Origin of the sequence: Lagierella sp., from assembly GCF_029983815.1 — a bacterium.
Classification (GTDB): domain Bacteria; phylum Bacillota; class Clostridia; order Tissierellales; family Peptoniphilaceae; genus Mediannikoviicoccus.
The window spans coordinates 1-57,671 of the sequence record NZ_JASBYU010000003.1; the positions used below are offsets into that span (position 1 = coordinate 1).

The window sequence follows — 57,671 nt, forward strand, 5'->3', positions numbered from 1 at the left end:
TTTTACTAAACTGATAAACCCTAAATTTATCCCGATAAGACCTGCTTCATTTTAAAAAAACAACTGGGATTTAATATAAACCCCAGTTAAATAATTTTTATATTCAATTAAGACAACTTTGCTCCTGCAGGAATATTGTCATCTATCATTAGAAGGTTCAGTCTCTCTTCCCCTTCATATTCATAGATTGCAGAAATCAACATTCCACAGGATTCAACCCCCATCATCTTTCTTGGTGGTAGGTTTGTTATTGCCACTAATGTTTTTCCTACAAGTTCATCTGGACTGTAGAAGGACTTGATTCCTGAAAGGATGGTCCTTTCATTTTCCGTACCGTCATCTAATGTGAATTTTAATAGTTTATTAGATTTTGGAACTTCTTCACAGCTCTTCACCTTGACAGTTCTAAAGTCACATTCACAGAATTTATCAAAATCTACATAGTCTTCGAAAAGAGGTTCTACTTTGACCTTAGTAAAATCAATTTTTTTTACTTTTGTATCCACAGCATTTGATTTGTTTGTACTCTCTAAACCAACAGGCTTCATAGTTGGGAATAATAATACATCTCTAATAGTGCTTTGGTTGGTAAGAATCATAATAACCCTATCTACACCTATACCAAGTCCTCCTGTAGGAGGTAAACCAACTTCTAAAGCGTTGATAAAGTCATGGTCCATCATATGGGCTTCGTCATCGCCACTTTCCCTTGCTTCGACCTGTTTTTCAAATCTTTCCTTTTGATCTATAGCATCATTTAATTCACTAAATGCATTTGCAATTTCTGAGCAGTTAATAAAAGCCTCAAACCTTTGAGTAAATCTTGGGTTCTTAGGGTCTCTTTTTGCAAGCGGACTTATTTCAACTGGATGTTTAGTTACAAAAGTCGGTTGAACTAGATGCTCTTCACAAAACTCTTCAAATACTTCTGATATGATTTCACCTACTGAAAGGTCTGGGTCTAGGTTCAAATCCTTAGATTTTGCCATAGAATACGCCTCTTCAACATCAGTAACTTCTGAGTAGTCAAGTCCCGCATACTCTTTAATAGCATCCACCATGGAAATTCTCTTCCAAGGAGGCGTTAAATCGATCCTATTTCCTTGATACTCAATTTCCATTGTCCCTAGAACTTCCTGTGCAACTGATGAAATCATATTTTCAGTTAATTCCATCATATCTTCATAATCAGCATAGGCTTGATAAAGTTCTATTGAAGTATATTCTGGGTTATGAGTCGCATCCATTCCTTCGTTTCTAAACATTCTGCCCATTTCGTAAACCCTATCAAATCCACCAACGATTAGTCTCTTTAAGTAAAGTTCATTGGCAATTCTCAAGTACATATCAATGTCTAGCGTGTTGTGGTGGGTAATAAATGGACGAGCATTAGCACCTCCAGCTATAGTGTTTAAAATCGGAGTATCCACCTCTAAGAAATCTCTGTCGTCTAAAAATTTTCTAATTCCTGAAATAATCTTTGATCTTTTTACAAAGACAGGTTTTATTTCCGGATTCATAATTAAATCCACATATCTTTGTCTATATCTTAGGTCAGGATCCTTTAAACCATGAAACTTTTCAGGTAATATTTGTAAAGATTTAGTAAGTAGAGTTATTTTCTTAGTTCTAATACTGATTTCTCCAGTCTTAGTTGTAAAAACCTCTCCTTCAGCTCCTACGATATCTCCAATATCTAAAGCTTTTACATCTTCATATTCCTCTTCCCCAATATCATTCATACGATTGAACAACTGAATTCTTCCTGTTGCATCTTGAAGGTCCATAAAGTTAACCTTACCATGACCCCTCTTAGTCATAATACGTCCAGAAACCCTTACAGTCTTTTCCTCTAGCTCATCGTAATTTGCCTTTATCGTTTCACTATAGGTGGTGTCCTTAAAGTTTTCGATTGTATGAGGATCTTTTCCCTCATCCACTAACTTCTTAAGTTTATCTCTCCTAATAAGAAGCATTTCATTGAGATTTTGTTCTTCCATAATTACCTCTTAATTTCTACTATTCTATAATTAAAACTACCGCCAGCCGTTTGAACTACTACTGTATCTCCTTTTTTTCTACCAATACAAGCTTTTCCTACAGGAGATTCATATGAAATCTTGCCCTTAAAAGGATCAGATTCTGCAGAACCTACAATAGTGAACTCCTCGATTTCTCCATCTTCTAAGTCCTGTAATTTTATAGTAGAACCAGCTGCAATTGTATCTTTCTTTAAATCCTTGTCGCTAATAACTTTAGCGTTAATTAGCATATGTTCTAAAACTAGAATTCTATCTTCAACTTGAGCTTGCTCGTTTTTTGCTTCATCATACTCAGCATTTTCAGATAAGTCACCAAAACCCCTAGCAACTTTTATCTTATCAGCAACTTCTTTTCTTCTTACAGTCTTTAAGAATTCCATTTCATCTTCTAATTTCTTATATCCTTCTTTTGTTAAAAGAATTTCCTTTTCAGTCATATCTTACTCCTAAAAAAAATAGTAAGCGAAAGACCTCTTTCGCCGCATTACACAAATTATAGTAAAAAACGACTTTAAAGTCAAGAAAATTCAATATTTCTCAGCTATTCTGCCTTTATTACCTCACATAACAATTGTTTAAAAACTGGAAACCCTGTAATTTCATCAAAATTTGAATTGTCAGTTAGACTATTGACGTTGGCCTTAGCCCAATAATCCCCTTGAGTTTCATTTCCTCCACCAAAATTAAGTTCCGTATCACCAGGTAAAATATCTTCGATTACCTTAGCAAAAACTTCAATTTCTCCTCTTTTGGTCTTTACAATTACCTTATCTTCATCCTGAATTTGTCTCTTCCTTGCATCCTCTATATTTAGAATAATATAAGGTCTATCTTGATGTTTAAGAAGATTATCAATATTTAAATGTTGCGTTCTAAAAGTTGATTGAATCCTAGCACCAGTATTTAAAATCAATGGATAATCCTTAAATTCGTCTTTTTCAGACTCAATACTTTCTTTTCCAATAACAAATTTGGGCAATCCCTCATATCCATAAGACTTTAACACTTCCGAATCAAATTCAACCTTACCTGTGGGAGTTTCAAAACCTGGCTTTTTATCTCTTCTTAAATTACCAGTTCTATATTTTTCATATTTTACTTCTGAACCATTACTGAATTTGTGAACCTCTTTTTCTTTTAAATCCCTTAATATTTCAGGTTTATTATAAAAAGCAAATTCTAAAAGTTCATTTTCATCTTTTGGATACAAATCCCCATATCCTAAAGACTTTGCAATTAAATGCATAATCTGAATATTAGGCTTTGCTTGACCTACAGGATCCACAACCCTATTTCTAAGTTCTACTCTATCCTTATAAATACAATAAGATTGATCTTCATAATATGTTGTAGCCGGCAAAACTACATCCGCATAAAGAGTGTCTTTTGACATAAATCTATCTACAGTTACAAAAAAATCCAATTTTTTTAAAGTTTCTTCATATAACTGAGACTGAGGGAAAACCGAAGTAACAGCACACCCTATACTAAGTAGACCTTTAACATAGTATGGATTCCCCTCAAGAACCGCTTTAGGTAATTGGGTTAACTGAGGAGCTTTTAAAAATTTCTCAAAAAGAGGAAATTCATCACTACCTATTCTTTTACAATAAGTCTTACAAGAAAATCTCTTAACCCTATTATCTTTCTTATCTGGAGCTATTAAAAGCCCTCCCTTAACATCAATATTCTTGGTCAAAAACCATAGAAGGTATAAGGCTCTAATACTTTGCATTCCAGAATTTGTATATTCCAATCCAGTATACATCTTTAAAGCACAAGTATTGTCCATAATAGTGTTAGCTAAAAATTTGATATCTTCTTCAGATACACCAGTCCTTTTTACACAAGAATCCATATCAAAATCCTTAAAGTACTTTGCATACTCATTAAAACCATGACAGTATTCTTCAATAAAATTTTTATCAAAGGAATTAATAGAATTAAGATAATTAAAAATAGTATGTATAAGGACACCGTCCATGCCAGATTTAATTAAAATATATTTATCTGCAACCTCACACATCTTTGTCTTGTAATGGTCTACAACAATTATCTTAGCACCTTTCTTTTTAGCCTCTAAAAGCCTATGATATTCAAAAGGTGGAGAACCAGTAGGAGGATGACATCCCCATATAAATATATAGTCAGCATTTTCATAATCTGGAACAAATCTTTTACCCATTAGACCAAAATTTAACATTGGTGCAAAAACTCCAAAGGAAACATAGCAAAGAGATGATACAGATCCATTATTAGGAGAACCAATAGGAGCAAAAAAACCAAACTCTTCATCAGAATTTCTATCTAAACTAATAAAATCTGATGTTGAAAGTTCAAAAGCACCTCTCCCGAAAACACTGGCAAGACTATGTCCCCCATAGTTTTTAATAATATTTGAGAATTTTTCACAAATAAGATCTATAGCTTCTTCCCAGGAAGCCTCCCTAAAACTATTTTCTCCCTTTTCACCAGTTCTTATCAAAGGAGTCTTTATCCTATCAGGAGAATTTAGAACATCTTCGGAATAAAGTCCCCTTAGACATAGAGCAGCAGGAAAATTTTCTTTAGATTTCATAATCTTTTTAATATGACCATTATCAACATCTAAACTAACATGACATTGACCAGGACATATTCCACAAATAGCTTCTTTCATATTCACACCTCATTTTTATTGTTTATACTAATATGATATCAAGTATCTCAATATTTGTGTAATAAAAAATCGGAGTTCCCTCCGATTTTTTAACATATTGCATTATTCATTATAAACTTCTGGAATTTTAATGTCATTTCCAACTTCGTTGTCAATTCCATCAATTTCCTTAGCCTTTTTTAACCAATCTTCAAAACTAATTCCTATAGGGAATTTTTCATTAATTTTATCATCTTCTAAAAACTTTTCAAAATCTTCCACACCTGATTCCTTGATTAGATTGAAGTTTAAAAATTCATCTATTTTATCAGTGTTTGGAATATACTTTTCATCAATATTGTACTTAGTATATTGAGCAATATAATTATCTAGATTTTGTTTTGTAAATTCCCATGTAATAGTACGTCCTTCTGCTATGGTCTTCATATAAACAGTCATAAGTCCAACTTCTGGAACTGTACCAAAACCATCAGCAAACATCATAGCAGCATTGTATGGATGGTCATATAAGTATTTTAAAGATAAAGCATGACCAACTAAAAGTCTTTTTGCCAATTCAGGATGTTCATTCTTAAAGTTTTCGTTCATTCCATAAATACAACACATACCCCAGCCATTCTCACTGTCTTCTTCCACATGTCCGCCCCAACCAACTGCTAAAACCTTTCCTAGTTTTTGATATTCCGCTTGAGATGCAAAGGGGTCACAGCAGGAAAAAGCAGAAATTTGGCCAGACTTAAGTGCCATAGGACCATCTTTTTGAGACATTTCAATTATTTCATAATTCTCTTTTTCTATAGGCAAATCTAATTTTTTTGCCCATTTAATCCATTCTGGATCATTTTCAGGATCTTGAGAAATAGAAACTTTCTTACCTAGTAAATCCTTAGGTTCTTTTATATCATTTGATGCAACAAGATATCTAGATCCTCCTAGATGATTTGCCGCTGCCATTATAATAGGAGCTCCTTCATTTCTTGAACGTAAAGCGCCTTCAACTCCCATGTAACCAACATGCATTTCTCCAGTGGTCATGGCTTGAGCTATGTTTGAATTCTTTGTCTTTGTAACTGTTACATCTAGTCCTAGAGCTTTATATATTCCAGCTTGTTCACCAATAATAGCTCCAACCATATGGTCACAGTCATTATATCCCATTTGAATTTTAAAATTTTTATCAGCTTCTGGTATTTCAGGAAGATCATATTTTGCCACTTCAGCTTCAGGATCATAGGAAACTTTCTCAATATTTCCAGCACCATCATCTCTACATCCTGTCAAGGAAAATATTAGAGTGAATATAAGTAAAATACTAACTATTTTTGTTTTCATTTTAACCTCCTTGATTTTATTTGTATGTTTTCTTTTTTATTATATACCTTTAAGCTGACTTCAATGTCAAGCATTTATTCCTCTAAACCTTCAATATAATGGCAAAAATTTCCTTGACAAAAACAAACAGAGTCTCCCTCAATTAAATGTTTAACAAGATCTTCTCTTTCTTTTTTTAATCGGTTTATCTCTCGATCAATCTCTTCAATTTTTCTTCGCATATGACTAGTTACATATTCACAAGTTGAGCCTCCATTTTTCTTTAACAAAATGATTTCTCTTATTTCATTTAAATTAAAACCTAAGTTTCTAGCTTTTTTAATAAAAACTAAACTCTCTATGTCAGAATCATCATATTCCCTATAACCATTATTAGTTCTTTTAACATCTAAAAGCAGTCCCTCTTTTTCGTAATATCTAATCGTGGAATCTGTTAGACCAGTTATTTTACTTACATCTTTTACTCTCATAATCTTCTCCTTTACTTGACCCAAGTAAAATATTTCCTATCAGCATGCAGTCATACCTTCCGAAAAAAGATTATGTAAATGGTTATCTTCAATTCTAAAAATTCCATAGCCATATTGGCCACGTTTAGAACCACTTACTATAAACTCATTTGGAGGTTCATTGTTGATATCCTTTATTTCTATTCTCTGATTTTCATAGGGTGCAGAAACATCTTCTGTAAAATTTATTTTACCATCTTCATCTTTAACCACAAGTAAATGTTTTGCATCTTCATTTTCTTTGAATATTACTACTAAATCATCAATATCATTGCCAGTCAAATCTCCTAATTGACATTTTATTACTTCCTTATCTGGAAACTTATTTTGAAATGCTAGAAGTAGATAATTATCTCTTTCTACGCCAAAATCTTCCTCTTTGAACTTTAGATTATTTCTATAACCTAAATATCCAACAAGAAGTACAATGATAATTAATAATACCTTCGTAATTTTACTTCCATTGATACTTTCTTTTTTCATTAATTATTCCTACTCTCAAAATAATATGCTCTTAATTTAAAATAAACAGTCTTTAAAAAGAAATAAAACACAATAGCAGAGCATAAATACTTAACCCAATTAGGGAAGGACAAAAGTACATGATTCGCATAACTAATAGCATTAGTCACCTTGTCATACTCCATTTGTCTTTGAAAACCTGGCATTAATAACTGGTTTGTGATATACCCAACCAACATGGCAAAAGCGGATATGACCAAAGTGTAAATTGCAGCTGTTCTCTTTCCAATCATCTTCGCAATACTTATAATTTCTGGAATATTAGTAGCTGCACCAGCCATTAAAAAAGTAATTGCCGCTCCTGGAGAAGCTCCTGATGCAATCAGGGCAGCTATTAGAGGTATATGTCCCACAGCACATACATACATCAAAGATGCCAAGACACCTACATTCCATAGGGATAATAGTCCAGGATTACCTAAATACTTTTGAATAAACGATTCGGGAAAAACAGTTAATATGAACCCACCAAATAACATACCTAAAACTACATATTTACTCAAAGTTAAGGCAAAATCAGTTCTAACCCATTCCATTCCCTCTAAAATTTTTACTTTTATACTCTTCTTTTTCTCTAACTCAAAATCTATTTCGCTTATTTCTTGAGCTACCATTTCATTCCTAAGTTCTGGACCTGCAACTAAATTTCCAATAACTCCTATAACTATAGGCAAAATCAATCCTGCAATTATATTTATTATAGCTATCTCTTTACCTAATAGACCAAAACTCAATATTAAAGCAGCTGGATTTAAGACAGGAGAAGAAGCAAGAAATGCCAAAGTCGGACCTGCATAAGCTCCCGAATAATATAAACTTATTCCTAGTGGAACTGAGCCGCAACTACAAATTGGTAAAACCATTGAATAAAAAGTAATTTTCAATATAGATGAAAACTTAGTATTACCTAATGACCTTTGTAACCTAACAGGGGAAATAATATTTCTCATAACCCCAGCTATAATATAACTAAAAACCAACCATGTAGAAGCTCCATTTAATAATTCAACAGATCGTAATATAATTTCTTTAATATAACCAAACATATTTTACTCCAAACTTTAAAGTCAACTTCAACCTTCTGTAAGATTAAAACCGGATAACTCCGGTTTAACCTACATTAGATAGTTATTACTTGATCTAGATTTGCGTCTTTTAAAAGACCATACAACATTGGGAAACAACCTATATGTGCACCCTTTATTAACTTGTCTTCAATTTCCCTTTCATAAACACATTGATCACAAGCTAAAACAACCATATCTTTTTCTTCAATTAACTTTTGAATTCTAGATCCTAAATCCGTATTGTCTAAAAGCATAAAAGTGTTATCGAATACAAAAAACATTCCTACTACTTCTGCAACATGTTCTCCTGCTTCCATCTGAGGGATAATCATATCCCTAAGAATTTTTCTAGAATTACTTGAACTTACTACATATGCAACTCTCATTTTAGCACCTCACTATAAAATATTTTCTTACCTACTTCAAAAGCAACATCTAAGCTCAATCCATAGGTTGTTTCATAATCTAAATTATTCTCTTCAAAATAAGTTAACATCTTTTTTTCATCCTGAAAAAATTCATAACATTTCAGCAGGATGCGGACCAGTCTTCAAATTCGTTTAAATTTACATGAATACAGTGAATATTTTCAACATTTTTATAGGAGATTTTTCCATCTTCTACTTTTACTACTATAGGTTCTCCAGTAACTGAACATGAAGAATTAATCTCTAAGTTTTGCCAAAAAGTAAAATATGATCCTAGAGAATCTATAGCACACATTGAGAAAAACCCTCTTCCATCATCTAAAGTAACTCTATGGGCTGTTGGAAGAGCTGAAATAGGATATGCAAAGTTAATCATAGTGCCATCCTCATTTAAAACAAATTTTCCCTTTTTCACCAATTCATCAAAACTATTAATTTTATTGCATTTATCTACTGGCAAAGGTCCTTCTTCTTCAATCAATAAATTTAATACTTTAATTCTATCTTTCATTTCTTCTGAAGTTAAACTATCTTCATTAGATAAAACCCCATTTAATTCTATTGTCCTTTTCAAATCTTACTCTAACTCCTCTTTTTTTCTGGTTCCCGCTTCAATAAACTTATTTGAAAGTAGGCCAACATATTCCTTAAATTTTTCATCTTTAGGATTTCTTGGATATGGTAAATCTATTTTCTCATTTAGAATAATTTCTCCATAATTTGTTGACATCAATATTACCCTGTCAGATAGGTAAATTGCTTCACTCACATCGTGGGTAACTATAATAACTGTAAGTTTTTCATTTTTAAAAATTTCCAAGAGTTCATTTTGTAAACTCTGTCTCATTTCAATATCAAGTGCCCCTAAAGGCTCATCCATAAGTAAAATCTCAGGTTTTACTGCCAAAGCTCTTACTAAAGCAGTCCTTTGCTTCATTCCACCAGATATTTTTTGAGGATAATAGTTTCTATACTCTTCAAGTCTAGATATTCTTAAAAGATATTCTAATCGGTCTCTTTGTTTTTCTTTATCCATCTTTGCTTGTACCATTGGGAAAAGTATATTTTTTTCTACGGTCATCCATGGATAAAGAGCGTAGTTTTGAAACATAAAAGCTTTATCTGGACCAGCTTCAATAACGGGCTGGTCATTAAGTAAAACAGATCCCTTATCTTGCTTCTTAAAACCCGCTATTATAGAAAGCATAGTTGTTTTACCACAACCAGAAGGTCCCAGTAATGTAACTATTTCTCCTTCTTCTACTTCAAAACTAATATCATTTAACACCAATTTTATTCCATCTGTTTCTTTAAATGCCTTGGATATATTTTTTACTTCTAGTTTCAATTTATGTACCTCCAACCTGTGAGTCTTCTATTGAGGAGGAGCAAAAATCTATCTAAAATAAATCCAATAAATGCTGATAACATCATAAGCGCCAATAACCTATTGGTCTGCATCATTGACTGTGCTTGAATCATTTCATATCCAATTCCTGCACTAGTCGCGATGAACTCCGCTCAGATTACGGACATCCAACCAGCACCAATTGCAAGCCTTGCTCCAACTAGAATATGAGGTAGAGACGCAGGTACTACAATATTTAAAAATGTACTTGACTTTGAAGCTCCCATACTCTTTGCAGCATTGTAATAATCCTTATCGATTGAAGCAACCCCTGAGGATGTATTCATAATAACTTGGAAAACTCCATTTAAAGCAATCATAAATAAAGTTGGTCCATCACCAATTCCCAACCAAATAATTGATAGAGGAACCCAAGCCATCATAGGAATTTGTCTTAATGAATTGACAACACCCCCTAATATACCTTCAAAAACCTTAGATAATCCCATAGCCATTCCTATTGGAACCCCTATTATAACTGCGATTAACCATCCTTTTAAGACTCTAGACATGGTAATAGCAATATTGGTCATAACCTGTTTACTGGTTACATTCAAATACAATTCTGTAAAAGTCGACTTTGGTGTCGGTAACAGTAGTGGCACTCCTATTTTAGTCGATGCTATTTGCCACACTACTAATAAAACTATGAGGAATATGTACTTATACATTTTTTCCTTAAAGGAATCCGACTCCATCAATTTGCTAAGTTTATTTTTTGTAATTTTACCTTCCACACACTATTCCTCCTTTCATCTTTTCCATATTTAAACTCGAAAAATTCTGGATTACTTTCTTTATCATATTCATTTACAGTTTCATTAAAAGCTCTAATAAAATCCTTAAACTTTTTATCTGTAAGTATCTCTCTATTTGCTATCATGACATTTGAATTATAATCCCTATGGGAAACATTTAAAATTTCACCATCAATACTGTCATTTAATTCTGCTATGTCTGTAACAAATCCATCAATCTCTCCTATTTCATAGGCATAGGGAAAACTATGGGGAGACATATATGAAATTTCTGCCTCTTCATTATAAATTTCTTGAACAAAGGAAGTTAAATACTCTTTATTACTTGTAACTCCAATCCTTTTACCTGTTGAATTCTTTCTAACTAAAATATCAGAATTCATCGTTATTGGACCAAGCATAACAAAATCCTTATTTGCATCCATAAATTTTTCAGCTGAATCAACGCATACTACAGCTAAATCATAAACATTTGATTTCAATGACCATTGAGCTGTTGGTGCTCAACAATCTTGTATATAATAAGGTTCAACATCAAAATTAAATTTCTTTTCTTTCAAAACCTTTTTGATCAAAGCACCTGCTAAATCATCCCCTACGCCAATCCTTAAAACGTTCCTATCCGTATCCTTTTTCATAGGATTAAAAAAAATTAAGAAGACTATTCCGATTATTGCAATAGTTAAGATGATGTTTAGTAGAGTTCTTCTATTTTGAAATCTATTCATCCAATTCCTCAACTGCCTTAGAAATTTCTTCCTTAATGTTTTTTAAACTTAAACGAGTCACCTTTTTAGTCTCGTTGATTATCATAGTACCTTGAAAAACCATACCATACTTTTTCAAAGATTCTACATCCTTTCCCTGTTGATAGAGAATAACTTCAACTTTGTCACCAAATTCTTTTGCCACACCCTGGACATTTCTCCCAATGGAGTCACAGCTTGTTCATGTGTTAATAAATTCTATGAGTACTCTTTTCAATATTTACACCCTTTTCCTTATATGAGGAAAGATAATCCCTGTTCAATTATATGATAAATTTAGATAAAGTCAAATAAATATCAAAGACCAATTCCTTAAAAATAAAAAAATGAAGAGTTCTATCTTCAATTTATAAAGCTCTACTCTTCATTTTCTAAATAATCATTCAATATTTTAACAACAGTCTCTTTCTCATCTACTTTGTTAATTTTATTTTTTATCTCTTTTGAATTTCTAAAGCCCTTTAAATACCAGGCTATATGTTTTCTCATTTCTGTAACGGCAATTTTTTCGCCTAAATACTTAGACTTAAGTTCTAAATGATACTTTATTAGTTCCACCATTTCTCTTAATGTTGGTTCTTCTATTATTCTACTAAATAAAAAGGGGTTTTCTAAAGCTCCTCTTGCCAATGCAATGCCATCACAATTTGTTTGTTTAAACATCTTTTCTATATCATCAGCTTGGTATATATCTCCATTTCCAATTACAGGAATATCAAGTCTACTCTTTAATTCTCCAATGGCATCCCAATCTGCCTTACCTGAATAAAAGGCTTTTCTAGTTCTTGGGTGTAGGGTTACAAAGGACACACCAAGGTCTTGGCAAATCTTTCCCAGTTCTAAGTAGTTGATATTATCCTCATCCCATCCCAATCTAAATTTAACACTTACAGGTTTTTCACTGTTTGCTACAACTTTTTCTATTACTCTAGCTGCTAGTTTAAGATCTTTCATAAGGGCGGATCCATCACCATTCTTAACAATCTTAGGGGCAGGACACCCCATATTTATATCAATCAGATCAAATCTATCATCAGAATTCAAATATTTAGATACTACAGCTCCCATAATATCTGGATCACTTCCAAATATCTGAATTCCTAGTGGCGATTCATCTCCTCTATCCATTAATTTTTTAGTATTATTATCTTCATAGTAAAGCCCTTTTGCTGAGACCATTTCTGTAAAATTTAACCCTGATCCATTAGCAGAAACTATCTCTCTAAAAGCCCTATCTGTAATTCCAGCCATAGGAGCCATAAATAAATTATTATCCAGTTTTAACTTTCCAATTTTCATGCTACGCTTTAAAATTTCTGTCATATATAAATTTCAAACCTTCCAATGCAAGATTTTTATCAATAATGGTAATATACTTACTATTTTGGGATATCAAACCAGCAAAACCACCTGTACCTACAATCTTAACATCTTCACTGTTAAGATTTTGTTCTTCTAGAATTTTCCCAATTAAAAAATCTACCATTCCAATAAAACCATAGACAATTCCAGATTGCATACTTTCTCTAGTGGAAGCTCCAATTACTTTTTTTGGTTTAATTAAATCTATTTTAGGTAACTTTGCAGTTCCTGTAAATAGAGCTTCTGTGGATATTTCTATTCCTGGAGCAATAACTCCCCCTCTATATTCTCCATTGGAAGTTATATAGTCAACGGTAATAGCAGTTCCCAAGTCTACAACAATTCCTGGACCACCATATTTATGATAAGAGCAACTAGCTGTAACAAGTCTATCGGTACCAACTTCTTTTTTATTCTCATATTTATTTTCTATTCCTAAGTCCTTTGCTTGCGTTACAAGATAGGGCTCTTTGCCTAAATATCTCTTACAAGCCGATTGAATGCATCTTAACATATTAGGCACAACAGAAGACATTACTACATTTTCCAAGTCATTGATGGTATAATTTCCAAAATCCAAGAAATTTTTTAATTGCAAACCTATTTCGTCAGAAGTTCTACCTAAATCTGTGGCCATATTCCAAGTGTAACTTAATTTATCCTTTTCAAACACTCCAAACTTCATATGAGTATTTCCTATATCTATCACAAGAAGCATAGTACCTCCTATCTAAATTCTTTTATTTGTCGCAAAGCAAGCACTCCCTTTAAAGAGTGCTTGTTTTCGTAATCTATTTTTTTTCTTTTCTTCTCTTTAATAATTGTCAACACTTCATTCTTATCGTTAATATTTAACGGGATTATCCTAGTAGGATTTTTCGGAAAATTTGTAAGAATCTCTAAATTCTTAGTCTTTTCGTTGTAACCCCATTTCTTAATATTTTCCCATCGGGTAAACTTAGTACTATAAAGTATTCCCCCATCATAAATGTAAATCTTCTGATAGGATAGATATGCAAATCCAATTCCAGAAAGAAGGTATACTATTCCGAAATAGTCCTTAATGGTTATAGAATATGCTCCTAATAAAATCAACATCCCTGATAAAAAGGCAATTAAAAATCTGGATTGAGGGTTGAAAAACGCAATTAACTTTCCCTCTACTGCCTTTTTTGCAAATTGCCCATAATATATCTGCCTTAGGACAAAAAGCAAAAGCAATACATATAGCACATTTAAAAATGTCTTATAATTCATTCTTTTTATCATCTCCTGAAATCTTGTCTTCTATATTTTTATCATGCTTTTGCACTCTTTCCAAAAGCTCAGGAGGAGTTTCTGCAATATTTTCTGAGGCATATTTATTAAATACCTCTTCAAATTCTTGAGCGTCTATAGTCTCTTCCTCTAACAAAATCTTGGCCAGTTTATGAAGCAAGTCGATATTTTCTTCTAAAAGACTAATGGATTTATTAAAGGCGTCCTTGATTACATCTCTTATCTCTTGATCTATTTCATATGCAACTTGTTCAGAATAATGTTTTGACTTACCAAATTCTTTACCTACAAAAACCTCATCTGAATCAGAATCGTACATAATCGGTCCCAATTTATCACTCATTCCAAACTGAGTTATCATAGCCCTAGCAATTTTAGTAGCTCTTTGAATATCATTAGAAGCACCTGTGGAAATATCATCTAAAACTAGGTGTTCTGCAGATCTTCCTCCTAGAAGGGTAATGATTTCATGTTTCATTTCGTTTTTTGTCCTATAGGACCTATCTTCTTCTGGTAAAAACGATGTAAATCCACCAGCTCTACCCCTAGGTACAATGGTAATCATATGAACTGGGTCAGTATCTGGAAGAAGCCTGGAGACAATAGCATGTCCTGCTTCATGATATGCAGTTAGCACTCTCTCTTTTTCTATTACTACAGTAGATTTTTTCTCTGGACCTGCTACTACTTTAATAGTAGCTTCATCAAAGATTTTAGCAGAAATTTCCTTTTTGTCTTCCCTTGCAGCAAGCAAAGCCGCTTCATTACTTAGATTTTCTAAATCTGCTGGAGTAAATCCTGCCGTTGATTTTGCAATTGCCTTTAAATCAACATCCTCTGCTAGTTTTTTATTCTTGGTATGAACCTTTAATATGGCTTCTCTTTCCCTAACATCAGGAATTCCCACATAGACTCTTCTATCAAATCTTCCTGGTCTAAGAATGGCCGGGTCTAAAATGTCCGGTCTATTAGTTGCAGCCATTACAATTATTCCTTCATTTTTTCCAAAACCATCCATCTCAACTAAAAGCTGGTTTAAGGTCTGCTCCCTTTCATCATGTCCTCCGCCAAGGCCTGCTCCTCTTTTTCTTCCTACAGCGTCGATTTCATCTATAAAAATTATACATGGAGAGTTCTTCTTGGCATCTTTAAACAAATCCCTTACTCTTGACGCACCAACACCTACATACATCTCCACAAAATCCGAACCTGAAATACTAAAAAATGGCACCTTTGCCTCTCCAGCTACAGCTCTAGAAAGATAGGTCTTTCCAGTTCCAGGCGGCCCTACTAATAACACACCTTTAGGAATCCTTGCTCCGATTTCAATATATTTTCTAGGATTTTTTAAAAAATCTACAATTTCTTGTAAATCTTCCTTTTCTTCCTTTAAACCTGCCACATCGTCAAAGGTCACTGGAGAGTCCTTTTTGTAGAGTTTTGCTCTACTCTTCCCAAAATTGGCCACAGAGTTACCTCCGCCCTTTTGAATTTGACCAATCATCATATACCAGATTATAAATATTGCCAAGGCGAAAAATCCCACGTTAATAATAGTTGACCAAAATTTCCCATTGTCAGCCACAGGTTTACCTTGAAGTTCTATATTTCCTGACTCTACCTTATCTTTAAGATATTCATTATAAAAATTTTCCGAAACATCGTTAGGTAGATATGTCTGATATTTTACTTCATCTTTTTTAGTGGTAATAATTACCGAATTCCCCTGTCTTACCAATGTCTTTATATCATTATCTTCAATATAGCCTATCAATTTATTAACAGGTATCTCTTTTGGAGCGATAAATCCTCTTGAAAAGAGAGATACTAAAATTGCTAAAAAAATCAAAGGCCCGAGATAATAAAAAATATTACCTGATCTTCTTCTCAAAACGTCCTCCTATTTTGTATAATATTCTTCCTTTAATGCTGCCACAAAAGGTAAATTTCTATGTTGTTGATTATAGTCTAAACCATATCCTACAATGAACTCATCAGGAATTTCAAAACCTACAAAATCTATTGGAACTTCCACTTTTCTTCTATCTGGCTTATCCAACAAAGTTGCAACAGCAACAGAAGCTGCACCCCTATCTCTTAAATTCTTAGTTAGGTAGTCTAAAGTTAAACCTGAATCTATAATATCTTCAACAATAAGTACATCTTTGTCTTTAATATCCTCTTCTAAATCCTTTAATATTCTAACTATACCTGAGGATTTAGAAGCAGTGCCATAACTTGAAACAGCCATAAAGTCCATCTTTGCTTCCACATCCAAACGGATTATTAAATTGGACATAAAAATAACCGCCCCTCTAAGGATTCCAACTACTAAGAGTTCATTTTTACTATCCTTATATCTTTGGGAAATCTCTTTAGCCAATTCATCTAATCTATTTTCAATTTCCTCTTCAGAAACTAAAATCTTCTTTATATAGTCAGCGTTTCTATTTATCATCCTTCTTCTCCTCCACTCTGATTTTTAAAACAAATTCATCTTCTTTGTTTACCATATATTTAAAAGATCGTCTAAAACCTGCAATCCATATTATATCATCTCTAAATTGAAAAATCGGTACAGAATCTCTTAGATGCTTAGGTAATTTTTCATCAATAAAAATATCCTTTACTTTTTTTGAATACCCCTTTAAGACTATCTTGTCACCATTTTTTCTAGATCTTATGCTTAATCCCTCATTTAAGAGATAAATAGGAAATATCTCCTGGTTTTTATCCTTGTCTATATTATTCTTAGGAATAACTTGGATATCTATCAATCTATTTCCAAATTCGTAAAGTCCTTGTTCATATATAGTCATTTCCTTTGGACTTATCATCTTAGAAAGGTGGATAAAATAAAGATATCCAGAAGCTATATAAATCATATAGTCTTTTAAATAAAAATCTCCTCCACCATTTTTTGCAATTGAAATAATAGACTGAATATTTTTAAAAGAAATATCTTTTTTGTTCCCGTTTAATTGTCCATAAGCCTCTAATATAATCCTTCTTTGAATTGCAAGGGAAAGATCAAGGAATTTTGAGATATCTATTTTTATATCCTTACCATCCCATTGTATCAAATTTAAACTTTTAATATAACTTTCTAAAAACTTATCCTCTTCTGAAAGTATTGTGGCCATTCGACTTAAAGAGTCGATGAAATTGGGATTTAGCTCCCTTTCAATGTATGGAATCAAAACATTTCTTATCTTATTTCTAACATAATCCTCTTCATAATTGGTCTTATCTTCAACGAAGGGAAGTTTATTTTCCCTTAGATATTCAATAATCTCCTTTTTTGAAATATCTAAAAGAGGTCTAACGATATTTTGATTCTTATTGATAATTCCTGTAATTCCAGAAGTTCCTGCCCCTCTAATGAGATTTAACATAATCGTCTCTGCATCATCATTCTTATGATGTCCCACCGTAATGATACCCTTAGAAAATTCCTCTTCTAAAATTTCATTAAAGGTACCATATCGGACCTTTCTTCCAGCATCTTCTACAGAGATTTTATCCCTTTTAGCTATATCTATAACAGGAATTGACCTAGTTATACATCTTATGCCTAGGCTTTGAGAAAAATCCACAGCAAATTCTTCATCTCTTTTAGCTTCCTCATCCCTAATCATATGATTGATATGGACTGCTATTAAACTATATCCATGCTTTGCTTTTAATTTATTTAATGCATAGAGAAGAAGAACAGAGTCGGGACCACCGGAAAATCCTACAATAATATTTTCTCCATCTTCTATTAAATTGTTTTTAATAATATAATTTTCAATTCTTTCAATCATAACTTTAAAAAAATTAAGCACCCAAAAACTTGAGTGCTCCAATGTTTCAATAAAACCGAAGGTTTCGGTCCTAATAACTTTTTGATCTACGATTACCCTGTTTTCTTTTATTATCTCGGGTTCTCATCTCAACATACTTTTCATTAGACTCCTTTAAAAACTTTGACATCTTATCTTCAAAGGATAAGTCCTTGTCAGCACTAGAATTGTCCCATTGGATTTCTTCTGGCTTACTAGACTTTTTCTTAGCTTGTTTTATTGACAAACTAACCTTTCCATCTTTTATGGAAAGAACCTTTACTTTTACTATATCATCTTTTTTTAAAAAATCTTCGATCTTTTCCACATATTCATCAGATATTTCTGATATATGTACAAGACCATTTTCTCCTTCAGGAAAAGAAACAAAAGCTCCAAACTTTGTTATTCCCGTTACTTTTCCCTCCAAAATCTGTCCTACAGAAATAGACATGTACTAATTAATCCTCCTAAAATATTATACATAAAATTATACGAATAAAAGAATGCTCTTGTCAATGTTAATAGTTATTTTTCTTTAACTAAATATTCTTTAGCCTTTATCATACCTAATTTTTCTCTAGCCACCTTTTCAGCAAACTCTAGACTTTCACGATTCTTATAATCCTCTTGCAAAGTAGAAATCTCATCGACCAATTCATCCCGTCTTGCAATGTAGGTATTTAATTCCCCTTCATAGGAAGATATCCTAACACCTTGTCTCACAAGAGCATAGGAAAAATATATCAGGGTTAAAATAAATGCAATAAATATAAAATTGATTTTTTTCTTTTTAGGTCGTCTTCTGACTGACTTCATCAATCTATCCTTTCCAGCATTTCTGAAGCTTCATTTTTTCTAGGATTTTCCAATACCTTTAATACTTTTACCTTTACAGTGCCCGTGCCAAAACCCACTTCGATAATATCGTTTACAGAAACTTCGTCTCCTGCCTTGCAAGTTTTGCCATTAATTTTCACTCTTCCGCCATCACAGGCTTCTTTTGCTACAGTTCTTCTCTTAATAATTCTTGAATTTTTTAAAAACTTATCTATACGCATAAACTACCTCAAATACAGTATACCAAACTTTTGCCATTTATAACATTAATTTTGTTAATTTCTCATTTTTTTATTCTATTAAGACTATCCATCAATTCTCTTTCAGCAATATTAGAGCTATAACTTGGATTTATTACTATTTTCCACTTATCCTCTTTAGAATTTAAATCTATTTCTAAAAAGCCTACTAAATTATCTCCATCCTCCAAAGCCAACCTAAAGACATTATCCTCCTGGGAAATTTCTTTAAAGTTAGTTTTGCTTTCTTCTCCCTGTATCTGCCTTTGGATGAATAGAGATTTTAAATATAATTTACTCCCATAGTCCATTGAACTATATTTGTATTCTGTGGAGTTATTCATTAAAATATCAACAATTGTGGGAATAAGTTCCATATTTTCTAAAATTATATCACTTAGACTTTGATCCATGGAAAATTCATAGTCCCTCTTTGCTATAACATATAGTCCAGCGTTTTTTGCAGACTTTATTCCTGCAAAGGAGTCCTCCACAGCAATACAGTCACTAACCTTAAGTCCTAGACCAGCAGCGGCCTTTAAATATATTTCACTATCAGGCTTAGGGTTTTTTACCTGGTCTCCCCCAATAATATAGTCGAAAAAACCTTCCAAATTGCACTCTTTTAAAACCCGCTTTATAGTAGAAAGATGGGAAGAAGAGGCTAAGCCTATCTTCAACCCCTTTTGTTTTAAACTGTTCAAGGTCTCTTTGACATAGGGAAATAAAAGCTTACTATAATCAATTTTATCCCCTAAGTAAGTCAATTTATACCTAGACATAAAATCCTCATAATGAAAATCTTCCAAATAGTACTGAGAAATAATATTTTTAGAATCATTTCCAGAAAGCCCTACAATTCTCTTGAAGTCCTCTCTATTAACTTTATTTCCATCAGACTCTATTAACTCTACTAGGGAATTAAAATAATATATCTCGCTATTTATCAACACCCCGTCCATGTCAAAAACTATACCCTTAAACATACTTCCTCCAATTCCAATAACCTTAATTTACTATATTAATTATGTTCATTGTCGTAATCCGTTATCATGCAAAGACGATTTTCATGACGTCCTCCTTGATACTCTGCATTTAAATACTCGGAAACGATCATCTTTGCAACTTCAGATCCTACAACTCTTCCCCCAATGGAGATAATATTTGCATTATTGTGTTCTTTGGCCATTTTTGCAGAAAAAACTTCATTCGTAACAGCACATCTTATACCCTTTACCTTATTAGCGGCTATGGAAATTCCAATTCCCGTGCCACAAAGGATAATTCCACAGTCAAAATTACCCCCGGCAACTTCTTCCGCTACCTTGAATCCATACTTTGGATAATCCCCTTTTTCTCCAATTTTAACTCCAAAGTCAGTAACTTCATGACCCATTTCTTCAATATATTTAATCAATTCCATTTTTAATTCAGCGCCACCATGGTCGCTTCCCATTGCAATTTTCATTTTTCCTCCTAAAGTACTCTTGCAGATCCCTTATATACAGACCCAGAAAGGGAGTCTACAGTTATTAACATTTCATCTTCCAGTAGTTGCATAGCATCTTGTGCTCCAACTACAGTCGGCTTTTTAAAATGTAAAGCCATTATAGCACCGTGGGATGTAAGTCCACCCTCTTCTACAACTACAGCTCCAGCCCTTTCAAAGAAAGTAACCATCTCTTTATCCACAGAGCCAGTAACTAGTATATCTCCATCTTTAAATTTATTAATAAGCTCTTCGGCAGTATTTCCCTTTTTAACCATTCCAATTACAGACTCTTTGCCAATACCTTGGCCTTTCATAATAATTTCTCCAATTGTATGGACCTTGATTAAATTAGTAGTACCACCAATTCCCGCAGGTACTCCCGCAGTTATTACTATTAAATCCCCTTCTTTAACCAAGTTTTTCTCCATAGCTGCCATTATGGACCTGTCAATAACCTCATCTGTATTGCTACATATTTCTGAAATAACAGGATATACACCCCAACTTAAAGCTAGTTTTCTCATAATGGATTCATCATAAGTAGCAGCAATTATCGGAGTATTGGGTCTAAGTCTAGATACGGCTTTAGAAGTAGAACCTGTAGTAGTGGCAGTAAGTATAGCTGAGGCTCCTAGTTGTCCAGCCAAGTCTCTAGTTGAACGACTAATAGCACTTGTGGTATAACCATCCACCCAAGTGGACCTTACTTCAGTACTATTTTGAAAATCCTTAGATATTTCCGTAGATACAGCTATTTCACCCATTACCTTTACAGCTTCCACAGGATAAGTTCCTGCAGCCGTCTCACCAGAAAGCATAATTGCATCAGAACCATCCAGGATGGCATTGGCCACATCTGTTACTTCAGCCCTAGTGGGTCTAGGATTTCTTATCATAGAGTCCAACATTTGAGTTGCGGTAATTACTGGTTTTCCTGAGAGATTTGCCTTTCTGATAATCTGTTTTTGCACCAATGGCATGATTTCCGTCTTTATCTCTACACCTAAATCTCCTCTAGCAACCATTATTCCATCAGATGCTTCTATTATCTCATCTAAATTTGTGACCCCTTCTTGGGATTCTATCTTAGAGATTATCTGAATTTCACTGCCACCATTTTCTTCTAAAATCTTCCTAATATTAATAACATCATCAGCCTTACGAATAAAACTAGCAGCAACAAAATCTATTCCATTTTTAACACCAAATACCAAGTCCTCATAGTCTTTTTCAGTAATAGACGGTAAATTTATGGACGTATTTGGAACATTTACACCTTTACGACTTTTTAAGACTCCATAGTTTATAACTTTTGTAACTATATCCGTATCAGTTACATCCGTTACCTGTAAGTCCACTAAACCGTCATCAACAAGTATATGACTACCTATTTTCACATCTTTTGGTAGATCCTTATAAGAGACAGAAACTTGACTTTGATCTCCCAAAACCTCTCTTGTAGTAAGAATGAAGGTATCCCCAATGGATAACTGAATCTGGTCAACAGAAAAGTCGCCAATTCTAATTTCAGGACCCTTGGTGTCCAACATTATGGCAACAGGTAGATCTAGCTCTTCCCTTGCTTTTTTTATATTATTTATCCTTACTAGGTGTTCCTCGTGATTGCCATGAGAAAAATTAAGTCTACATACATTCATCCCTAGAAGCATAAGCTTCTTTAAAGTTTCCAAATCCTCTGAGGCAGGTCCTATAGTACATACAATCTTTGTCTTTTTCATAAATCCTCCTACTGAATTCTCAACTAAATCGAAATTTCTTCCGCCATTTCATATAATTCTTCATTTAAAACATGGGGTATCTCAACTGCTTCTTTTATTGGGATTGAATCTATCTTTCCACCCTTAATAGTCATGGCCAATCCCGACTGCCCATCAATTAACAACTTCACTGCTTTATTACCCATTTCAGTAGCCAACAACCTATCGTGAGGACTAGGAGAACCTCCCCTTTGCACATGACCTAGAATAGTTACTTTAGTGTCCACATTGGTCTCTTCTTTAATCTTGTTCTTAAGTACATAAGGACGGCCCACTCCCTCAGCTATTACTATTATGTGATGAAGTTTTCCTCTTTTTCTACCTCTTTTTATCTTATTCATAATAGATTCTAAGTCCAGTGGCTTTTCTGGAATAATAATACTTTCCGCTCCACTGGCTACGCCAGAATACAAAGCTATATCGCCACAATGCCTACCCATTACTTCAACAATATTGGCCCTTCCATGGGAAGACGAAGTGTCCCTTAACTTACTTATGGCTTCTGTAACCGTATTTACAGCAGTATAAAAACCCACTGTAGAGTCGGTATATCCCATATCGTTATCTATAGTACAGGGAATTCCTATGGTCTTAATTCCCTTTTCACTCAGGGCTTGTGCTCCTTTGAAACTACCATCTCCACCAAGAATTACCAACCCGTCAATACCAAAGTCCTTTAATATTTGAACAGCTTGATTTTGGCCTCTTTCCGTTTGAAATTCTTCAGATCTTGCAGAACCTAAAATGGTTCCACCTCTTTGAATTATATCGGCAACAGAAGATACATTCATTTCATAGATATTCCCATTTATAAGTCCATCAAATCCAAATCTAATACCCATAATCCTAAGTCCATTAAAAATGGATGTCCTAGTAACTGCTCTAATGGCAGCATTCATTCCAGGAGCATCTCCTCCACTGGTTAAAACAGCTATAGTCTTCATAAAACACCTCTAAATTATTTTCATATTTGACCTACCTACTACATTTTCCAATTTTCTTAAAGTCTCCTTGTCCTCAAGATTAACTGTGTAGTTTTCGTTAAACATATACTGCTGTCCATTTCTAAAAAAGTATAGTTTTATTCTCGTCTTACCCTGGTTTTTAAACAGGATATTCTTTACCAATTCAACTTTCTTGTCCTCATTTCCCTCTTCAAAAAGTAAAAGTAGAGTCTTGTTTTTAACAACATTTTCAATTAAGTCCAACTTTCCAACTATAATACCACCTTGATTTGTCTCATTTATATTAACTCTACCACTGATTATGACTATATTGTCTTCCTCAAGATAAGTCTTATACCTTCGATATTGGTCAGGAAAGAAAACTAAATCGATACTGCCATATAGATCTTCAAGAGTTACAAAGGCCATTGGTTCATTACTGGTCTTGGTAAGTGTCTTAAATACTGAGGTAATAATACCAGCAACAGTAACTTTTTTCTTATCCCATTTTTGTTCTGCTTCTCTATTTTCACTACTTATATCCAAACTGGAAAATTCTATTGTCCTTCTAATAAAGTCCTCATATTCTTTCAAGGGATGATCCGTAAGGTATATACCCAGAACTTCTTTTTCATACTTTAACAATTCTTTTTTTGGATATTCTTTTACTGAATAAGTAGTATCTGTATAACCTTCACTCTCATTATCCATTTTGGAAAAAAGACTAGATTGCCCTGGTATATTGGACTTCTTGTCCTTTAAAACCGAATCTATAATCATAATATGTTCCACCATCATGGAATTTCTATTTTTACAGATGGAAGAAAAAGCTCCCGCCTTAATAAGACATTCAATAGCTCTTTTGTTGATACATTGAGGATTTTCAGAGGCAATCCTCTCTATAAACTCTCTAAAGCTGTGAAATTTACCACCTTTTTCTCTTACCTTTACAATGGCTTCAATAAGTCCTGTTCCTACGTTTTTAATAGCTGAAAGTCCAAACCTAATATCCTCCCCATCTACGGAGAACTTCTTATAACTATAATTTACATCTGGTTGTAAAATATTGATATTTAGACGTCTACACTCTTGAATATATAAAGCTATCTTTGTAGTAGAACCCATTACAGAAGATAGAAGAGCTGCCATGAATTCAACAGGATAATAATATTTTAGCCAAGCCGTTCTAACGGCCACTAAAGAATATGCAGCAGAGTGAGATTTGTTAAAGGCATAGTTTGCAAACTTTATCATCAAATCATAAATTTGGTTTGCAGTTTCTTCATCAACGCCCCTTCTCAAAGCACCCTCTATTACCAAATTTTCCTTTTCATCAAAATCTCCATAGATGAATTTTTTTCTCTCCTGCTCCATAACATCCATTTTTTTCTTACTCATGGCCCTACGCAAGTTGTCAGCAGCTCCTAAGGAATAGCCTGCAAGCTTTTGAGCTATCTGCATAACCTGCTCTTGATACACTATAGTGCCATAGGTTAAATTCAAAATGGGTTTTAGAAGAGGATGTAAATATTTAATATCTTGAGGATTTTCTTTATTTTTTATATAATTTGGAATTTCATTCATTGGCCCAGGCCTAAATAGAGAGTTAGCAGCTATTAAATCATCAAATTTTGTAGGCCTTAATTCACTTAAGAAATTTCTCATGCCATCGGACTCAAATTGAAATATTCCTAAAGTTTCAGCTTTGTTAAATAGATTTATGACCTTAGGGTCATTTACGTTAATCTCATCAATATTTATAGTCCTGCCTCTATTTTTTTCAATCAACTTAATAGCATCATCGATAACTGTTAAATTCCTCAATCCTAAGAAATCCATCTTTAACAGGCCCAACTCTTCCAACTCCGTCATATTAAACTGAGTTATAATCGCATCTTTATTTCTCGCAAGGGGAACATACTCCACTATTGGTTCTTTGGAAATCACCACACCAGCTGCATGAGTAGAAGTATGTCTTGGCATTCCTTCAAGATCAGAAGCTACATCTATTAAGTTTTTAACCTCTTCTGATTCATTATATAGCTTCTGAAGCTCAGGACTTAGATCCAAAGCGTCTTCAATGGTCATATTTAGGAGATCTGGCACGTTTTTAGCCACCATGTCAACTAGTGAGTAGTCCATTCCCATTACCCGTCCTACATCCCTTATAGAGCCTCTAGCGCCCATAGTACCAAAGGTAACTATTTGGGCAACTTTATTTTCTCCGTATTTTTCCACCACATAGTCTATGACTTCTTCCCTTCTCTCATAACAAAAGTCTATATCTATATCAGGCATAGACACCCTCTCTGGATTTAAAAATCTTTCAAAGAGTAAATTGTATTTTAGAGGATCTATATCGGTTATACCAAGAACATAACTTACAAGAGAACCAGCAGCAGATCCCCTTCCTGGTCCTACAGGAATATTCTTACTCTTGGCAAATCTAATAAAATCTGAAACAATTAGAAAATAATCCACATAACCCATATCTTCAATGGTATTTAACTCAAAATTTAATCTACTTTGTATCTCATCAGTAACTTTTGCATATCTGGTCAAAGCTCCAGTGGCAGAAAGTTGTCTAAGATACTCGCTATTGGTATATCCCTTTGGAATCTGAAAATAAGGAAGATGCATATTCTCAAAATCCAAAGTGACATTACATCGGTCTGCAATTTTTACAGTGTTTTCCAAATACTCCTCATGTCCTGGAAATAATTCAAGCATCTCTTTTGCAGATCTTAAATAAAATTCCCCTGGAGCATAGTACATCTCTCCTTCAGTCTTATCGTCTAAAGTCTTATTCAACTGAACATAAAGAAGTACCTTATGATTTCTCCAATCCTCTTTTTTAATGTAATGAACATCATTAGTGGCACAAATTGGAATATTGATTTCCTTTGAAAGTCTTTCCATCTGACTTATAACAATTTCATCTTCCTTCATGCCATGATTTTGAACTTCTAAAAAGAAATTACCTTTACCAAATATATCCTCCAATTCAAGAGCTGCAGCTCTTGCGCCTGAATAGTCATTATTCACCAGCTTTACAGATATCTTTCCTTTTAAACAGGCAGATAGACAGATAATCCCTTCACTATACTCCCTAAGAACCTCGTTGTCCACTCTTGGCTTATAGTAAAATCCATTGATATATCCTAAGGATACAATTTTCATAAGGTTCTTATAACCTTTATTATTTTCCGCCAATAATACTAAATGGTTGTAATTTTTATTCTGAGGGCTTTTATCCATATAATTCTTATCTACAGTATAGACCTCACAACCGATAATAGGCTTAATATTTCTTTTTTTCGCTTCTTTATAAAACTCCACTACCCCAAACATACAACCATGATCAGTTATAGCAATTGAATCCATTTCCAATTCCTCTGCATAATCTAATAGCTTAGGAATAGGACTAAAGCCATCTAAAAGACTGTAGCCTGTATGCAGATGCAAGTGAGTAAATTTATTGTTCATAATATCGTCCTCTCTAACTTAAAATTGTATCATAAGGAAGTTAAATTTATAACCTGATAATTTTAAATAGGGTATAATTAATGTAGGAGGTGCTAAATGTTTGAAAAGTTTAAAGATTTTTTAGATGACAATTTAAGAAAAAGAAAAGGTTATGAACAGAGGATTGAAGAAATGGAAAATCCCGAAAAAATTTCCGCTGAAATAGGTGAAATGGTAAAAAAAGTTCTTCCTGAATTCCACAATCTTGTTATGGATTTAGAATATAGCTCTGTATCTATAAAGACCACTGATAAAAACGATTTTTCTCTAAAAATCGAATTGAATACCCCAGGAGAAATTTACTATATAGTTAAAGATGACACTTTATACTTAGAAGATGAAGACTTGGGTTTTCAACTTCAAAACTCCCATAAAATAACCATTACCCTTCCAGAAAATTTTGTATTTAATAAAATGGAAGGAGATATTTCCATGGGTTCTTTTAAAATGCAAGAAATCTCCTGTAGTAAGGGTAGACTGGATGTAAGTATGGGTTCCATAAAACTGGAGGACTTAAGCCTTGAAGACTTTGAAATAAAGATGTCTATGGGTTCTTTTAAAGGAATTGATCTATCTGTTACCAACTCTAAAGTAAAATCTAGTATGGGAAGCATCAATATTTTAGGAGGCTTACTAGGTAAAAACGAAATTGGAACATCTATGGGGTCAATTAAACTAGAATTAGAACAAGATCCTAGGGAAATTTCCATAAGAACAAAGACGGATATGGGAAGTATGAAAATAGATGATGAAAGCGAAGATAACAGTTCTAAAACCTATAAATATAAGTACCATGAACCAAACACTTTAAGACTTAAATCATCCATGGGCTCAATTCATGTAAACTTTATTTAATTAGAAATTAAGATGCAAAAATTGTATCGCATACTTTTAGATAATAAAAAATGGTACTGGGAAAAACAATCCCAAAGTACCATTTTGTTTTTTTGGTAATTACTTAAGTTCTACAGTAGCTCCAACTTCTTCTAATTTAGCTTTCATTTCTTCAGCTTCTGCCTTAGCTACAGTTTCCTTAATTGTCTTAGGAGCTCCATCAACTAAAGCCTTAGCGTCTTTTAATCCAAGACCTGTAATATCTTTAACTGCCTTGATAACCTTAATCTTTTCATTTCCAGCTGATTCAAGAACAACATCGAATTCAGATTTTTCGTCTGCTGCTCCTGCGCCTTCTCCACCTGCTGCAGCTGCTCCACCAACTACAACTGGTGCTGAAGCTGAAACTCCAAATTTTTCTTCTGCTTGTTTAACTAAATCATTTAATTCAAGAACTGACATGTTCTCAATTGCTTCTAATATTTGTTCAATATTCATTATTAACCTCCGGTATTATTTTTTAAATTATTCTGCTGCTACTTCTGCTGTAGCTTCTCCTGATTCTTCTTTTTTCTTGGCTATTGCATCAATTAAGTATACAAAGTTTGATACTGGAGCCTTCAAGCTGCCAAGTAATTTTCCAATAAGAACTTCTCTTGATGGTATAGATGCTAATTCTTTAACTCCGTCTAAATCTAGGAATTTTTCATCTATATAACCTGCTTTAATTTCTAATTTTTCATGATCCTTTGCAAAGTCATTTGCAATTCTTGCAGCAGCTGTTGCATCTTCCATACTAAAAGCAACTGCATTAGGTCCTTTCAAATGCTCTAAAATTGACTGATGACCAAGCTTCTTAAAGGCAATGTCCATCATTGTATTCTTATATACTTTATAAACAACATTTTCTTTTCTAAATCTGTCTCTAAGCTCAGTTAACTCTTCAACATTTAAACCTCTATAGTCAACCAATACGATAGACTTTGCAGATTCAATGTTTTCAGTTATCTCAGCAACAACTGATTCTTTTTGTTCTAAAACACGGTCTTTCAAAAAATTCACCTCCGCTACTATTTCAACTTAATGCCAAAATTCAGCTATCTAACAAAAAAATCTTTCCACCAAAAGGCAGAAAGATCTATTATCTAATCTTGTCCACCTCGGTAGGAAATTAAGTCTTTAGACACCTACTGTCTTTGGCAGTATTTAATTACCTTGTATATTATGCCAGAGAAAACTAACTCTGTCAAGCATTTTTTAAAGTTTTTTTATTTAATCTCTTTAAAAATCCGACTTAAAAGATTTATTCTTCGTCAGCTTCTTCCTCTTCTTGTTCAGTTTCTTCAACTGTTGGAACATCAGCTGCATCAACTTCTTCAACTTCCTCTTCAATTTCTTCTTCTCTAGGTTCAGTTAAAGTAGCTACAGTTTCTTCAGGATCCATAAAGATTTCAACCTTTTCATCTTTGAAAACATCAAGATCTTCAACGGTTACAGTGTCACCAATTTCCATATCTTGAACTTCTACTACAGCTTCAGATGGTAAATCAGCAGGTAGACATTCTACTTCAATTTCATTTAAAATTTGCATCAATACAGATGGTTGAACTTTAATCTCGTCCCTACCTTCAAGAACAATAGGAATAACAACTCTCATCTTTTCAGACATGTCAACACCTACAAAATCCACGTGAATATATTGGTTTTTGAAAGGATGTTTTTGAACGTCCTTAATTAGAGCCTTTCTAGAATCCCCATCGATATTTAAAGTGATAAGGTTTGAAGTTCCAGCTTCTAAATATAATTTATCTAGATCTTGTTCAAGTAATTCTAAGTTGATATTTTCTTCTCCTCTTTGATAAATTACACCAGGAACTTTCTTTTCAACTCTCAATTTATCTACTTTATTTTTTCCTGTGCCCTTTCTAATTTGAGCATCAATTTTAAAATCTGTCATATTTCCCTCCATATTTAATTTCTTAAGACTTTAACAATAATAACACAATTATACCAGGAATGCCAAATATTCCAGCTACAACTGCATTTAAAAATGTAATTTGTAAAGATAATCCGAATATACTCCCTACAAAATTAAATACTGCTAGGAGTACTAAACCAGAAATACTGTTTATCAATAATTTGCCAGCTATTTTAAAGGACAGTCCTAAAAGCCCGAAAAATAGCATCATCAATACGACACATATTAAGATAATACCTATATCCATCTTACACCTACCAACTAGTTTGCGTTGTCTTCATCATCCTGGTTCTGTTGATCATCTTGAGAATCTTCATTGTCTTGATTATCCTGGGTATTCTCATTGTCATTATTAGAACCATTTTGTTGATCATCTTGGTTGTTTTCATCATTATTTACATCGACTTGATTTTCATCGTCCACGTTGTTTTCATCATCGTTGTTGTCATTGTCACTTTGAGCATTGCCATCTTCATTGTTGTCTTCAACCTTGGATAAACCTAAATACTCTTCCAATGAAAGATTGTTCTTGTGCATTTCATCTGCAACGGTTGGTTCAACAAATCTAATATGCCAAGGCTCAAATTTCCTTCCAGTAATATTTTCCTTATCCTTTGGATATCTTATAATAAAACCGTACTTATGAGCATTTTCTAGTAGCCACTTATACTCTTTGCTGTCGGCAAAGTTTTCATTGTATTTATTTTCATAATCTTCCCCTACAACATCAAAGGCAAGACCAGTTTGGTGCTCACTATTACCCGGCTCAACTTCAGAACCATCCGCCTTATATTCTCCATAGGCAGAAACACCATCAGTATATCCATTGGTCTTTTGTTGCTCATAGCTTCTGTAATCACTGGCAATCTTTATGATTACATCATCTTCCTTAGCCTTTCTCGCCATAATGTCAAAATTGGTCTTTGCCTGAACATTCATACCTGGTTGAAACTCTTCAGGAAGACTGTATTTGTCATTTACAATTGGCAAGCCCTTGATAACTTTAAGTTGCTCAGGGTTTTTTACAGATGAAAGGTTAGAACTTTCTACATAACCGTCTACGCCATTGTATTTTATCTTGTTAAAACCATTGGTTACACCATAATTTTCTAAGTAAGTTCCTGCAGCGATATCTCCAAGTTCAGTTGAAGAAGTATTACTTTCTTGATAATACTTTACTCCCTTACTAACTAATACAAAACCCTTTAAAGTAGTAGTTTCATCACTATTGATTGTCTCTATTACATTAGTAGGCTCTGTGGTAGCAACATTTTTCTTAGTCTTTCCATCAAGGACAGTCTTTAAAAGAATCGCAAGAACTATTACTCCGACAATAGAAAGCCCAATGCCGATTAACCTAGCTCGCTTACTCTTTCTCTGTCTCTCCCTCATGGCAAGAACTTCAAGCCTTCTACGTTCCTTTTCAATTGCCGCAGCGTCCATCTTTATTGTATGATCTCTAAAATCTTGGTTCCTAGAAACTCTTTTGCTTCCTCTAGACGCCCTAGTTTCCCTTGTTCTCTCCTCTTGTCTTTGAGCCTTTTCACGGGACTTTTCATCCCTAGTAGCATTTCTGTTTTTTAGCCCTTCAACGCCGTCGTCTAAAAAACTATACTTTTTATTTATATCTTTAAAGCTCCTCTTTCCTCTTTTCGACATAATTATCTCCTTCTAAAACCTCAGAATATATCCTCTTTAAATCTCTAATACTTGCTTCTTTTGAAAAATTTAACAATACATTTTCCCTTATCCTTGATTTATCAAGCTCATTAGTCCTAATTTTATTATACATTAATTTCAGTTTATTTGCTAAATCCTCTACATTTTTCTTTTGTGCAATAACGCCATTGAAATCTTTTATAAAATGTTCAGAACCACCATTGTCCACTGTGATCACTGGCAGACCAGAACTCATCGCCTCGATATAAACCTTTCCATAGGTTTCATGATGGGATGCTAATACAAAGAGGTCTGAATTATTGTACTCTTTATTAATCTCATCTAAACTGTGATGTCCTAGCAAATAAATCTGATTCGTCATGCCTTTGCTTTCAATCAATCTTTTTAAATTATTATATTCCACGCCCTGTCCAAATATCTTCAAAGTCGCATCTACACCCTTAAAGACCTTGGAAAAGGCTGAAATAAGCTCAAAATGCCCCTTGTCCACAATCAAATTACCGGTGGATACAACCCTAAAAGTACCCTCTTGAAAATCCTTATTATCCAAAGTAAAGGACTTCGTATCTGCAACAGTAGGTGAAACCACAGCTTCGACTCCGAAGTTTTTTTCAAGTACAGATTTAAAATAAGGGCTTCCTACTATAAGCTTGTCACAGTTATTATAAACGTAATTTCCAATAATCCTCTTCTCTTTTGTAATATCTTGGATATTTTCTTTATTTACATGGGAAGAATGTTCTGAAATCACTATTGGTATATCAAGTCCATTGTTTTTAGCGGCGTGAACAAAGGGGTAGCTGTGATTCAAAAAGTGACTATGAATTAAATCCGTTCCCCTTTCTTCCTCAAGAATATCATTTAAATATTTACCCAAAACTTTAGAACCATATTTCATTTGAAGGAGTTCATTGAAATTTCCCAAGGGCAAACTAATATTGTAATACCTAATACCCTGGATTTCTCCCCTATGATATCCCCATTTTCTCCATCTTCGGATTGACCTTAAATCCAAAGCCACAATGTAGACTTCAATCCCAAATTCCATTAATGCCTTTGCATATTCCAACTGGTGGATTCCATACATGGGACTTTTAGAATTTGGGATACCTTGACTAGCCATCAACACTTTCATTGTCTATTATCTTCTAACCTTTCCGGTGTGAAATTTGGTACAATATATTTCAAATCTTCCAAAAGCACTAAATAATCCTTAGAATCTAAGTCATTCTTTAATTTATCAAGCCCCGTATTAAGTCTTTCCTTGTCATGGGTCACAGGTTTTTCAATGAATATCTTTTCAAAATCCGTCTTACATGAATTTTCCAAATCCAAAATCAATTCCTCATAAAGCTTTTCTCCTGGACGAAGGCCAGTAAACTCAATCTTTATATCTTGATTTGGCACAAAACCGGAAAGTTCTATTAACTTTTCAGCTAAATCCACAATCCTAACGGGTTCTCCCATATCTAAGATGAAAATCTCTCCACCTTTAGCTATGGCACCGGCCTGTAATACCAACTGACAAGCTTCCGGTATGGTCATAAAATATCTTATTATGTCTGGATGGGTTACCGTTACAGGACCACCATTTTTAATCTGTTCCTTAAATAACGGAATAACAGATCCATTGGATCCAAGAACATTTCCAAATCTTACAGCTACAAAATCAGTTTTTGACTGCTTATCCATGGTCTGAATCATGATTTCACATATTCTCTTTGTACATCCCATAACAGATGTGGGATTAACCGCCTTATCCGTTGATATATTGACAAATTTATTTACATTGTATCTGTCGGCACATACCAGTAGATTTAAAGTTCCAAATACATTGTTCTTTATTGCAGAAACAGGTGAATCCTCCATTAGTGGAACGTGTTTATGGGCAGCAGCATGAAAGACTATCTCAGGTCTATACTTATCAAAGATTAAATCCATTCTAGTAGCATCTCTAATGCTGTCAATCAAGACTTCAATAGGCGGATTCTTATACTTACGCACTAGCTCCATTTGAATATTGTAGATATTGTTTTCGTATATATCCACCATAACCAACTTATCTGGATTGAATTTAATTATCTGTCTGCATAGTTCCGATCCTATGGAACCACCAGCCCCAGTAACCATAACCACTTTGCCCTTTATAAATTCATTTAAAGAGTCTAAATCCAAATGAACTTCTTCTCTACCCAACAAGTCTTCGATTTGAACTTCCCTCATCTTTTTAAGGTCAAAGTTCTTTTCATCTATTACAGTATAGTAACCAGGAATCAATTTAGTTTTAATTTTAGTTCGGTTACATCTTTGTAAAATATCTCTGGTATCATTGTCTTTTGCAGAAGGAAGTGCCACGATAATCTCTTCGATATCATAGTCTTTTACAACATCTTCAATGTCTTCCCTAGTTCCAAGAACAGGAACACCCTTTATGATTCTATTTTTCTTATTTATATCATCGTCTATAAAACCAATGGGAACATTGAGTATTTCATGGTGCTTATTTAGCTCTTTAACCACTAGAACACCAGCTTCCCCAGCCCCAACGATCAGAGTCCTCTTAGGTCTAGAATTGGTCTTATTGGAAGATTTATTATTTATCAAACTATATTTCGCCCTGGAAGTAAGTCTTATTCCAGGTATTAATATAGCTTCAAACACTAGAGCAATAACATATACAGACCTTGGAATGTCCTTATTTATGGCTATTAGCATGCCCGCAGTAACAATAAAGTTTGAAATTACAACAGCCCCTAAAGCCCGTACAAATTCCTCAATGCTTGCATATCTCCAAAGGGTTTTGTAAAGTCCCATAATAAAAAAGACCACTATTTGAAATACAGTTATATAAATAGCAAAATCCAAATATTTATCTAAGTACACATCCGGCAAATTGCCATCAAATCTCAAATAAAGTCCAAAGATATAACTAAAATTTATTATAAAAATATCGATTAATATTAAGCCAATTGTTCTAATATATCTCATTCAATTCCCCTTTTAAAACAGAATGGTAAATCTTGTTGATATGGGAAAAATTTTCCTCCAATACAAATTTTTCCAAAACATATTTTCTACCATTATGTCCCATAGTTTTTCTCAAATCTTCATCTAAATACAATTTTTCCATAGCCTTAAAAAGCTCATTTTCATCTTTTGGTTTTACAAGCAACGAACTCTTTGAAGGATTGGTCGCTTCAGGTAAGCCTCCAACATCTGTAGCCACCACTGGAACCCCGCAACTTTGCGCCTCCACAGCAGACACTCCAAAGCTCTCCTGTAGTGAAGGAAAGACTGCAATGTCCATCGTATTATATGTCTTAACCAGGTCATCAATACTTAAATAACCAGGAAATTCCACAAAATTTTCCAAATTTAAGTCCCTTACCAGCTTTTTCAAATTATCCTCTTCTTCACCCTGACCTGCCAAGATCAACTTAAACTTTTCCTTTGGATATTTATCTACAAGAAGTTTAAAGGCCTTTACAAGGTATTCTAAACCATATACCTTAAAGAGGGATTTAATAGTTCCCATCACAAAGGTATCCTTCATTTTAAGTCCTTCCATTGGTCTATAGATGTCAGGATCTACTCCAAAATAAGTGACTAACACATCCCTATTTGTATACTTTTGAATTTCCTTTTTCATATCCGTCGATGTAGACATCAAAAGAGTTGGAGCCTTTAAATTATGCTTTAAAAGACCCCTATGAATAAAAGATCTCCTTGGAAAATCGTAAACATCCGACCCCCAAACAGACAATATATAGGGTTTAAAATTTAATAACGAACCTAAAAGTCCGTAACTTGTAGCATAATGGGCATGAATTATATCCGGATTTTCACTTTTAATAAGCTCCTTAACCCTCTTAACCTTTCCAAAGTAGGAGAAGAGTTTGTTGATATCACTTTTATAAATAGTGTCGCCAACATTGAAATCATATACTTTACAACCGGGAATTTCCCCAGATGTAAGGGATATGATCACAATTTCATAGCCCTTGGACAAAAAATATTTACACCACTTTTTAGTATGTGCGCTGGTTACATCAGCTAAATAACAAATTTTCATATTGTTCTCCATTCCTATAGAGATTATACCATAGATACTGCAGTTTTATTAATACAACCCTTGTATCCTTTAAATATTAAGTTGATGCAATTCTTTAAAAAATAATTAGTTCAGTTTTCCTGCCTATTTCAATGAATAAAAAAATATCTCCCGACTGATAATTCAATACAGGAGATACAAATATTCTTATTTTAAATTTTTAAGCAAACTATTCAGCTGAATATGGTAGCAATGCTACTTGTCTTGCTTTTTTGATTTCTTCCGTAATAGCTCTTTGGTGTTTTGCACAACATCCAGTAGCTCTTCTTGGAAGAATTTTACCTCTATCAGATACATATTTCTTTAATGTATTAATATCTTTATAGTCTATCTTTTTGTTCTTATCAGCACAAAAAGCACAAACTCTTCTTCTAGGTCTAAATCTTCTTTGCAATTAAAGTACCCTCCTTATCTAAAATGGTATGTCGTCATCGTTTAAAGGAAAAGCATCTCCACCTAATCCAAAATCGTCGTCATTAAAATCTTGACTAAAACCAATGTCTTTATTGTAGTTGTTACCTTGGTTAAAACCTTGATTGTTTTGATTCATATTTTGGTTGGAGTTTTGGTTCGATCCTCCACCACTTCCAATAAAGTAGATTCTATCGGCAATTACATCGGTTCTAAAAATCCTTTTGCCATCTTGGCCATCATAAGAACTGGTTTGAATCCTACCAGAAATAGCCAATTCTCTACCCTTTGTTATATAAGTAGAAACAAGTTCAGCAGTTTTACCAAATGCGGTAACTCCTATAAAGTCAGCAGTTTGTTGACCTTTTTGTTGGGCTTCCATTCTCTTGTCCTTAGACATTCCTCTGTCCACTGCCAAGGTAAATCTACAAATTGCTAAACCCGATCCAGCAGCATATCTAAGTTCAGGATCTCTCGTAAGTCTTCCTATTAAATTAACGCTGTTCAACTTTGCCCTCCTTAGGCTTTCTTAACTACGAACATATATCTGATAATATTATCAGCAATTCTACATTTTCTTTGTAGTTCGTAAATCAATTCTGGGTTTGCTTCGAAATTAATTATACAGTAGTATCCCTCTTTAATATAATTGATTTCATAAGCTAGTTTTCTTTTACCCCATTCATCTACTTCAAGAACTTTACCATTAGATTCGATAGTACTCTTGATAATATCAAGGGATTTATTTCTAGCCTCATCTTCTAGATCTGGCTTAAAAACTATAACTCCTTCATAATTCTTCATTATATTACACCTCCTTCTGGACTTCCGGCTCGCTTACGCGGCAAGGATTACTTAAGTATATTACCACAATTCATCAGACTTTTCAAATATATTTAATTAAATTAAATAAGATGGTATAATCAAGAAGTAAGAAGGAGGTAATGATGAAAAGAGAAGTTTTTATTCCTGAAGTAGAATCGGTTTTAAGAAGACGTTCTGTTCAGTTGCCAAAAGTTATTAGAAATGCCAGTGGCATAATCATATTGAACAAGAGGATTAAGTCCCTAATATTTTCCACAGATATTGCTGTAATTCAAAATAGTAACCCAGATGCAGTTATGGCAGTCTATCCTTTCACACCGACTTTAACCATTACCCAGGCGCTGATGTCCGCATCCTTTGTGCCTTTATTCATTGGAGTAGGCGGTGGATTGACCTCTGGCAATAGATCAGTATATCTAGCCCTACAAGCTGAGCTTTTAGGAGCCTATGGAGTTGTAGTAAATGCACCTATACAAAACGAAGTGATAAAAGAGATCTCCGATGCCTTGGACATACCAGTAGTTGCTACAGTAGTTTCAGAAAATGATGATTTTGAGGGAAAGGTAAGAGCAGGCGCTCAAATTTTTAATATATCTGGCGGAAAAAACACCGTTGCAATCGTAAAAAAAGTAAGGGATATCTTTGGAATAGATTTTCCAATCATAGCAACCGGTGGAAAGACTGAGGAGTCCATTATGCAAACCATTCAAGCCGGTGCCAATGCAATCACCTATACACCACCTTCAAGTTCAGAGATTTTCTCTTCGGTTATGCAGTCCTATAGAGAAGTAAAATAAAGTAATTGAGCATTCAAATTTAATTGAATGCTCGTTTTTTATCATTTCAACACCACAAAGTGTCGATTATATTTATTTGAACTTATCTAGAGACTAGTTCCTTTAACCTTCCAGTTATGACATAGTCTACACCTTTTAGGTCCTCTATCTTCTTTACACCTAGTAACATCATCATAATCCTTGACTTTTCTATTGTGCTTTCAATATAACTTCTTGCAACATTGAAACCACCATGCATCAAGTACCTTAGGACCTCTCCACTTGCGGCTGTAAAATCTGCACCTAGGATTAAGGACTTTATAATACTATCCGCAGTATTCACACCACCACTACTTATATAAAAGGCATCTGGCACTTCCCTTTTACAGTCGATGAGGGCTTTAGAGGTTGGTATTCCCCAATTATACATGTCGGAATAGTCCTTGTTGAAGTTTCTCATATCCTCAATTTCAATAAAATTGGTTCCTCCAGAGCCTGCAATGTCGATATATTTTACCCCTGAGTCAAATAGCTTTCTAGCAACTTTTGAAGAAATACCAAATCCAACTTCTTTGACTATAATAGGCTTTTTAAAGTTTTTAACAAGATAGGAAATATTTTTCTCTAAATTTGTAAAAGTCCTATCCCCTTCCTCCATAAAAAGCTCTTGACATACATTTAAATGAAGCTGCATTGCATTTGCATCTATCATTTCACAAGCTTCTTGAAGTTCCTCTAAAGTGCTAGTAGCAGAAAGATTGCCTATCAAAACGCCCTCTTCCCCTATTATGTCCCTTGCTATTTTGAAGGATTCTCTACACTTAGGGTATTCCAAACCTATGGTTTGAGAGCCCACCGCCATTGGAATTTTAAAGTCTCTGGCAATTCTTGCAAGATCCTCATTTATGGTACTTAGCTCTTCACCGCCACCTGTCATGGCATTTATCATCAATGGGAAATTTACGACTTTTCCAAGAAATTCCACCTTTGTATCTATTTCACTAAAATCAAAACCAGGTAAAGAATTATTTTCAAGGTATATATCCTTAAAGAGATTGTCTCCTTTGTATCCAGTTTTTAAGTAGCTTTCAACATGTTCTTTCTTACGCTCTAATCTCATATTTCCCTCAATTCTAAACATTTTTTAACAAAGCTTTATTAATAGTTGGCATTCTCATTATTATAATAATTGCTATTATCGTTATCGTAATAGTTGCTATTGTCATTATTATAATTGTTGTTATAGTCGTTGTTGCCGTTATTGTTATAGTAATTGGAATCATTTGAATCATTGTCATAATTATAGTTTGAATTCTCTTCATTTTCTTCGCCATAATTTGAATCTGACTCATTATCGTATTTATATTTATTTACATCATTTTTATTGATAAAGTACTCTTGGAATATTTCCGAGAATAACTTGTTCATCTTTTTTTCATCGGCATAAAAATATGCAATTCTCACACCATCTGGAGTGTATTCATCTCCCGTAGTTCCTTCAAGAGTATAGGAATGTAACTTGTCTTTGTTGAAGTTAATCGCCTTTAATGCAACAGAACCCAGGTTTCCAAGGTCAATATTTGTCTTAACATTCTTTTTATACACATCTAAGATATTTCCAATATTCATAATATTAGATGGCTTTAATACAGCTGACATCAGCTGCTTTAAAAAGTACTGTTGATTTTGTACCCTTTCAAGGTCCGTTCCAGATTGCAACAACTCCCTAGCTCTAACGAAGTAAAGGGCTTGTTGACCATTTAGCTTGGATTTTCCCTTTGGAATGTAAAGATCTATCTCAGGAACATTTAATTCCACTGGAGAGTCCACCTCAACTCCTCCTACCGCTTCAACTATCCTGGAAACAGCATCATAATCCACACTCATATAGTAGTCTACATCAAGGCCAGTAAGTTCTCTAACGGCCTTTAGCGCTCCTGTAATACCATCATAAGCATGAGCAGCATTAATCTTTACCTCTCTATTGTCATATTCAACCTTTGTATCTCTAGGAATAGAAACGGTGTTGATTTCGCCTGTATTAAAGTTCACATTTACCAACATCATGGTGTCAGTTCTAACGTGGTTGTCTTGACCTTCGCCTTGAACATCCACATTTTTATCTACTCCTACCAATAAAAAGAATAGGTTATCGTCTAATTTATGTTCAATTTTATTATTGGTTCCAATGTCAGAACCATCAATTTCCACGGTAGATCTAGCCTGTAAATCCTTAAATTCACTAAAGACAAAATAAGCTCCACCGAAAATAAGTACAGAGACTAAAAATATTATTATTGATCTAACTTTCATTTTTCCTCCACATTTTCGAAATGTTCTAATTAATTATATCACTAGAGAGTTTTTTTACAAAACAAAAAATAGAAAAAACCGGGTTTTTACACCCGATTTTCCATTTAGAAAGTTACAACATTTCTACATTTCATTTACTGGGTCGCTTTTTTTCAATATTTCCTTGGCTTGGGATAACATAAGTTTTATCCTATTCACCTGATTTACTTCACTTGCCCCTGGATCGTAGTCAATTGGCACAATATTGGCCTTTGGATAAAGCTCTCTAACCTTTTTGATAACTCCCTTACCAGTAATGTGGTTAGGTAGGCAACCAAAGGGTTGAATGCAGACGATATTGTTTGCTCCCACTTCTATTAGCTCGATCATCTCTGCAGTTAAAAGCCAGCCTTCACCATATTGATTTCCCAAGGAAACAACCTGTTCTGCCCTTTCTTCAAGTTCATTGATATAAAGCGGAGGATTGTATCTACTATCCTTTAATGCATCCCTTACATATCTTCTAAAGTACTCGATATATCCAACTCCCAATTGGGATATAAGAGCTGAAAACTTACTCTTCGATAGAAGATTCGCCTTATGGGAAGTGTTTCTTAAACAATACATTAGAAAATCCGTCAAATCTGGTAGTACAACTTCATTTCCTTCATCTTCCAATACCTTTTGTAAGTTGTTGTTTGCTTCAGGCAAGTACTTTACAAGAATTTCACCTACAATTCCAACCTTTGGAATTGTCTTATCTTCGTCGATTTTTATATTTGAAAAGTCATCTACGATGCACTTTACATTTTTCTTAAACTTTCCAGTTACTCTATCCCTTATGTCATTTCGACATTTTTCAATCCAGTAGTCCTTTAACCTATCCGTATCGCCCTTTATCAGTTCATAGGGTCTTGTTGCATTGGAAACCCTCATTATCAAGTCTCCATATAACATTGCCAAAACCATCTTATGGGCCAAGGACATGGATATGTCAAAACCTTCGTGACTTTCTATCCCTTGAGCAGATATTGCAATAACAGGAATATGAGGATAGCCCGCTTCCTCTAGCGCCCTTCTTATATATCCCACATAATTGGAAGCCCTACATGCTCCACCAGTCTGGGTCATTAAAAGGGAGATGTTGTCCGTGTCATACCTTCCCGACTTAACAGCCTCCATCATTTGACCAACCACAGTTATAGAAGGATAACATGAGTCGTTGTTAACATATTTTAAACCTTCATCCACAACCTTGGAATCTACAGTCTTTAAAAACTCAAACTTATATCCTTCAGATTCCAGTGCAGCCTGCAGTATCTCAAAGTGATCCGGCGCCATTTGCGGAGCTAAAATAGTGTGGGTCTTTTTCATTTCTTTTGTAAATTCCACCGGTTCAATCTGGTAATCCTCATTCTTTAAGGATGGCTTTCTGTCCTTTAATGCTTGAGTAAGGGACCTTAATCTAATCTTAATTGCCCCTAGATTAGAAACTTCATCTATTTTTATCAAAGTGTAAATCTTACCCTTACTTTGAAGGATTTCTGCCACTTGATCCGTCGTTACAGCGTCAATTCCACAACCAAAGGAGTTTAATTGCACCAGTTGAAGGTCAGGACTCTCTGAAACCACATTGGCAGCTCTGTATAGCCTAGAATGGTAAACCCATTGGTCTAAAACCCTAAGCCTACCTTCGATATCATCCTCATAGGTCAACACGGAGTCTTCAGAAAGCACCGCCCAACCAAGGGAAGTTATAAGCTCTGGAATCCCATGGTTAATACCTGGGTCTATATGGTATGGTCTACCTGCCAATACTATGGCTTTAAGCCCCTTTTCCCTAATGTAGCTTAAAGACTTTTGTCCTTCCATCCTTACATCTTCTCTAAAGGCATGAAACTCCTCCCAAGCTCTGTCAAGGGCGTTTGTCACTTCACTTCTCTTAAGGCCTTCAGACTTCAATTCCTCATATAGTCTATCCCCCAACTTTTTCTTATTCTGTAAAGATAAAAATGGGTTTAAGAATTTGACTTTATTTTCGTCCAAATTTTCAAGATTGTTCTTTATAACTTCCGTATATCCAGTAACAACGGGACAGTTTATATTGTTGTCCACGTTTTCAAACTCTTGTTTTTCATAGAATATAGACGGATAGAATATGAATTCTACACCTTTTTCAATTAAATTTTCAATATGCCCATGGACCATCTTTGCTGGAAAACAAGCCGTCTCACTGGTTATTGAAGCAATTCCCTTTTCGTAGATTGCCCTATCGGATTTATCAGACAAAACCACCTCATAGCCTAGGGAAGTAAAGAAGGTAAACCATAGAGGGTAGTTTTCATACATGTTTAACACCCTAGGGATTCCTACTTTGCCTCTAGTACTCTTTTCTTCAGAAAGCGGTTTGTAATAATTGAATAGTCTATTGTACTTGTATTCGTATAGATTAGGAAGCTTATCCTCATTATCTATTTGAATACCAGCACCTCTTTCACACCTATTTCCCGTAATATATTTTTTACCATTGCTGAAAATATTGATGGATAACTTACAGTGGTTACTACATAGATTACATTGGGCGTTCTTTTGCTTATAGGTAAAGTCGTCAAGTTCCTTCAAATCCATTAGGCTGGAAACTCCAGTAGATTTTTCCTTCGCATAAAGAGCCATTCCCATTGCCCCCATAAGTCCTGCAATTTCAGGTCTTACAGCCTTTCTTCCAGTTACCTTTTCAAAAGCTCTTAAAACTCCGTCACCATAAAAAGTACCACCTTGGACAACAATGCTCTCGCCAAGTTTTTCCGGGTCTCTAACCTTAATTACCTTTTGGATTGCATTTTTGATTACAGAATAGCAAAGTCCAGCTGCAATATCCGGCACCGAAGCCCCTTCTTTTTGCGCCTGCTTGACCTTTGAGTTCATAAACACAGTACATCTAGAACCTAAGTCCACAGGGTTTTTAGACTTAACAGCCTCATCTTGAAATTCTTCAACAGTATATCCAAGGGACTTAGCAAAGGTTTCAACAAAGGATCCACAACCAGAAGAACAGGCCTCATTAAGCTGAATGGAGTCTATAATACCTTCAGAGATATGCATCGCCTTCATATCCTGGCCACCAATGTCCAAGATAAAGTCCACATCCTTTCTAAAATAGGATGCAGCCTTATAATGGGCCAAGGTCTCCACCTCGCCTATATCCACATTTAAAGCAGCCTTTATAAAATCTTCACCATATCCAGTAATACCTGAACATTCTATCTTAGCCTTGGGATTTAAATTGGAGTAAATGTCCTTCAAAACTTTAATGATAAGTTCCAAGGGCTTTCCGTAATTGTTGCCGTATTGGCTATATAGAATATTATCGTCCTTATCGATCAATACCACCTTCGAAGTAGTAGAACCAGCGTCGATACCAAGATAACAAGGCCCTTCATATTCACTTATATTTCCCTTAGTTCGGCCCTTGCCCCTATGTTCCTCAACAAAGTCTGCATACTCTTTCTCGTCTTTAAATAAGGGTTCCAGAGTAGCTTTTTCATCGACTTCCACTTCCACTTCATGGTTTACCATATCCAGAATATCTTTAAAACTTACAGGTTCCAGCTCCTTAGATGCAAGAGCAGCTCCTAGGGCAACAAAGACTTCCGAATTTTCTGGAACCAAAAAGTTATTATTATCCTCACCTAAGGTTTCTTTAAACCTTTGAGCAAGTTGGTCTAAGAAATGTAAGGGTCCCCCTAAAAGGGCAATATTTCCTTTTATAGGTCTTCCACATGCCAAATTTGATATGGTTTGATTTACAACGGATTGCAACACGGACACAGCAATGTCTTCTTTAGAAGCCCCTTGGTTGATAAGGGCTTGAATATCCGTCTTTGCAAATACCCCACATCTTGAGGCAATGGAGTATATATTTTTATAATTTTTAGCATATTCATTTAAACCAGTAGCATCCGTTTCAATAAGAGAAGCCATCTGGTCAATAAAGGCTCCAGTTCCTCCAGCACAGATAGAGTTCATCCTCTGCTCAACATTTCCGGAGATATAGGTTATCTTACTATCCTCTCCACCAAGTTCAATGGCAACATCCGTCTCGGGAATAAAATGCTTAATGGCTGTCGTACCTGAAACTACCTCCTGAATAAATTCAATATCCCAATATTTTTCCACAAACATACCACCAGAACCCGTTACCATAATAGTCACATCGCTATTTGGAAACTTTTGGTATGCATCTTTTATTACAGATTTAACTGTCTTTTCAACATTTGACTTATGTCTTTTATATTCACGATAAAGTAGATTATTAGCCTCGTCCATTACCACCAATTTTACAGTAGTTGAACCGACATCTAATCCAATATGATAAATCACAAAATACCTCCTAGTACTAGGGTTTAGCACCCTGGAAAATATTCCTTTCTTTTAATTTTTTATTAATAGTTCCAATTACCCTTATCTTGTCCACCGGCCACTTTGGCAAAAACAACTTCTTTTTGTCCGGGTCGCCAGTAAGCCTGTGAATTACAATATCCTTTGACAAAATAGCTATTGCATCACAAACACCATCTATATATTCATCCCTTTGTAAAATCTTAAACCTATTATTTAAGTAGTAATCATATATTAAGCTATCCTTATATATGTAGAGGCTGTGAAACTTTATTCCCCAAACAGGAAGGCTATTTACAAATCTCACAGTATCCATCCAATTCTCATGACTTTCATTAGGTAGTCCAAATATGATATGGGCTACAGTCTTAATTCCCTTTTTATGTAGTGACATAACTGCCCTTTGAAAGACATGATTTTCATAGCCTCTATTGATTAATTTTACAGTAGATTGTTTTGAACTTTGAAAACCAAGTTCTACCCAAAGTTCATGGGATTTTGAAATTTCTTCCAAAATTTCCAGCACATTGTCGTCAATACAGTCTGGCCTTGTAGCAACCGAAATTCCAAGTATATTTGGATGATTTAAAGCTTCATAGTACTTGCTCTTTAAAGTTTCAGGACTTGCAAAAGTGTTTGTGAAGGACTGGAAATATGCCATATACTTTGAAGATTTACTCTTATGCTCTAAAAATTTAATTTGAGAATCTATCTGCTCTGTGATGGATAACTTTCTAGAACCAGAAAATTCTCCAGCACCATCTTCTCCGCAAAAAATACAACCCCTATTTCCATTTAATCTATTGGGACAGGTAAACCCACCGTCAATAGAAACCTTTAAAATCTTTTCACCAAATCTATTCTTTAAATAGCTGGACAAGCTATTATATCTCTCCATATAACCCCTCAATCTAATATGTTAGTATAGCATAAATAAATTAAGAATTTCTTAAATCTTTGAAAAAATCCTGTATAATACCTAGACAATCCTCTTTTATTATCCCGCCTTCGTACTCTACCCTATGATTTAACTCTCTTCTTAGAAAAATATTGTCAATAGAGCCAACAAAGCCTCTCTTCTTATCATATGCTCCAAAGTAAACTTTTCTTATCCTTGAATAGACCATTGCCGAAGCACACATACAACAAGGCTCCAAGGTCACATAGATATCACAGTCTAAAAGTCGCCAACTCTTCATGACATCACTAGCCTTTTCAATTGCCACAAGCTCTGCATGTTTCAGTGGGTTTTGGGTAGTTTCAACAAGATTATGTCCCCTAGCAATAATCTTTTCATCCTTTACTATTATACAACCTATAGGCACCTCTTTTAAGTCGTAGGCCTTTTGTGCCTCCTTCAATGCCTCTCCCATATAAAACTCTTTATCTTCCATCACATCCGCTTTCCTTCCATCCATATTCAAAAATCATAATAGGCTATACGAAATTAATATTTAAAATCTAAATAGAGAACTCTTAAAATACCCCAGCTCAATTATAGTACATTTTCAATTATTTATCCCATTTTAAGTTTGAGAATTGGTCTTAACTGTGATATTCTTAATCTAGAGTATTTTTGAAGGGAGCAATAAATGTCTGAAGAATTTTTTTCTGAAACCCCCTACGGCGAACTGGGGCTAATTGTATTAAAGAGTTGTTGGAAACTTGGCAACGAAGCTGATCAGGAACTTAAAAAGCAATTTAATATAGACGATCCTGATTTTTCTTTTATAATCGATATTTCTGAAGTGAGATTTTCAAATGGAGAAGGTAAAATTACCATCAATGAATCCGTTAGAGGTAAAGATATTTTCATCTTAGCTGACATAGGAAATTATGGTTTAACCTACAAGATGTATGGAATGGAAACTAGAATAGGACCTGACGAACACTTTTCCGATATCAAGAGGGTTATCTCTGCAATCAACGGAAAAGCAAAGAGAATCAATGTAATCATGCCGTTGATGTACGGAAGTCGTCAACATAGACGTAAGGCTCGTGAGTCCTTGGACAATGCTATGGCACTTCTTGAACTTGAAGAGATGGGAGTAAATGGAATTTTCACCTTTGACGTTCACGATCCAAATGTTCAAAACGCAATTCCATTACTATCTTTTGAAAATATCTACCCAACTGCAGAAATCGTAAAAGATTTCTTGAAGAACGAAAAGATCAGCCAAGAAGAGTTGGAAGAAAAGAACATTATTATAATCAGTCCCGATACAGGAGCCATGGCAAGGGCAGTATATTATTCAAATGTTTTGAAACAAGATATTGGAATATTCTATAAGAGAAGAGACTATAGTAGAATCGTAGACGGTAAGAACCCAATTGTAGAACATCGTTATATCGGTAAAGATGTTAAAGACAAAGACATCCTAATAGTAGACGATATGATAGCTTCTGGAGAATCTGTTTTGGACATATGCGTTCAATTAAAGGAACAAGGTGCTAGAAGGGTTTACTGTGCAGTTTCCTTCTCCCTGTTCACAGAAGGTCCAGACAAATTCGACAAATTCTATGAAGAAGGCTTGTTAGATGCAGTCTATTCTACAAACTTGACCTATGTACCAGAATATATCAAAGAAAAGAAATGGTATAAACAAGTTAACATGTCTAGACTACTTTCTACATTTATCCACCATATCAATCTAGATATTTCTCTAAGCGCTTTATTGGACAAGACTAGAGGAATTAAGAGAATTGTAAAAAAATAGTTGAAATAAAACGAAAAGATTAACACATAAACAGAGCACTCAAATTTTTGAGTGCTCCGTTGTTTTTCTAGAGTTAATTATCTATTCCATTGATGGTGAAAAATTCCTTCTCTATCCTTTCTTTCAAAGGTATGGGCACCAAAGTAGTCCCTCAATCCCTGAATCATATTTGCAGAACCTGGATAAGTTCTTAAGTTATCAAAATATTCAAGAGAGTTTATTAAAGCAGGAACGGGTATTTCAAGTTCCACAGCCTTAGAAACCACTTTTCTAAGGGACTTGGAACAATCTATCACTATATCCTTAAACACAGGACTTAAAATTAGATTGTCAAGTTGTGGATCTTCCTCAAAAGCTCTCATTATAGACTTTAATAGTTTTCCTTGAAGAATACATCCAGCTGTAAAACCTTCTGAAATTGATTTATAATCAAAGTCCCAGTCATACTGACTTGCCGCTTCTTTAAGAAGAGCAAATCCTTGGGCATAGGCTACAATCTTTGAAAGAAGCATAGCTTTTTTAATATCATCTCTCCACTGTAAAATATCTAAAGCTTCATGATATTTTTTTGCATAGGTAGCCTTTGCAACCCTTCTTTGCTCAAACATGGATGACATCACCCTGGCATTTAACCCCGCTAAAAGTACTGAGGTTTCAACACCCAGGTCTATGGCCTCAAGGGCAGTCCATTTCCCAGTTCCCTTGTGTTTAGCCACATCCTTAATATTATCTAGAAGATAGGAACCATCTTCATCCCTTTCCTTTAGAACAGAAACTGAAATATCAAGTAAGTATCCAGATTGAATACCATCTTTAAAGAATTCGAATTCCTTTGCAATATTTTCATTATCCATCTTAAAAGCTTCCCTTAAAAGTTGATAGATCTCTGAAATAATTTCCATATCGCCATATTCAATTCCATTGTGGACCATCTTCACATAATGGCCTGCTCCGTTTTCTCCAGCGTATTTACAACAAATTCCACCTTCGTCATTTTTAGCCGCCACAGCTTCCAAAAGTTCCTTAACATGTCCATAGGCTTCTTTGTCTCCGCCAGGCATGATTGCAGGTCCAAGCCTTGCGCCCTCTTCTCCACCAGAAACACCAACACCTAAAAAGTGAATATTCTTTTCAGAAAGCTCTTTAACCCTTCTAATGGTGTCCTTATAATAAGAATTTCCCGCATCTATAATGATATCTCCCGGTTCCAGATATTCCAATAATGTACTGGACATTTCATCAATCGCTTCCCCGGATTTTATCATCAACAATACCCTTCTAGGTTTTTCAAGACTATTTACAAAATCTTCCAAGGAGGAAAATCCCTTCAAATTTCCGGTTTTGTCTTCTTCAATAGCTTCTTTAAGAGGCTTTTCTGACCTATTATAAACTGAAATCTCATAGCCTCTATCCGCAAAGTTCAAGGCCAAATTCTTCCCCATAACCGCCATTCCTATAATTCCTAATTTGTTTTTAGACATTTTTCCTCCTCATTTCTTTATTATACAAATAAACTCAATATCATGGCCATAACAAGACCAACTATACCTATTAAGGTCTCCATTACAGTCCATGAACGAAGTGTATCCTTTTCGCTAATACCAAAATATCTATTTACTAACCAGAATCCTGAGTCGTTAACATGACTAAAGGCAGTAGCCCCTGCTGCTATTGCAATTACTACAAGAGCTGGTTCAACAGATGAACCCTTGATGATTGGTCCAACAATTGCAGCCGCTGTCGCCATGGACACAGTTGCAGATCCTGCAGAAATCCTAACAACTACAGCAATTATAAATGCAAGTAGAAGTGGACTTAAATTTAAAGTAGCAAAGGACTTACCCACTGCATCACCAATTCCAGAGTCTACAAGAACTTGCTTAAACACACCACCTGCACCAGTTACAAGAATTATCAAACCAGTTGAGTTTAAAGCGGCATTTGACACAGATTGAATTTGTGCCATAGTAAGCTTCTTAAATCTTCCTAAGATTACAAAGGAAAGTAGACAAGCTAAAATCAACGCAACAATAGGATGACCTACAAATGAAAGAACAGTTCTAACATTGTTTCCTTCTGGTAAAAATGCAGTAGTAGCAGTATTTAATAGGATTAATAGAATTGGGAATATTATCAACCCTAAAACAGTACCAAAACTTGGTAGTTCATGGTCCTGTACTTCTACAACATTGTTGTCAAGTTCCATATATTCAGGAACTTCCGCCATTATCTTTCCACCAATATATTTACCCCATACTGGTCCTGCCACAATTGCTGCAGGAATACCGCAGATAATACCGTACATAATTACTTTACCCAAATCAGCTCCAACCAATTCAGCAACCATTATAGGTCCTGGTGTTGGAGGTACAAATGCATGGGTTACAGCCAAACCAGCTAATAGTGGAATACCAAATACCAATACAGATTTTTTGGAACTCTTAGCAAGTGCATATACTAGTGGCACTAAAATAATAAATCCTACATCAAAAAATACTGGAATTGATACTAAGAAACCCGCTAAAAGCATGGCCCATGGAGCCTTTTCTTCACCAAAAGCCTTTAAGAATGTCCTTGCAAGCTTTTCAGCCCCACCACTGATTTCAAGCATTTTACCAAACATAGCTCCTAAACCGATTACAGTAGCAAGGAAACCTAAAGTGCCTCCCATACCAGAAACCATGGAGTTTATAATATCTCCCAGTGGCATCTTGGTAGCTACCCCCATAAATAAACTTACGATTAACAGAGATAAAAATGCATGAAGTTTTACCTTCATAACTAAAAATAATAATAATCCTACAGTTACAAGTAATAATAGGATTAATGATGTTGTTGACATAACGTCCTCCTAAAATTTATTTATCATCTACAGAACTAGATAACCTAGCTAGTTCATGCAGTAATGACCTGTTTTGTTCGATTGCCCTTCTATAAATATTAAATTCTTCATTGTGATTAAACTCTTCAATAGGCAAAAATTCCTTCCCTGCAATAAAGTACTCCTGCGCCTGGGAGAGATCCTCTATCTTTCCAGTTGCCAATATTCCTAAAAGAAATGCACCAAAAAGCGGGCCATCTCCTTGTTCCGTAACAAACACTGGCCTTTGTACAATATTACAGAAGGATTGCACCCAAAGGTCCGACTGGGTAAATCCACCGTTAACATAAAACTCATTAACATGAGTACTAGTTGAATTTAATAGCACTTCAAAAACATCCCTAAGGGAAAAGTTTACACCTCTAATTCCAGCAATCAACATATCCTTATATCCATGACTATGGGTCAAGCCCAATAGAGAACCTCTTAAATCAGCGTCCCAATAAGGTGCCCTCTCTCCAGAAATAAACGGCAAGAATATAAGACCCTTACCATACTTTTCAGGATCATCTTCATCAAACACTTCGTCAATATGCTTTTCAAGGCTTAAACCCTTTCGAAGCCATTCATAAAAGATTCCCCCATTGTTGATGGCTCCACCAGAAACGAAAAGATTGTCAGTTAAAATATATGAAAATATTGCACCCTTTTCATCAATTAACGGATGATCAGTTACTACCCTTAAAGCACCAGAAGTACCAATAGTAGAAACTGCAGTTCCAGGATTTAGACCATGGGATCCCAGGTTCGCAAGACAGCCATCACTGGCCCCTATGATAATTGGGATATCTTCCCTGATTCCAATATCTTCCTTGAATTCATCTGTCATATTCCTCATTATATGAGTGGTGCTAACTACCCTTGGCAAATTACCTTCACCAATTCCCGCATATTCAAGGGCCTTGGCATCCCAGACTCTATCATGGATATTAAAAAGACCAGTAGCAGAAGCAATGGATTGATCCACAATCCACTCCCCAGTCATCCAATGAAGAATAATCTCCTTCATTCCAACAAAGAGTCTACATCTGTCGAAGATATCCCTCTGTCTTTCCCTCAAATAAATAATCTTATAAAGAGGACTCATAGGATGAACTGGAGTTCCAGTCGACTTATACAGTTCAAGACCTTTTCCATTTGCCTTAGCCTCTTGAACAAAGTCTTGACTTCTTCTGTCATTCCATAACATAACAGGAGTAATCGCCTGATTATTTTCATCAATCCCAACAAGAGAATGCATATATGCAGAAAAAGAAATAAAACCAATCTCTTCCCTTTCCATATAAATCTTGGAAACCAGCTCCCTAATAATAGATCTGACATTCCATCTAATTTCCTCACTATCCTGCTCCATAAAACCAGGCTGAGGATTTAATAACTTAGAATTTCTAAAGGCTTCGTCTACAACCCTGCCCCATTCGTCATAAATAATTCCCTTGATTGTCGTTGTTCCAATGTCAATACATATATTTTTCATTCTTACCTTCCCATTTATTTAAATTTAACTTAAATTTTAACTCTCGTATAAGAATATAATATATTCAAGGAAATATCAACTTATCCACGCATTTATGTTTTCTCACAATGCCTACTAGTATACATCAATCTTAAATTTTTTATTTAGGAATTATTTAAAAATTGAAACCTAAAATATATTTCCTTCATTTTCTTCTATTTAATAGTTCGGTGTTTCTTTAACCTTCCTTGCTAACAGAAAAATCCAATAAGTTTCAGATTTTTATCAAATTCTTCAAAAATTGATGCTTCCTTAAATTTAAACTCTCCTAAACTATCTACCTTTACATAACCCATAAGGGAATTTGTAATAAAACAAGAATCAAATCCTTGTAAATCTTCCTTACTAATAAGCACCTCACTTACAGGAAAACTTTTAATAAAAAAGTCCCTCATAACTCCATTTAATAGACCGCATGAGATTTTAGGAGTAAATATCTTTCCCTTTTTAATAAAAAATATATTGGATACTGCCCCTTCAGTTATATATCCCTTCTCATTAAAAAAAATAGGTTCAAAAAACCCATTTTCCTTAGAATTTCTCTTCTCCAAAATATTATCCATATAATTAAAAGTCTTATGATACACCAAAAAAGAAGTTGAGTTTCTCAACGTAGATGCAAAATTCAACTTCACTTCTTCACCAATCCCTGTAACATACGGATCATGTCTAGTAGTAATTATCTTGTTTTGATCAGAAACAGACAACTTTAAAGCATAGCTGTCCTCCTCATGGTCCATAATAAAATCTAAAACTTCCGATTCCTCAACCTTTTGAGAAATATTAAAAGCTTTTAAACTATTATTAATCCTTTCAACATGCTCCTTTAAAAGAATTGGCTTTCTGTTAACAACCTTGATGGTCTCAAAAAGACCCTTACCAAAGAAGAAACCATCATCTAAAAAAATATATTGTTTCAATTTATATTCCTCACTTGTCATTTATGTTTATTAATATTTGATTTAATCTCTTGTTGTAATTTATCTCAAATTCTTTATTATACAAGTCTTAACTTTACTCATTTACTATATAATTTTAATAACTCCAATAGTAATTAATGTAACAATAAATCCAGCTATGAGGTTTCCGATTGAGATTATTAGTAAAGCTAGTTTATTGTCTAACTTAAACAATCCAGCTATTAAACTTCCACTCCACACGCCAGTCCCTGGCAATGGTACTGCAACAAAAATTAGAAGACCTATGAGTCCTAAATTTTTTATGTTCTTTCCTTTTCTAAACAATCTCTTTTCTAAAAGATTAATATAAATTTCTAATTTATGATTTTTTTTCAATTTTTCCAATGCAGAATTAACCAAAAATAGTATTATAGGACATGGAACTAAACTGCCGAAGAAACTATAAATTAGTGAATCTATGACATTTAATCCCAAAGAAATTCCCAAGGGTATTGCTCCCTTTAATTCAATTAAAGGAACCATTCCTAAAACAAATATGGCTATATTTTTCGGAAGAATTTGTTCTACTGTAACAACAAAGTCATTCATAATACTCATGGTTAATTACCCCTACTATTTAATATTAGATAATTCTTTATTTTTGTTTATTATCTCGTTCTTTTCTTTACGAAAAACCTTAAAATTTTATCTTTATTTTTTATCACCATATAAACAAAGAAAACTAAATACACAATTAATACAGGATATCTTAATAAACTATACGTATAGAGGAAGTTTGTAAATATTGATATTATTAGGGAAAAGCTAGAAAGTTTAAAAAAGAACTTATTATCTAATACATGGTCCATCTTTAAAATTTTTGTAATTGTGTAATGTGAATATAATAATACAATATATCCTATTAATGTTGTATATGCCGCCACAATATGGCCATTTTCTTTGAATAAATTGATAAAGATATAGTTTAATATAATATTAATTATAGCACTTATAAATGTCGCTATTGAAACACCCACAGTTTTCTTGGTGTAAAATTCTATATTTACATAAAATAAATAGATAAATTGTATTACAGTACTTGTTATTAGTGGATTTAGGCAATAAACAGCTTCCATGTATTTATTACCCCCAAAAAATAGAATTAGTTCTGGTCCTATTAACATAATACCAAAAGCACAAAACCAAAAAAATATAATATATTTTTTTGATATTTCTTTGATACCATCATAATTATTAATTTTTAAATTATCAAATAACCAAGGGGTCCAAGCGGTGTTCATGGAATTCATTAATACTGCTACAATACTATAACAACTCCCTGCCACTGAATATATAGCGGTAATTTCAGGACCACTTATTTTAGTAATTAAAAATCTATCACTTGCACTAAGTAACGTAACAGACAATGTATGTGGAACTAAGGGAACGCAAATAAAAAGAGCATATTTCCAGTATTTAATATTAATTCTATGTCCATTTTTGATGATAACAATGAATAATATAATACCCATTATAATACTTGGTAAATATTGCCCAATTGATCTTCCCCATAACTTATCTTTCATATTAATTACTAGAAATAAAGAAAGTAACGTTGAAGTAACGGTTGTTATTGCTGTGAAAAGAACAAATTTTTTATACTTATAAAAAGCTCTTTGCTTAGTTATATACATAGTATAAGCAGGTGCAAATAAGCAGTATAAGAACATTAAGTTTATGTATTTGAATTCTAATCCTATTAATTGTTCAATTGATGCCTTATAAAAAAAACATACTGCATATATGCCAACAGTGAACAAAGTAGAAAAGGATAAAATAGATAAAATATAGCTATCTATATCCTCTTCATGTTCAACTTTTGATCTAATTATTGAAGTATATAAATCCAATGAAGTAAGAACTAGTACTACTAAAATTATCGAAGAATAATTACTAAATTTTCCTAACTCTTTCTTCGACAACACTCTTGTAAAAATAGGCACAGTAAAAAAAACCATACCTTTGAATACAAAATTACATATTGTATACCAAAGACCCGCTTTAGCAATTAATGACGGATCTGTTTTTGATTTTATTACAGATTTCTTCATTATCATTCAACCTTTTCTTTAAATCATTATTGCAATTTTTTCGTCGGATTCTTTTATAATTACAAGATACCGCAAAAGTTGCCCAAAATCCCCACACATACCAAAAAGACATCGATAAAAACAACTGAGAGGATATGGAAAATAAGATGATAAACAAATCTTTAGTATGCCTATCTTTGCAGAAGAAAATCATGTAAATTGAATCTACTATCATATATAAAATGATTAAAAATCCTAATAGCCCAAAACTAACTATCATTTCTAAAACAATATTATGAGAATATCCAACATAATGAATTGGGTAGATAAAAGGCCTATCTCCTAGTATTCCATATCCTAATAAAGGCCCGTTTTTTATTGCTTCTACAACTGTATTCCATATTACATATCTACCATTATTATTAGAAATATCCCCAGATAAAAGTAACTCAAAATTTCTAGATATTATATTTTTCTTTGATAAAACTCTAGTAAGATAATTAATTAAAGGTTCATAATAGTAAATTAAAATCCCAGCTATAAGGCTTAAAGAAATAATCAAGATGAGCTTCTTTGATAGTGTGTATCTCATGGATAAACTTAAAAACATTAAGCAGATATATAAAAATGTAACTAAAATAGCTCCTCTGTTTCCATGTAAGAAAATTATACTACATCCTAAAATGGCTAAAAATAAATAAATCTTTTTACCCTTTATTCCAAAATTATAAATAAACATAATCGTTGGAAATGTCATGTTATATCCAAAAGATAGACTATAACTAAGTTTAATCATCTCTCCATTTGGCCCTATATCTAACCAGAAGCCTCTAACAATTGCAGGGACCAATTCAACAAGTATTAAAAAAAGGAAATATAGTATGGAAAATTTGAGTAGAACATCTAGTATTTCCTTCTGATCATCAAATAATTGAAAGAATAAAAAAGCAAATATTGCACTATCTGGTCTTAATATTCTATCAATTCCATAATTTTTTCTAAAATAAAACTCAATAAGATCAGGATTGAAGAGGATAGAAACCGTCATTGCGACAAAAACAATAAGAATCAATATAAAAAAATTAAAATACTTTTTTATTTCTATTTTTCTTATGTTTGCAAAAAATATAATGAGAGGTATAGAGGCGGTAAGCCAAAGAATAATCTCCCTAGCTATACCACTATATAGTCCTATACGCGATAAAACAAATCTGACACCAGTCAAAACAAAAATTAAACTCAACCACATAAATAATAGAGTAGAGCTTAATTTATTTGAATCAAAAACTGATGTTTTTTTATTATTAGAATCCATCTATAGTACACTACCTTTTTAAATTTTTAAACGATTTTATTTCTTTAATTCTATCAATGAGATAATTAATATCTTCAATTTTTGTCATCCAACTCGTTACAAACCTTACAATTTTCCTATGATTATCATATTCATCAATAATATCAAATAGTATGTCTTTCTTAAGTTCAACAATCATTTTATCACTAAATATGGGAAAAATTTGATTTGACTTTGATTCTACAAAAAATTTGAAATCTAACTCTTTTAATCTTTCATATAAGAACATCGCCATCTTTGTAGAATGAATGCCATTACGTTCATATAGTCCGTTTTGCATAAGAATTTCAAATTGAAAACTTATTATCCATCCTTTAGCCAGAACAGCTCCATTTTGTTTTGCTATAAAACCTATATCAGTTTTCAAGCTATCATTTAATATAACTAAGGCTTCGCCAAAAATAGCACCATTTTTAGCCCCTCCTATATAAAATGAATCAGTGTACTTAGCTAAACATTCTAAAGAAACATCTGAACAAGCTAATGCACTACCTAGCCTTGCCCCATCACAATATAAATAAAGGTTGTATTTGTCGCAAACTTTTCTTAAAGCTATTAGATCTTCTTTAGTGTAAAATGTACCAATTTCTGTAGTTTGACTTATATAAACCATCTTAGGTTTAACGCATAAAATACCAGCGTTATCCCAATATTTTGGACCACAAACCTTTTCAATATCTTCAACTGTAACTTTACCATAAGACCCTTTTACAGGAATACATTTATGTCCAGTAGACTCTATTGACCCTGTCTCATGAACATTAATATGTGCATCCTCTACACAAATTATTGACTCATGCGGTCTTAAAAAGGCAGCTGCAGCTACTAGATTTACCTGGGTTCCTGTAGTCATAAATAATATTTCCGCTTTTAAATCTCCTATTTTTTCCCTTATGTACTGTTTTGCATTTTTTGTATGCAAATCATTCATATAAGGAAGATTTTTTTCTAGCTTAATCTGGGATAACTTTTCTATAATCTCGGGACAACCCATTTCACTATAGTCATTCAAAAAACTAACTTTAGTCATATTTTCTCCTTATATATTTATTGAAACACCATTTTGTTATACGTTATTTTAATATCACATTTTCTTATATGCCTTTATTAATGTTTACGTGTTTCAAATAATCATTCTTTAAATTATTAAATTTAGAAATATTTTTTATAATAATTCCATCTGCCTTCTTGAGTAGTTATTTGCTCAGCATCAGGATCAGCTCCAGAGTTTCCTTCAATCAATTCAACTTTATAATCACTAGTTATAGCAACGTCCCATCCTATATATCGCATTTGTGGAACTTCCAATGCAGCTTTTTTTATAACTTTCACTAGTTCTTCCCAGTTTGGAACTTCAAAGCCTACTATTTTTTCAGAAGTATCTGGATGAAGTACATGCTTTTTTTTGTTTTTATCTACTCCCATAGTTGAAACTATCCCAAGTTCAGGATTAATGTAAGCTGCAATTCCATTATGATGATAGTTATCAGCGAATTTACCAGTTCTACCTAAACGTAAGAGCCCTCCTATAACATATGGCGTATTATTTCTATCAACCATTGTTACAACTCTAATTGTATTTACGGTTGATTTATTAAATTTTGCCATTTCATTACATTGTGAGATTGGTTCTTCACATAATGCGTTTCTTTCTTTTAGTTCATTATATAATTTTTTTCTGTCTTGAATTTCATTAGATTGAATTTTTTTTATTCCAGTACCAAACATACCTAATGGATCTTTAATAAAAAACTCATCATTTGAATCAATAAAATTATTAAACTCATCAAATTTTATTTCTCTTAAATCAATCCAAGTTCTATAAATGTAATTCTGAAATTTTTTATTAAACTCTATTTTATCATCGAAGATATGTCTATAGGAATTATCGTTACATATTTCCATTATCTCTATTAGTCTACCGAATACAACGTATTTTCTTCTTTCTCGATTTTTTTTATCGTAAAACTTATATTGTGTATAATCTAATAGCATAGTTTTATGGAATACACGTTCGATTACAAAATCAAAAAAAATATATAATTTTTCAAATGGATTCAATTTGTATTCAATCTCACTATTTATAGTCTCGTTAAATCTTTTAATTTTTTGAAAGATATTTTCCATTTTATAAC

56 protein-coding genes and 1 other annotated feature (1 of these 57 running past the window's edge) are annotated in these 57,671 nt (G+C 33.7%); of the genes, 3 read left to right on the plus strand and 53 right to left on the minus strand.

What is annotated here, in order from left to right:
* Positions 1-107 precede the first annotated feature (107 nt).
* The 27 genes from lysS to Q1K37_RS02330 form a co-directional block, all read right to left on the minus strand.
* A complete protein-coding gene (gene lysS / locus Q1K37_RS02195) occupies positions 108-2,000 on the minus strand; it encodes a lysine--tRNA ligase (protein WP_300408933.1) in 1,893 nt (630 codons plus the stop codon).
* A gap of 2 nt (positions 2,001-2,002) precedes the next feature.
* Complete coding sequence (greA, locus tag Q1K37_RS02200; RefSeq protein WP_300408934.1) at positions 2,003-2,479, minus strand: transcription elongation factor GreA; 477 nt, start codon at positions 2,477-2,479, stop codon at positions 2,003-2,005.
* A gap of 104 nt (positions 2,480-2,583) precedes the next feature.
* Positions 2,584-4,701 (minus strand): molybdopterin-dependent oxidoreductase, encoded by a 2,118-nt coding sequence (locus Q1K37_RS02205; protein ID WP_300408936.1) that lies wholly within the window; start codon positions 4,699-4,701, stop codon positions 2,584-2,586.
* A 102-nt stretch (positions 4,702-4,803) separates the two neighbouring features.
* Entirely contained in the window at positions 4,804-6,033 is a 1,230-nt protein-coding gene (saoX, locus tag Q1K37_RS02210) for an ABC transporter substrate-binding subunit SaoX (protein ID WP_300408937.1), read from the minus strand.
* Between the two features lie 74 nt (positions 6,034-6,107).
* Positions 6,108-6,503 carry a MerR family transcriptional regulator gene (locus Q1K37_RS02215; RefSeq protein WP_300408939.1) on the minus strand — a complete coding sequence of 132 codons (396 nt, stop codon included), beginning with the start codon at positions 6,501-6,503 and terminating at the stop codon, positions 6,108-6,110.
* 39 nt (positions 6,504-6,542) lie between these two features.
* Positions 6,543-7,025 (minus strand): Cys-Cys-COOH (seleno)protein SaoC, encoded by a 483-nt coding sequence (gene saoC / locus Q1K37_RS02220; RefSeq protein ID WP_300408941.1) that lies wholly within the window; start codon positions 7,023-7,025, stop codon positions 6,543-6,545.
* Positions 7,025-8,110, minus strand: a complete 1,086-nt coding sequence (saoE, locus tag Q1K37_RS02225; RefSeq protein WP_300408942.1) for an efflux transporter SaoE — start codon at positions 8,108-8,110, stop codon at positions 7,025-7,027. Before saoE ends, saoC begins: the two co-directional genes overlap by 1 nt.
* Before the next feature lie 74 nt (positions 8,111-8,184).
* On the minus strand, positions 8,185-8,517 hold the full coding sequence (saoD, locus tag Q1K37_RS02230) for a DsrE-related protein SaoD (protein WP_300408944.1): 333 nt from the start codon (positions 8,515-8,517) through the stop codon (positions 8,185-8,187).
* 142 nt (positions 8,518-8,659) lie between these two features.
* Positions 8,660-9,133: a MerB-like organometallic lyase SaoL gene (gene saoL / locus Q1K37_RS02235; RefSeq protein ID WP_300408946.1), complete on the minus strand. Its 474-nt coding sequence runs from the start codon at positions 9,131-9,133 to the stop codon at positions 8,660-8,662.
* Between the two features lie 3 nt (positions 9,134-9,136).
* Positions 9,137-9,907: an ABC transporter ATP-binding protein gene (locus Q1K37_RS02240; protein ID WP_300408947.1), complete on the minus strand. Its 771-nt coding sequence runs from the start codon at positions 9,905-9,907 to the stop codon at positions 9,137-9,139.
* Positions 9,904-10,665, minus strand: a complete 762-nt coding sequence (gene saoP / locus Q1K37_RS02245; protein ID WP_300409157.1) for an ABC transporter permease subunit SaoP — start codon at positions 10,663-10,665, stop codon at positions 9,904-9,906. The genes Q1K37_RS02240 and saoP overlap by 4 nt, the downstream gene beginning before the upstream one ends.
* Positions 10,665-11,453, minus strand: a complete 789-nt coding sequence (gene saoB, locus Q1K37_RS02250) for an ABC transporter substrate-binding (seleno)protein SaoB (protein WP_349817850.1) — start codon at positions 11,451-11,453, stop codon at positions 10,665-10,667. Before saoB ends, saoP begins: the two co-directional genes overlap by 1 nt.
* Positions 11,446-11,658 carry a thioredoxin-like (seleno)protein SaoT gene (saoT, locus tag Q1K37_RS02260; protein ID WP_300409159.1) on the minus strand — a complete coding sequence of 71 codons (213 nt, stop codon included), beginning with the start codon at positions 11,656-11,658 and terminating at the stop codon, positions 11,446-11,448. Before saoT ends, saoB begins: the two co-directional genes overlap by 8 nt.
* A gap of 191 nt (positions 11,659-11,849) precedes the next feature.
* On the minus strand, positions 11,850-12,815 hold the full coding sequence (dusB, locus tag Q1K37_RS02265; RefSeq protein WP_300408952.1) for a tRNA dihydrouridine synthase DusB: 966 nt from the start codon (positions 12,813-12,815) through the stop codon (positions 11,850-11,852).
* Complete coding sequence (locus Q1K37_RS02270; protein WP_300408954.1) at positions 12,793-13,572, minus strand: type III pantothenate kinase; 780 nt, start codon at positions 13,570-13,572, stop codon at positions 12,793-12,795. Before Q1K37_RS02270 ends, dusB begins: the two co-directional genes overlap by 23 nt.
* Positions 13,573-13,580: 8 nt before the next feature.
* Entirely contained in the window at positions 13,581-14,111 is a 531-nt protein-coding gene (locus Q1K37_RS02275; protein WP_300408956.1) for a DUF5673 domain-containing protein, read from the minus strand.
* A complete protein-coding gene (gene ftsH / locus Q1K37_RS02280; protein ID WP_300408959.1) occupies positions 14,101-16,023 on the minus strand; it encodes an ATP-dependent zinc metalloprotease FtsH in 1,923 nt (640 codons plus the stop codon). The genes Q1K37_RS02275 and ftsH overlap by 11 nt, the downstream gene beginning before the upstream one ends.
* Before the next feature lie 9 nt (positions 16,024-16,032).
* Positions 16,033-16,590, minus strand: coding sequence for a hypoxanthine phosphoribosyltransferase (hpt, locus tag Q1K37_RS02285; protein ID WP_300408961.1), 558 nt, complete (start codon positions 16,588-16,590; stop codon positions 16,033-16,035).
* Positions 16,580-17,959: a tRNA lysidine(34) synthetase TilS gene (gene tilS / locus Q1K37_RS02290; RefSeq protein ID WP_300408962.1), complete on the minus strand. Its 1,380-nt coding sequence runs from the start codon at positions 17,957-17,959 to the stop codon at positions 16,580-16,582. The genes hpt and tilS overlap by 11 nt, the downstream gene beginning before the upstream one ends.
* A gap of 49 nt (positions 17,960-18,008) precedes the next feature.
* Positions 18,009-18,410 carry a S1 RNA-binding domain-containing protein gene (locus Q1K37_RS02295; RefSeq protein ID WP_300408963.1) on the minus strand — a complete coding sequence of 134 codons (402 nt, stop codon included), beginning with the start codon at positions 18,408-18,410 and terminating at the stop codon, positions 18,009-18,011.
* A 74-nt stretch (positions 18,411-18,484) separates the two neighbouring features.
* Positions 18,485-18,775, minus strand: a complete 291-nt coding sequence (locus Q1K37_RS02300; protein ID WP_300408965.1) for a septum formation initiator family protein — start codon at positions 18,773-18,775, stop codon at positions 18,485-18,487.
* Positions 18,775-19,017: an RNA-binding S4 domain-containing protein gene (locus Q1K37_RS02305; protein ID WP_300408967.1), complete on the minus strand. Its 243-nt coding sequence runs from the start codon at positions 19,015-19,017 to the stop codon at positions 18,775-18,777. Before Q1K37_RS02305 ends, Q1K37_RS02300 begins: the two co-directional genes overlap by 1 nt.
* Positions 19,018-19,079: 62 nt before the next feature.
* The gene (locus tag Q1K37_RS02310; RefSeq protein ID WP_300408969.1) at positions 19,080-20,021 is read right to left on the minus strand and encodes an HAD family phosphatase; all 942 of its coding nucleotides are present in this window, start codon (positions 20,019-20,021) and stop codon (positions 19,080-19,082) included.
* A 35-nt stretch (positions 20,022-20,056) separates the two neighbouring features.
* Entirely contained in the window at positions 20,057-20,503 is a 447-nt protein-coding gene (rpiB, locus tag Q1K37_RS02315) for a ribose 5-phosphate isomerase B (RefSeq protein ID WP_300408971.1), read from the minus strand.
* Between the two features lie 8 nt (positions 20,504-20,511).
* A complete protein-coding gene (pyk, locus tag Q1K37_RS02320; protein WP_300408973.1) occupies positions 20,512-22,266 on the minus strand; it encodes a pyruvate kinase in 1,755 nt (584 codons plus the stop codon).
* Positions 22,267-22,289: 23 nt separating this feature from the next.
* Positions 22,290-23,249 carry a 6-phosphofructokinase gene (gene pfkA / locus Q1K37_RS02325; RefSeq protein WP_300408975.1) on the minus strand — a complete coding sequence of 320 codons (960 nt, stop codon included), beginning with the start codon at positions 23,247-23,249 and terminating at the stop codon, positions 22,290-22,292.
* Between the two features lie 9 nt (positions 23,250-23,258).
* Positions 23,259-26,735, minus strand: coding sequence for a DNA polymerase III subunit alpha (locus tag Q1K37_RS02330; RefSeq protein ID WP_300408977.1), 3,477 nt, complete (start codon positions 26,733-26,735; stop codon positions 23,259-23,261).
* A gap of 96 nt (positions 26,736-26,831) precedes the next feature.
* Here Q1K37_RS02330 and Q1K37_RS02335 point away from each other — a divergent pair, with 96 nt between their 5' ends.
* Positions 26,832-27,629: a DUF4097 family beta strand repeat-containing protein gene (locus tag Q1K37_RS02335; RefSeq protein ID WP_300408979.1), complete on the plus strand. Its 798-nt coding sequence runs from the start codon at positions 26,832-26,834 to the stop codon at positions 27,627-27,629.
* 99 nt (positions 27,630-27,728) lie between these two features.
* Here the strand turns inward: Q1K37_RS02335 and rplL are convergent, their stop codons facing one another.
* The 11 genes from rplL to rpsF form a co-directional block, all read right to left on the minus strand.
* Positions 27,729-28,109 carry a 50S ribosomal protein L7/L12 gene (gene rplL / locus Q1K37_RS02340; RefSeq protein WP_300409161.1) on the minus strand — a complete coding sequence of 127 codons (381 nt, stop codon included), beginning with the start codon at positions 28,107-28,109 and terminating at the stop codon, positions 27,729-27,731.
* A 24-nt stretch (positions 28,110-28,133) separates the two neighbouring features.
* Complete coding sequence (rplJ, locus tag Q1K37_RS02345) at positions 28,134-28,661, minus strand: 50S ribosomal protein L10 (RefSeq protein ID WP_300408981.1); 528 nt, start codon at positions 28,659-28,661, stop codon at positions 28,134-28,136.
* A gap of 45 nt (positions 28,662-28,706) precedes the next feature.
* Positions 28,707-28,826 (minus strand) — a sequence feature (ribosomal protein L10 leader region).
* An 85-nt stretch (positions 28,827-28,911) separates the two neighbouring features.
* Positions 28,912-29,565, minus strand: a complete 654-nt coding sequence (locus Q1K37_RS02350; protein WP_300408982.1) for a 50S ribosomal protein L25 — start codon at positions 29,563-29,565, stop codon at positions 28,912-28,914.
* A 22-nt stretch (positions 29,566-29,587) separates the two neighbouring features.
* Positions 29,588-29,833 carry a pro-sigmaK processing inhibitor BofA family protein gene (locus tag Q1K37_RS02355; RefSeq protein ID WP_300408984.1) on the minus strand — a complete coding sequence of 82 codons (246 nt, stop codon included), beginning with the start codon at positions 29,831-29,833 and terminating at the stop codon, positions 29,588-29,590.
* A 14-nt stretch (positions 29,834-29,847) separates the two neighbouring features.
* Positions 29,848-31,245, minus strand: a complete 1,398-nt coding sequence (locus Q1K37_RS02360; RefSeq protein WP_300408986.1) for a M15 family metallopeptidase — start codon at positions 31,243-31,245, stop codon at positions 29,848-29,850.
* A complete protein-coding gene (locus tag Q1K37_RS02365; RefSeq protein WP_300408988.1) occupies positions 31,217-32,389 on the minus strand; it encodes a glycosyltransferase in 1,173 nt (390 codons plus the stop codon). Before Q1K37_RS02365 ends, Q1K37_RS02360 begins: the two co-directional genes overlap by 29 nt.
* An 8-nt stretch (positions 32,390-32,397) precedes the next feature.
* The gene (locus Q1K37_RS02370) at positions 32,398-34,254 is read right to left on the minus strand and encodes a nucleoside-diphosphate sugar epimerase/dehydratase (RefSeq protein WP_300408990.1); all 1,857 of its coding nucleotides are present in this window, start codon (positions 34,252-34,254) and stop codon (positions 32,398-32,400) included.
* Positions 34,241-35,338 carry a glycosyltransferase gene (locus Q1K37_RS02375; protein ID WP_300408993.1) on the minus strand — a complete coding sequence of 366 codons (1,098 nt, stop codon included), beginning with the start codon at positions 35,336-35,338 and terminating at the stop codon, positions 34,241-34,243. The genes Q1K37_RS02370 and Q1K37_RS02375 overlap by 14 nt, the downstream gene beginning before the upstream one ends.
* Before the next feature lie 208 nt (positions 35,339-35,546).
* Positions 35,547-35,771 (minus strand): 30S ribosomal protein S18, encoded by a 225-nt coding sequence (gene rpsR / locus Q1K37_RS02380; protein ID WP_300408995.1) that lies wholly within the window; start codon positions 35,769-35,771, stop codon positions 35,547-35,549.
* Positions 35,772-35,789: 18 nt separating this feature from the next.
* Positions 35,790-36,296 carry a single-stranded DNA-binding protein gene (locus tag Q1K37_RS02385; protein WP_300408997.1) on the minus strand — a complete coding sequence of 169 codons (507 nt, stop codon included), beginning with the start codon at positions 36,294-36,296 and terminating at the stop codon, positions 35,790-35,792.
* A gap of 11 nt (positions 36,297-36,307) precedes the next feature.
* Positions 36,308-36,592, minus strand: coding sequence for a 30S ribosomal protein S6 (rpsF, locus tag Q1K37_RS02390; RefSeq protein ID WP_300408998.1), 285 nt, complete (start codon positions 36,590-36,592; stop codon positions 36,308-36,310).
* 140 nt (positions 36,593-36,732) lie between these two features.
* Here rpsF and Q1K37_RS02395 point away from each other — a divergent pair, with 140 nt between their 5' ends.
* On the plus strand, positions 36,733-37,410 hold the full coding sequence (locus Q1K37_RS02395) for a hydrolase (protein WP_300409000.1): 678 nt from the start codon (positions 36,733-36,735) through the stop codon (positions 37,408-37,410).
* Positions 37,411-37,492: 82 nt separating this feature from the next.
* Here Q1K37_RS02395 and fni read toward each other — a convergent pair whose 3' ends face one another.
* The 5 genes from fni to tadA all read right to left on the minus strand — a co-directional run bounded on the left by fni (position 37,493) and on the right by tadA (position 45,473).
* Positions 37,493-38,509: a type 2 isopentenyl-diphosphate Delta-isomerase gene (gene fni / locus Q1K37_RS02400; protein WP_300409002.1), complete on the minus strand. Its 1,017-nt coding sequence runs from the start codon at positions 38,507-38,509 to the stop codon at positions 37,493-37,495.
* A gap of 38 nt (positions 38,510-38,547) precedes the next feature.
* Positions 38,548-39,702 carry an LCP family protein gene (locus Q1K37_RS02405; protein WP_300409004.1) on the minus strand — a complete coding sequence of 385 codons (1,155 nt, stop codon included), beginning with the start codon at positions 39,700-39,702 and terminating at the stop codon, positions 38,548-38,550.
* 123 nt (positions 39,703-39,825) lie between these two features.
* Positions 39,826-44,061 (minus strand): 2-hydroxyacyl-CoA dehydratase, encoded by a 4,236-nt coding sequence (locus Q1K37_RS02410; protein WP_300409006.1) that lies wholly within the window; start codon positions 44,059-44,061, stop codon positions 39,826-39,828.
* Between the two features lie 16 nt (positions 44,062-44,077).
* Positions 44,078-44,977, minus strand: a complete 900-nt coding sequence (locus tag Q1K37_RS02415) for a TIGR01212 family radical SAM protein (protein ID WP_300409008.1) — start codon at positions 44,975-44,977, stop codon at positions 44,078-44,080.
* A 40-nt stretch (positions 44,978-45,017) separates the two neighbouring features.
* Entirely contained in the window at positions 45,018-45,473 is a 456-nt protein-coding gene (gene tadA / locus Q1K37_RS02420) for a tRNA adenosine(34) deaminase TadA (protein WP_300409163.1), read from the minus strand.
* 198 nt (positions 45,474-45,671) lie between these two features.
* Between tadA and Q1K37_RS02425 the strand changes: the two genes are divergently transcribed.
* Entirely contained in the window at positions 45,672-46,796 is a 1,125-nt protein-coding gene (locus Q1K37_RS02425; protein WP_300409010.1) for a ribose-phosphate pyrophosphokinase, read from the plus strand.
* 77 nt (positions 46,797-46,873) lie between these two features.
* Here Q1K37_RS02425 and gndA read toward each other — a convergent pair whose 3' ends face one another.
* The 10 genes from gndA to Q1K37_RS02475 form a co-directional block, all read right to left on the minus strand.
* The gene (gene gndA, locus Q1K37_RS02430) at positions 46,874-48,277 is read right to left on the minus strand and encodes an NADP-dependent phosphogluconate dehydrogenase (RefSeq protein ID WP_300409012.1); all 1,404 of its coding nucleotides are present in this window, start codon (positions 48,275-48,277) and stop codon (positions 46,874-46,876) included.
* A gap of 20 nt (positions 48,278-48,297) precedes the next feature.
* Positions 48,298-49,638 (minus strand): gluconate:H+ symporter, encoded by a 1,341-nt coding sequence (locus Q1K37_RS02435; protein ID WP_300409013.1) that lies wholly within the window; start codon positions 49,636-49,638, stop codon positions 48,298-48,300.
* A 16-nt stretch (positions 49,639-49,654) separates the two neighbouring features.
* On the minus strand, positions 49,655-51,154 hold the full coding sequence (locus Q1K37_RS02440) for a gluconokinase (RefSeq protein WP_300409015.1): 1,500 nt from the start codon (positions 51,152-51,154) through the stop codon (positions 49,655-49,657).
* A gap of 230 nt (positions 51,155-51,384) precedes the next feature.
* Entirely contained in the window at positions 51,385-52,113 is a 729-nt protein-coding gene (locus Q1K37_RS02445) for an aminotransferase class IV (RefSeq protein WP_300409017.1), read from the minus strand.
* A gap of 105 nt (positions 52,114-52,218) precedes the next feature.
* Positions 52,219-52,710 carry a small multi-drug export protein gene (locus tag Q1K37_RS02450; RefSeq protein ID WP_300409019.1) on the minus strand — a complete coding sequence of 164 codons (492 nt, stop codon included), beginning with the start codon at positions 52,708-52,710 and terminating at the stop codon, positions 52,219-52,221.
* Positions 52,711-52,760: 50 nt separating this feature from the next.
* Positions 52,761-54,203 carry an oligosaccharide flippase family protein gene (locus Q1K37_RS02455; protein WP_300409021.1) on the minus strand — a complete coding sequence of 481 codons (1,443 nt, stop codon included), beginning with the start codon at positions 54,201-54,203 and terminating at the stop codon, positions 52,761-52,763.
* Positions 54,154-55,497 carry an O-antigen ligase family protein gene (locus Q1K37_RS02460; RefSeq protein WP_300409023.1) on the minus strand — a complete coding sequence of 448 codons (1,344 nt, stop codon included), beginning with the start codon at positions 55,495-55,497 and terminating at the stop codon, positions 54,154-54,156. The genes Q1K37_RS02455 and Q1K37_RS02460 overlap by 50 nt, the downstream gene beginning before the upstream one ends.
* A 10-nt stretch (positions 55,498-55,507) precedes the next feature.
* Positions 55,508-56,566: an aminotransferase class I/II-fold pyridoxal phosphate-dependent enzyme gene (locus Q1K37_RS02465; RefSeq protein ID WP_300409025.1), complete on the minus strand. Its 1,059-nt coding sequence runs from the start codon at positions 56,564-56,566 to the stop codon at positions 55,508-55,510.
* 122 nt (positions 56,567-56,688) lie between these two features.
* Positions 56,689-57,663, minus strand: coding sequence for a sugar-transfer associated ATP-grasp domain-containing protein (locus tag Q1K37_RS02470; RefSeq protein ID WP_300409027.1), 975 nt, complete (start codon positions 57,661-57,663; stop codon positions 56,689-56,691).
* A gap of 1 nt (position 57,664) precedes the next feature.
* On the minus strand, positions 57,665-57,671 hold the end of the coding sequence (locus Q1K37_RS02475; RefSeq protein WP_300409029.1) for an acyltransferase. The gene runs 446 nt beyond the window's last position; only the last 7 of its 453 coding nucleotides appear in the window; the start codon falls outside the window, past its right edge; the stop codon is at positions 57,665-57,667.

Coding starts and splice junctions, on each gene's coding strand:
- saoE (WP_300408942.1), bottom strand. CDS start 8,110: ATGTTTGGTTATATTAAAGAAATTATATTACGATCTGTTGAATTATTA.
- Q1K37_RS02215 (WP_300408939.1), bottom strand. CDS start 6,503: ATGAGAGTAAAAGATGTAAGTAAAATAACTGGTCTAACAGATTCCACG.
- saoX (WP_300408937.1), bottom strand. CDS start 6,033: ATGAAAACAAAAATAGTTAGTATTTTACTTATATTCACTCTAATATTT.
- Q1K37_RS02275 (WP_300408956.1), bottom strand. CDS start 14,111: ATGAATTATAAGACATTTTTAAATGTGCTATATGTATTGCTTTTGCTT.
- Q1K37_RS02395 (WP_300409000.1), top strand. CDS start 36,733: ATGATGAAAAGAGAAGTTTTTATTCCTGAAGTAGAATCGGTTTTAAGA.
- Q1K37_RS02300 (WP_300408965.1), bottom strand. CDS start 18,775: ATGAAGTCAGTCAGAAGACGACCTAAAAAGAAAAAAATCAATTTTATA.
- Q1K37_RS02375 (WP_300408993.1), bottom strand. CDS start 35,338: ATGAAAATTTGTTATTTAGCTGATGTAACCAGCGCACATACTAAAAAG.
- Q1K37_RS02330 (WP_300408977.1), bottom strand. CDS start 26,735: ATGAACAATAAATTTACTCACTTGCATCTGCATACAGGCTACAGTCTT.
- Q1K37_RS02440 (WP_300409015.1), bottom strand. CDS start 51,154: ATGAAAAATATATGTATTGACATTGGAACAACGACAATCAAGGGAATT.
- Q1K37_RS02295 (WP_300408963.1), bottom strand. CDS start 18,410: ATGTCTATTTCTGTAGGACAGATTTTGGAGGGAAAAGTAACGGGAATA.
- Q1K37_RS02465 (WP_300409025.1), bottom strand. CDS start 56,566: ATGACTAAAGTTAGTTTTTTGAATGACTATAGTGAAATGGGTTGTCCC.
- Q1K37_RS02360 (WP_300408986.1), bottom strand. CDS start 31,245: ATGTCGAAAAGAGGAAAGAGGAGCTTTAAAGATATAAATAAAAAGTAT.
- Q1K37_RS02335 (WP_300408979.1), top strand. CDS start 26,832: ATGTTTGAAAAGTTTAAAGATTTTTTAGATGACAATTTAAGAAAAAGA.
- Q1K37_RS02405 (WP_300409004.1), bottom strand. CDS start 39,702: ATGAAAGTTAGATCAATAATAATATTTTTAGTCTCTGTACTTATTTTC.
- Q1K37_RS02305 (WP_300408967.1), bottom strand. CDS start 19,017: ATGCGTATAGATAAGTTTTTAAAAAATTCAAGAATTATTAAGAGAAGA.
- Q1K37_RS02455 (WP_300409021.1), bottom strand. CDS start 54,203: ATGAAGAAATCTGTAATAAAATCAAAAACAGATCCGTCATTAATTGCT.
- Q1K37_RS02310 (WP_300408969.1), bottom strand. CDS start 20,021: ATGTTTAAGGGTATAGTTTTTGACATGGACGGGGTGTTGATAAATAGC.
- fni (WP_300409002.1), bottom strand. CDS start 38,509: ATGAGATTAGAGCGTAAGAAAGAACATGTTGAAAGCTACTTAAAAACT.
- saoD (WP_300408944.1), bottom strand. CDS start 8,517: ATGAGAGTTGCATATGTAGTAAGTTCAAGTAATTCTAGAAAAATTCTT.
- Q1K37_RS02450 (WP_300409019.1), bottom strand. CDS start 52,710: ATGAGTATTATGAATGACTTTGTTGTTACAGTAGAACAAATTCTTCCG.
- Q1K37_RS02270 (WP_300408954.1), bottom strand. CDS start 13,572: ATGCTTCTTGTGATAGATATAGGAAATACTCATATGAAGTTTGGAGTG.
- rpiB (WP_300408971.1), bottom strand. CDS start 20,503: ATGAAAATTGCAATGGGAAGCGACCATGGTGGCGCTGAATTAAAAATG.
- gndA (WP_300409012.1), bottom strand. CDS start 48,277: ATGTCTAAAAACAAATTAGGAATTATAGGAATGGCGGTTATGGGGAAG.
- Q1K37_RS02365 (WP_300408988.1), bottom strand. CDS start 32,389: ATGGCTAGTCAAGGTATCCCAAATTCTAAAAGTCCCATGTATGGAATC.
- Q1K37_RS02435 (WP_300409013.1), bottom strand. CDS start 49,638: ATGTCAACAACATCATTAATCCTATTATTACTTGTAACTGTAGGATTA.
- Q1K37_RS02425 (WP_300409010.1), top strand. CDS start 45,672: ATGTCTGAAGAATTTTTTTCTGAAACCCCCTACGGCGAACTGGGGCTA.
- saoC (WP_300408941.1), bottom strand. CDS start 7,025: ATGAAAAAAGAAAGTATCAATGGAAGTAAAATTACGAAGGTATTATTA.
- lysS (WP_300408933.1), bottom strand. CDS start 2,000: ATGGAAGAACAAAATCTCAATGAAATGCTTCTTATTAGGAGAGATAAA.
- rpsF (WP_300408998.1), bottom strand. CDS start 36,592: ATGAAGAATTATGAAGGAGTTATAGTTTTTAAGCCAGATCTAGAAGAT.
- hpt (WP_300408961.1), bottom strand. CDS start 16,590: ATGATAAATAGAAACGCTGACTATATAAAGAAGATTTTAGTTTCTGAA.
- pfkA (WP_300408975.1), bottom strand. CDS start 23,249: ATGAAGACTATAGCTGTTTTAACCAGTGGAGGAGATGCTCCTGGAATG.
- greA (WP_300408934.1), bottom strand. CDS start 2,479: ATGACTGAAAAGGAAATTCTTTTAACAAAAGAAGGATATAAGAAATTA.
- Q1K37_RS02350 (WP_300408982.1), bottom strand. CDS start 29,565: ATGACAGATTTTAAAATTGATGCTCAAATTAGAAAGGGCACAGGAAAA.
- Q1K37_RS02470 (WP_300409027.1), bottom strand. CDS start 57,663: ATGGAAAATATCTTTCAAAAAATTAAAAGATTTAACGAGACTATAAAT.
- dusB (WP_300408952.1), bottom strand. CDS start 12,815: ATGACAGAAATTTTAAAGCGTAGCATGAAAATTGGAAAGTTAAAACTG.
- Q1K37_RS02205 (WP_300408936.1), bottom strand. CDS start 4,701: ATGAAAGAAGCTATTTGTGGAATATGTCCTGGTCAATGTCATGTTAGT.
- pyk (WP_300408973.1), bottom strand. CDS start 22,266: ATGAAAAAGACAAAGATTGTATGTACTATAGGACCTGCCTCAGAGGAT.
- Q1K37_RS02370 (WP_300408990.1), bottom strand. CDS start 34,254: ATGAGATATATTAGAACAATTGGCTTAATATTAATCGATATTTTTATA.
- Q1K37_RS02415 (WP_300409008.1), bottom strand. CDS start 44,977: ATGGAGAGATATAATAGCTTGTCCAGCTATTTAAAGAATAGATTTGGT.
- tadA (WP_300409163.1), bottom strand. CDS start 45,473: ATGGAAGATAAAGAGTTTTATATGGGAGAGGCATTGAAGGAGGCACAA.
- Q1K37_RS02460 (WP_300409023.1), bottom strand. CDS start 55,497: ATGGATTCTAATAATAAAAAAACATCAGTTTTTGATTCAAATAAATTA.
- Q1K37_RS02355 (WP_300408984.1), bottom strand. CDS start 29,833: ATGGATATAGGTATTATCTTAATATGTGTCGTATTGATGATGCTATTT.